The organism is Bacteroides sp. Marseille-P3684 (genome assembly GCF_900291465.1).
GTDB lineage: Bacteria > Bacteroidota > Bacteroidia > Bacteroidales > Bacteroidaceae > Phocaeicola_A.
Genome location: NZ_LT985808.1, coordinates 2,536,355 through 2,594,025 on the forward strand (window position 1 = coordinate 2,536,355; position 57,671 = coordinate 2,594,025).

Below are 57,671 nucleotides of genomic sequence, written 5' to 3' on the forward strand. Positions count from 1 at the left end.
CATAAACGACTCCGACCAATAATTCCTCCTTATCCCGTAAAGCGATGCTGACACAATAAGGAGCATTTCCATGAATGAAATTTGTCGTACCATCCAAGGGGTCAACTACCCAGCAATAAGTTTCATCGGACATACCCGCACTTCCTTCTTCTGCAATGAAACCGGCTTCCGGCAACAGAGCATGCAGCTGTTCTACGATACGCCGTTCAGACTCCTTGTCAACGTAGGAAACATAGTCATGAGCTCCTTTGTGCTCTACGCATTCACGCCGGAAACGCCCACATTCCTCTCGCAGGAAACGACCGGCATCCTTGGCAATCCGGCACACTTCATTGGTGATATTCTCTAAATCAAGCATGTTATTCCCTCCTGATTTCCTCAGTTCTTTGCTACCGTATCGAGGCGGCCCAGCTTGTAAGTACCACGACGGATGACATTGCCATTGCTGTCTTTCTCTATGAACGGACCGTCTTTCACGTCTTGTTTAAAGAATCCCTCATAACGATTGCCATCCTTATCAATGAGTGTACCTTGTCCGTCTTTCTTACCCTTTGCAAAATGTCCTTTATACATCGAGCCATCGGCATTCACCAACTCTCCGAAGCCATCAGCCAGATTGTCTTTCCACTCCCCGTTGTACACATCTCCGTTAATCCAAGTGTAGATACCTCTGCCTTCGCGTTTGTTGTTTTTCCATTGACCGTCATAGACAGAACCATTCACCCAAGTGAACTTGCCATGCCCGTTCTGATCGCCGTCAAGAAACTCACCAATATACATATCGCCATTGGCATGCGTATAAATACCTTTTCCGGTACGTTTTCCATGGAAATAGTCTCCTTCGTACTTGTCCTTATTGTTATAGATGTAAGTACCTTTTCCATGCTGTTCATTATTGTGCCACTCGCCGATGTACTCATCGCCATTGGAATAATAATATTTACCCTGGCCATCACGCATGTCACTCTTCCATTCACCTACATAGCGTGAACCGTCATTCCAGTCAAGTGTTCCATTTCCACTCTTCTTGTCATTCTTCCACTCACCGGTATAGAATGCACCATTTGACCATGTATATTTACCCTTGCCATTACGCTTATCATTGGCCCAATTTCCTTCATAGACATCCCCGTTATAGTAATACATCGTTCCTTGCCCATGCTGGTGGTCAGCATACCACATGCCCTCGTAGCGATTGTTATTGTTAAAATATTTGATGCCTTTTCCATGACGTACGTTTTGGTACCAATTCCCTTCGTAGCGTTCACCGTCTTTCTTTACATAGATTCCATATCCTTCGCGCAACCCTTTGACATACTCGCCTTCATAGGTGTCACCATTTTTAAAGACGGTCTTACCTTTTCCGTTAGGCTTTCGGCTTTTCAGTTCACCGGTATATTCACCGCCATCCTTAAATGTATAATTACCTATTTTGATTTGAGCATTGCCGACTAATGGCATGGCAAAAATAAAGAATGCATAGAGAATGTATTTTTTCTTCATGAGCATTGTCTGTTGATTTGAGATTGTCGTTCAAAAGTAGCAGATTCCATTTTATCGGACAAGTTCCATTAAGTTTTCTTTCACTTTTCAACCCTATGTAGCAAACTCTTCTGCACATTTTTTACCAGCTATCACCTCCGTAAAGCTTTCTTTACGCAAATATTTACAAGCTAAATCGCGCAATTCGTCAGCTGTTGCATCCAAGACAGCCTCTTGGGAGCGGCGAAAGAAATCTCTGGGAAGTCCTGCCGTTTCAAGGAATATGTAGGCATCTGCCAGTGAAAACGGGCTCTCATAGCTTCGGCACATATCCCCCATCGTGTAGTTTTTCACCATTGTAAGTTCCTCATCAGCTACCCGTTCTTGCTGGAGTCTATCAATCTCGCGTCCGACTTCTGTTACAACCGAACGGGCATATTCATTCGCCGCTTGGGTACTGACAACGATCATATTGCGAAATGGATACGCTACCATCCCGGAACTTATGCCATAAGTATAACCTTTATCCTCCCGGATATTCTTCATGAGGCGACTGCCGAAATAACCTCCAAAGAGAGTAATCAACAAACGTGTCTTCAAATAATCAGGATGGGTACAATCTATAGAGAAGCACCCCATACGAATAGCACTTTGCATCGCATCCGAACGTTCTACAAACAGTGTTTGAACAGTGTTCGAAGGAGGAAGTATGTCAGTAATCGGCAAAGCCTTTTCGCCATCTCCCCAAGCTTCCGCTCCCAGTTCTTCGTCAAGCACATGCAATATTTCATCGGTCACATGACCGGACAAATAGCAGATGCAATTATGAATATTGTAATAACGACGATGCATCGTGCGCAAAGCTTCGGGTGTCAAACGGTCATAATCCTCCAGCTCTGCATAGCGACCGCATGGATGGGAAAGTCCGAAAAGAAGCTGATTTAATTTTCTACGGGCAATGACGTCCACTTTCTCACGGTTCACCAAGTATTGCTGCCGATTACCATCAACTACTACTTGGAATTCCTTTTCAGGGAACAAGGGCTCCGTCAGCATCGAAGTCACCAGTGCAAGAGTGGGTGCAAAATACTTGGTAAGTGTATACAGCGTGACAAATGAATAATTCATGGAAGCTGAAACATCCAACCATGCCCCATAGTAGTCGAGCTGCTCCGCAATGTCAGCAGAAGAAAAGCGTTTCGTCCCCTCACGCAACATACGACTGGTAAAAGTCGCCTGAAGGGGCTGGCTCTGTTCCCAAATACCGCCACGAAGCATAATATCCAAACGTACTACTTCCTCTTCACCTGCCCGAAATACATGCACTGGGATTCCATTGGGCATCCGATGTTCCACTGGTTCAGGAATGACAAACGGTGCCATGGGACGGACAAGTGGCTGCTGAGTTCTATCTAATGCCATGCTTCTTCAAATATTCTTCTGCTTTGACCAAATCTTCGGGAGTATCAATGCCTATAGTCTCTATTGAACTGATTCCGACTTTTATCGTATAACCGTTTTCCAGCCAGCGTAATTGTTCAAGAGACTCAGCAAGTTCGAGCTGCGACTGGGGTAATGATGTGATAGCCTTCAATGCTTCAACACGATAAGCATACAGCCCTATATGTTTGTAAAAAGTATGAGAAGACAGCCATTCTTCCTTGGGACAATTCCGCAAGTAAGGAATCACTGAACGACTGAAATAGAGTGCATGCATCGCTGCATCAACGACCACTTTCGGTGAATTCGGATTCTCTAAAGCCGGAAGCCCATCGGCTACGGTAAAGGGCTTGACCAAGGTGGCTATCTGTGTGCGTTCATCCTCAAAACAAGCTTTTAACGCAGCTAACTGTTCTGCCTGAATAAAAGGCTCATCACCTTGGATATTGATGACAACATCAAAGCCCTCCCCAACATGGGTAAAAGCTTCATAACAACGGTCTGTTCCACTGCGGTGATCCGGAGACGTCATGACGACTTGTCCGCCAAAAGACTTGACTGTTTGTTCGATACGTTCATCATCAGTAGCTACATAGACGTCATCTACTTGCCCGCTGACCTGTTCATAGACACGCTCAATCATCGGTTTGCCTCCCAATTTCGCCAAAGGTTTCCCGGGGAAACGAGTCGAGGCATATCGTGCGGGAATAATTCCTAAAAATTTCATACTAAAAGATTTTAATTGGAAAGATATCAGTTGTCTTAGACACATCTATGACAACCAGTCATCATGCAAATATACGGAACATTCCTTGGAGCTCCTAACATAAAATGTTTATTTTGCTCCATAAATTGGTCGAATAAAACACAACAATCTTAACATACGATGAAAGAAGTACATTGCATTATCAGTCTAGGCTCGAATACGGATGCCTCCCATCATCTTCAGCAGGCTTATAACTTACTGGTACGTGCCTACCCCAATATTACCTTCTCCCCTATCAAAGAAACTGAGCCTATCGGTATGCACCACAATCATTCTCCTTTTTATAATCGTGTTGCACGTTTCACAACAGACCAGGATGCTGACGAAGTACGTGCCGCCCTGAAAGTCATGGAACGTTTCTGCGGACGCCGTCCGGATGATAAGGAACATGAAACCATCCATATAGACATCGACTTGCTAGCTCATGGAGATACCATCATAAAGCCAATGGACTTTGCACAATATCAGCATGATATAGAAAATCTGTGAAAGGAATATCTTCGTAAGAGTCTGATTTATGCCTAGTTTATCTGCATATAGAGTTATGTATTAGTAAAATATTTTTCAGAGTTACAAACAAAATAATCAGAACAAACATACTGGAAAAAGAACCAATCATGGCTTTGCAATACTCTGGAGATAAAGTCTACCACACGCATTCTGCTACAAGCAAACATAAAAGTTTCGTTCAAAACCTCACGAGAAACTCAAAAATTATATCTACATTTGCTAGACTAAAAACGACATATAATACACATCTAATGCTGCTTGACCATCCTGTCTATCTACCAACAAGTAGAAATGTATGATTAACACAGGAGAAAAGAATTGCTCAAAAGGCAAATTTTGACATTGTGCTATCGGCAGGAACTAACAGATCTCGGTAACTGATTGACTCAAGCAGTATCATACTCGAAAATCATTATGGAGAAAAAACGTGAAATAGCAAGACTGTTGGCTAAAAAATACCATACACTTCCTGTGCCCTGTTTGGAAAGACTGGCTGAAGTCATCGTCCCTTTTAAGACTAGAAAGGGCACTAAGCTGTTGGAAGAAGGCCAAGTGCAGAACTATTTATTTTATGTGGAAAAAGGCTTGCTAAGACAATACTACTTCAAATACAACAAAGAACTGACTGAGCATCTCGCTTGCGACAATGAAGTGGTCATGTGTTTGGAAAGCTTCTTACGACGCGTACCATCCAATCTGGTTGTAGAAGCCTTGGAGAATTCCGCCGTATGGGGAATTGCGTATGACGATCTACAACGTATTACCGCGGAATCGTACGACCTTGAACTGCTCTACCGCTCTATCCTGGAGTTCTCATTGGTGGAATCACAGCGCAAAGCTGACTTACTACGCTTTGAACCGTCCAATGTCCGTTACAAAAGATTGCTGGAGAATTATCCCGAGATTGTCAAACGGGCTCCCCTGGTATATATCGCATCCTTGCTGCAAATGACTCCGGAAACACTGAGTAGAGTCCGCTCCGGACAACTTTAGATTCCCTTGAAAGGAATGAAAATATACTAATAACGCGGTTGAAACAGACAGCCATCAGCTTTATTCTGTATCAACCGCGTTTATTGTTTATCATAGATTTGTTCCCGTCTTCTCTCAATCAAGTTTCAAGACTGCGAGGAAGGCCTTTTGGGGAACTTCTACATTACCAATCTGCTTCATACGCTTCTTTCCGCGCTTTTGTTTTTCCAACAGTTTACGCTTGCGGCTAACATCACCGCCATAGCATTTTGCCGTCACATCCTTACGCACGGCCTTGATTGTTTCACGAGCTATAATCTTGGCACCAATAGCCGCCTGAATGGCAATTTCAAACTGCTGTCGCGGAATAAGCTCTTTCAGCTTCTCACACATCCGACGTCCCAGTTCATACGCATTGTCTACATGAGTCAGTGTGGACAACGCATCCACGGGTTCTCCATTGAGCAAAATATCAAGTTTGATCAATTTTGAAGGACGGAAACCACAGGGATGATAATCAAAGGAAGCATAGCCCTTGGAAATGCTCTTCAGCTTGTCATAGAAGTCAATCACAATCTCGCCTAAAGGCATCTTGTAATGCAGCTCCACCCGGTTGCCCGAAATGTACTCTTGCTTCACCAACTCCCCTCGTTTACCCAGACAAAGAGTCATAATGGGACCAATATAGTCAGTGGTGGTAATAATCGAGGCTGCGATATAAGGCTCCTCGATATGGTCAATCAGCGTAGGATCGGGCATACCGCCGGGATTATGCACCTCCTTCATGCCTCCCTGCTTATCAAATATACGGTAGGATACGTTGGGAACCGTTGTAATCACATTCATATCAAACTCACGGTCCAGACGTTCCTGCACAATCTCCATGTGAAGCAATCCCAAAAAGCCGCAGCGGAAGCCGAATCCCAAAGCCAGTGATGACTCGGGCTGGAAAGTGAGCGAAGCATCATTCAACTGAAGCTTCTCCAAAGAGGAACGGAGGTCTTCGAAGTCTTCCGCTTCTATGGGATATACACCTGCAAACACCATCGGCTTCACTTCTTCAAACCCGGCAATAGCCTCCGAACAGGGACGCGCTATATGAGTTATCGTATCACCGACTTTTACCTCCCTGGAGGTCTTAATACCGGATATGATATAACCGACATCACCGGTACGCAGTTCCTTACGAGGTATCATGTCCATCTTCAGAACGCCGATTTCATCCGCATCATACTCTTTCCCCGTATTGAAGAATTTCACCTTATCCCCTTGCCGGATAATGCCGTTCTCTATCTTGAAATAGGCTATGATTCCACGGAACGAATTGAAAACGGAGTCAAAAATCAAAGCTTGCAACGGCGCCTCTTCATCACCTTCCGGATGTGGAATACGTTCTATAACTGCCTGCAGAATCTCTTCAACCCCCATTCCGGTCTTACCTGAAGCACGGATAATCTCATCCCGTCGACAGCCTAACAACTCGACGATTTCATCCTCGACCTCATCAGGCATCGCGCTTGCCATGTCGCACTTATTAATGACGGGAATAATCTCCAGGTCATGCTCTATGGCCATATACAGATTGGATATGGTTTGCGCCTGCACACCCTGCGTGGCATCAACAATGAGAAGAGCCCCCTCGCAAGCAGCAATGGAACGGGAAACCTCGTATGAAAAGTCCACGTGTCCCGGAGTATCAATAAGGTTGAGCACGTATTTCTCACCTTTATAAATATACTCCATCTGAATGGCATGGCTCTTGATGGTAATGCCACGTTCGCGCTCCAAATCCATGTCGTCGAGCATCTGCCCTTCGGTCACCTGTATCGTATTGGTGTATTCCAACAAACGATCGGCCAACGTGGATTTACCATGGTCAATGTGCGCAATAATGCAAAAGTTTCTTATATTCTTCATGAATGGGTATTTCGAAAGATTTATGAAACACAAAGACACAGAGCTACAGAATCGGCTGTATCCATTCTGTCGCTTTGTGTCTCTGCATTCCTGATCATATACATTTATTACTAATTTGGCTGCAAATATACTTCATTTAGTGTGCTTCTCCAAATCATTGAACATGCCTATTTCGGAGCCTTCCGATAGAGATAAACCGCTATCCCGGCGTAGAGAACATTCGGAATCCAGACGGCGATAACGGGCGGAAGATTGGCATTGACAGCAAAAGTTGCCGAAATGGTCTGAAAGAGGATGTAGGAGAAACTGAGGGCCAGCCCGACACCCAAATGCAGTCCCATACCTCCCTTGGTCTTGCGTGAGGAGAGTGACAGACCGATTGTTGTCAGGATAAATGATGCGAATGACATGGCAATGCGCTTGTGATATTCAATCTCGAACTCCTTGATGTTGGCAAAGCCCCGCTCCTTCTGTCGTTGTACGTACGAACGCAGTTCAGGACTTGTCATGGTTTCCTGCTGGCCTTTGGAGATGAGAAAATCCCGTGGCTGAATATGCAGTACCGTATCCAGCTTCTCTCCGCGTGTGATAATTTCGCGAGTACCATCCAATTCACGTATCATGTAGTCACGCAACTGCCACTGTTCCTTGTTTGTACTGAGGGTATCATAGACAACCCGTCGGGCTGTGAGGTGAGACACCAGCTTCTTGTCTACAAACTTGTCCAGGGAGAAACGGTATCCGGTCTTGTTATAGTCCTCATAACGTTCAATATACGCGATGACACCATCTGCCACTTCCATCTGTACGTTATGCACATAGTCGACTTTCTTCTTCTTTTTATATTGGTCCTCAAAGTTCAGACGAATCTCACTTCCCTGGGGGATAATGAAAGCTCCCAGAAAGTAGGTCAGCACGGCAATGAGTCCGGCTGAAATCATGTATGGGCGCATGAGTCGCTTGAAACTCATTCCCGTAGAGAACATGGCTATGATTTCTGAGTTCTCGGCCAACTTGGAGGTAAAGAAAATGACAGAGATGAAAACGAACAACGGACTGAACAAGTTGGAAAAGTAAGGGATAAAGTTCAGATAATACTGGGTAATGATGGCATACCAAGAAGCTCCCTTATCTGTAAACTTGTCAAGATTCTCATTCATATCAAATACCACAGCAATTGATATGATGAGGGCAATGGCAAAGAAATAAGTGCCCAAAAACTTCTTGATGATATAGATATCAAGTCGCTTAAGCAGCCTCCCTTTGAAAATGTTTTTTAGTTGCAGTCGCATAGTCTCAGTGTAAAGAAGGATTAATTAGAGTCTGGTAGACAGCCGTTTCACCATGGTAGCCTTCCATGTGGAGAAATCTCCCGCAATGATGTGCCGACGGGCTTCGCCTACCAGCCACAAGTAGAAAGCCAGGTTGTGTATCGAAGCAATCTGCATGGCCAATAGCTCTTGTGCGTGGAACAGGTGACGCAAATAGGCTTTCGTATAGAGCGTGTCCACACGGGAAGCACCATCAGCCTCAATCGGTGAAAAGTCCATTTCCCATTTCTTGTTGCGCATGTTCATGATACCGTCTTTGGTAAACAGCATGGCATTACGTCCATTACGGGTTGGCATCACACAATCGAACATGTCCACACCGCGTTCGATGCCTTCAAGAATGTTGACAGGTGTCCCTACTCCCATCAGATAACGAGGCTTGTCAGTGGGCAGAATCTCATTGACAACCTCTATCATCTCATACATTTTCTCCGTCGGCTCTCCCACTGCCAATCCTCCGATAGCATTGCCGTCGCATTCCTTGGAAGCAACAAACTCGGCAGACTGACGCCGTAAATCCGGATAAACACAACCTTGCACAATGGGGAAAAGTGACTGTTGGTAACCGTACTTCGGCTCCGTCTCATTGAAACGGGTTATGCAACGGTCAAGCCACCGGTGCGTCAGGCCTAAAGACTTCTTGGCATAGGCATAATCGGAATTTCCCGGAGGACATTCATCGAATGCCATCATGATATCGGCGCCGATAACACGCTCGATGTCCATCACCTTTTCCGGCGTGAAGAAATGTTTCGAGCCGTCAATGTGTGAACGGAACTCTGCTCCTTCTTCACGCAATTTACGTATTCCGGAGAGGGAAAAGACCTGGAAGCCACCGCTGTCTGTCAGCATCGGACGGTCAAAGCCATTAAACTTGTGGAGGCCTCCGGCACGTTCGAGCACCTCCAGTCCAGGACGCAGATAGAGGTGATAGGTATTGCCCAGGATGATTTGCGCCTCAATGTCGTCCTTCAGTTCATACAGATGAACTCCCTTGACACTGCCCAGTGTACCAACAGGCATGAATATGGGGGTCTCAATCTGTCCGTGGGCAGTCGTGATTAGTCCGGCTCGTGCCTGACTCCGAGGGTCGGTATGTTGCAGTTCAAATTTCATTCGTCTTTCTTTGCTGGAGTAATGGTAAAATCAATGGCATCAGCCACCTTCTCATCGGTCAGTGCCAAACGGAACACCTCTTTCACATCCGTTACATAATGGAATGTAAGTCCCTTCAGGTATATGGCGGGAATCTCTTCAATATCCTTCCGGTTGTCGGAACAGAGGATAATCTCCTTGATTCCCGCACGCTTGGCAGCCAGAATCTTCTCCTTGATTCCACCAACAGGCAAGACACGTCCCCGCAGGGTGATCTCACCGGTCATGGCAAGATTGCTCTTTACCTTACGTTGGGTCAACGCGGATGCCAGGGAGGTCGCCATCGTGATGCCGGCCGACGGACCGTCCTTCGGGATTGCTCCCTCAGGCACGTGGACATGAATATTCCAATTTTCAAAGACTTCAGGGTCTATGCCGAGCAGCGGTGCATGCGCCTTGATGTACTCCAAAGCCAACATGGCTGACTCTTTCATGACATCACCCAGGTTACCGGTCAGCGTAAGACGTCCGCCTTTACCACGGCTGACGCTGGTTTCCACGAACAGGATTTCTCCACCTACTGCAGTCCATGCCAAGCCAGTAACAACACCGGCATAGTCATTCCCCTGATACTTGTCACGGGTATATTCCGGAGCTCCCAAAAGCTCTTTCAGGTTGGCGGGCTTCACCTCTGCCATCGGATAGGAACCATGAGTCGCATAGCTGCGCACCAGTTTACGGAAGACCTTGCTGATTTTCTTTTCCAGTTCACGCACTCCGGACTCGCGGGTATATGATTCAATGATTGCTTCAATGGTAGCCTTGGGCAACTTCACTGCATGTTGCTTGTCCATGCCCACGTTCTCCATCTCTTTGGGAATCAGGTGACGGCGTGCAATCTCTATCTTCTCTTCCGTGATATACCCACTCACTTCAATCAGCTCCATACGGTCAAGCAAGGGAGCCGGAATGGTGTTCAGGTTATTTGCCGTAGCGATGAACATCACTTTCGACAAATCGTAATCTATATCCAGGAAGTTGTCATGGAAAGCATTGTTCTGTTCCGGGTCCAAGACCTCCAATAGAGCCGACGACGGGTCTCCATTGACGGTAGCCTGACTCACTTTGTCTATCTCGTCCAGGATAAACACGGGGTTGGATGAGCCTGCCTTCATCAGGTTCTTGATAATACGACCCGGCATCGCACCAATATACGTACGCCGGTGACCGCGAATCTCAGACTCATCATGGAGTCCTCCCAAGGACACACGCACATACTTACGTCCAAGGGCTGCGGCAATGGAACGTCCGAGCGAAGTCTTTCCGACTCCCGGAGGACCATACAGGCAAATGATGGGCGACTTCAAGTCACCGCGCAGTTTCAGGACAGCGAGATGCTCCAGGATACGCTCCTTCACCTTCTCCAGTCCGTAGTGGTCCTTGTTCAGCACCTTCTCTGCGTGCGACAGGTTCAGATTGTCGGTCGTATATTCATTCCAGGGGAGACTGAGCAGAGTCTCCAGGTAATTGAGTTGCACATTGTAATCCGGAGACTGCGGATTGGTGCGTTCCAACTTGGACAATTCCCGTTCAAACGCACGGCGGACTTCCTCATTCCATTTCTTTTTGGAGGCTCGTTGCTGCAATTCGGCCAGGTCCTGGTCCTGCGGATTACCCCCCAGCTCATCCTGAATGTTCTTCATCTGCTGCTGGAGGAAGTATTCTCGCTGTTGCTGGTCCAGGTCTTCCTTGGTACGCATCTGAATGTTGGCCTTCAGCTCGGCAAGCTTCACCTCACGCTTCAGATAACCCAAGAGACGGTAAGCACGGTCCTGCAAAGAATCTTCCTTGAGCAGTTGTTCCTTCTCCTCCACACTCAGTGGCAGATTGGCACAGATGAAGTTGATAAGGAACATCTGGCTGTTGATGTTCTTGATTGCAAAAGCTGCTTCAGCCTGTATGTTATCGGCATTCTTGATGAACTGCACGGTAAGGTCCTTGCAAGTATCCACCAGCACCTTGAACTCCATGTCTCCTTTTTCAGGGAAGCTCTCTTGCAGCTGGCTGACTGTGCCGAGCAGGAAATTCTCTTTGGGAGCATCATGCACTTCCAGCAGTTGGAAACGCTGCATACCTTGCAGAATGACGGTGGTTGTCTGGTCTGGCATTTCGAACACACGCACAATCTTTGCTACAACGCCTATGGGATACAAGTCTTCCAGTCCCGGACGCTCCACCTCGGGACGCAGCTGACACACCGCACCGATGGTCTTTCCTTTCTTGTATGCATGGTCTATAAGACGGAGAGAGGACTTACGTCCTATGGCAACGGGAAGCACTACTCCCGGGAACAACACCATATTGCGTAGCGGCAAAATAGGCAGGCACTTATCAATCTCTTCCTCAAACAATTGTTCTTCATTACCATCAAAATCGGCAATCAGAGAAAACGAACTTTCCTGTTCGTGAGTGTCGTCCAATTCGCTAAATCTTCTTTTAATCATTGTTCGTCTTGTCAAGTGTTTTAATATGCGCCTTTCACATAAGCGCAAAGTGGTTGCAAATTTACGTATACTTTCAAAGAAGGGCAACTCTTTGATGAAGAATTAAGAATGATGAACAAATATATTGAAATGTATTTTATCTTTGCAGACATTATGTCCAACTCCTATTTCCAATTCAAACAATTCACAGTGTTTCATGACCGGTGTGCCATGAAAGTCGGGACCGATGGTGTGTTACTGGGTGCCTGGACACGGACGGGACAGGGCTGCTCCATACTCGACATCGGTACGGGGACGGGGCTGATTGCTCTCATCCTGGCACAACGGGTTCCCGACGCCCGTATCACAGCGGTTGAGCTGGACCGGGAAGCTGCCTTGCAGGCGGCGGAGAATGTCCGGAACAGTCCTTGGGCTGCACGCATCGAGGTCGTGGAAGCCGACATACGGCAGTATGCCACCCGGGTATCCCACCCGTTCGACATCATCGTATCCAACCCTCCCTTCTTCAACAGTTCGCTGCACAGCCCCTCGGAAGCACGCACCCAGGCACGACACACGGACAGCCTCTCCTACGCAGAACTGCTGCAAGGTGTGTGCCTGCTACTGGCTGACGGAGGGGAATTTTCTGTCATCATCCCGTCCGATTCCGCTACGGACTTTATTGTGAATGCAGCGGGGAAAGGGCTCTATCTGCATCGCCGCACCAACGTACGCACCTTGAGTCGGGCGCAACCCAAGCGGGTGCTGCTGGCTTTCGGCAAGTCTGTTCCGGCGGAAGTCATAACGGACGAACTGGTCATCGCTACCCAACCGGGGATTTACACAGAAGCCTACCGGGACCTCACCCAAGATTTATACCTGGACAAATAAAAAGACACGGAAGTACAGCCATCCTCCATCCGAACAGGAACAAGGGGGAACTACTGTACTTCCGTGTCTTTATTGCGAGGACTGCCGTCCAAAGGCAGGCTTATACCTTCTCCATATAGGGGAACAGCTCGATACAAGCCCGGCTTATACAGACCTAAGTATTATACTTAGGCTGCCAAAGTATAATACTTAGGGGGTCTAAGTATAATACTTTGGTCCATTAAAGCGGCACTTATACAAAATAAAGCCCGGCACTTGACCGGGCTTATCCTATGCTTGTCCGCGAGGGACAGCAAGGCCTTTGTATCAATCCTGTTCCGTCCGTTTAAAACTTCACGAGCACACGGAACACCTTTGCCGGGGCTGCCGCCCAATCCTGCATGGCCTTCAATGCTCCTTCCGGTTCTGCCACACAGCTGACAAGCTTGTCTACCGGGCATACGCCTTGGCGCATGTAACGGATCACGGCACGGAAATCTTCAGGCAAAGCGTTGCGCGAGCCGCGGATATCCAGTTCCTTCTGTACAAAGTACTTTGTCTGGAACGACACTTCCGACTTGGCATAACCGATGCATACAACCCGTCCGGTAAATGCCACCTCGTTCACTGCCGTCACGTATGTCACGGGGCTGCCGACTGCCTCGATGACTACATCGGGACCGGCTCCGTCGGTGATGGCTTGCAGACGGGCGTGTACATCCTCCGTCTTGGAATTGATGGTATAGGCTGCGCCCAGCTCCTTTGCCAACGCAAGCTTCTCATCATCCAGGTCTACCGCAATCACGGTAGCGCCGCGCAGCGAAGCACGGACAATGGCTCCCACACCAATCATGCCACAACCGATCACCATGACCGTGTCGATGTCGGTCACCTGACCACGTGACACGGCATGGAAACCAACGCTCATCGGCTCAATCAATGCGCAGTCGCGCGGTGAGATGCCTTCCGCTGGAATAATCTTTGTCCAGGGGACAGCCAGGTACTCGCGCATGGCTCCGTCACGTTGCACGCCCAACGTCTCGTTGTGCTGACAGGCATTGGCACGATGATTGCGGCACGAAGGACATTTCTCACAATTGGTATAAGGATTGATGGTAACCACCATGCCCGGCTTCAAGGTGTCGGGTACATCAGCACCGACTTCGGCAATCACGGCTCCAATCTCATGACCGGGGATGACCGGCATCTTCACCATCGGATTACGTCCGAGGAAGGTGTTGAGGTCCGAACCACAGAAACCTACATAACTGAGTTTTACCAATACTTCACCGGACTTGAGCACCGGCTTTTCAATGTCAACCACCTGCATTTCTTCAGTGGCTGTAATCTTTACTGCTTTCATTTTGTTCGTATGAATATGTGTTCAGTCAATTACTTTATAACCCTTCCATCCGTAATAGGCACAGAAGGCAAAACAAACGAGAGGCACGAGATACGCCGTATAGTAAACGGCAGGATTGACGTGCATGAAATAGGCCGTCAGCTGAGGCAGACAGGCATTTCCCACAATGGCCATCACAAGGAAAGCCGACCCGCTCTTCGTGTCTGCTCCCAGGTCTTTCAACGCCAGCGAGAACTGCGTCGGATACATGATGGACATGAAGAAGGAGATTGCCAGCATGGCATAAAGCCCAACAGTTCCTCCGTTGCAGACTACCACCAGGCACAAAACCACATTGGCAAGTGCATACACCAGCAGCATGTCCTGCGGACGGAAACGCACCATCAGCAGCGTGCCGACCCATCGGCCGACCAGGAACGCCAGCATGTAGAATCCGAAGAAGGTCGTAGCCACGTCTTCCGACAACCCTGCGTACGTGCAGCAATAGACCAGGAACAGGCTGTTGATAGCCGTCTGTCCGCCATTGTAGAAGAATTGGGCTATGACTCCCCAACGCAGGTGCGAACGGCGGAGCACCTTGAAGTTTATCAGCTTCTCTTTCCTGTCGGTCACCTCGCCCTCCACATGGTCTCCCTCCTTGATTTTAGGCAGACGGGAGAAGACAAAGACCACGGCAATCACGATGAGCAGGGCTGCCAGGATGAGGTAAGGCAGTTTCATAGAGTCGGTCTCCATCTGAATATATCCTTCCCATCCGCCGGGATAGTCCAGCGGAAGTGTCTCCCGGGTATAGGTGTCACCGCTCAGCACGAGTTTACTCAGGAACATGGCTGCAATGAAGGCACCCAGTCCGTTGAACGACTGTGCCAGGTTCAGCCGACGCGGCGCTGTCGCCGGGTCACCGAGAGCGGTCACATAGGGGTTGGCAGCCGTCTCAAGGAAGCACATACCCGTGGCGATAATGAAGAAGATGCCCAGATAGGCCCAATATTCCTTGATCATGGCAGCCGGTATGAACAGCAAACCACCGCAGGCAGCCAGCACCAGTCCGAAGATGATGCCCGACTTATAGCTGTAGCGCTTCATGTACATCGCTATGGGAATGGGGAAAATGAAGTAAGCCAACCAGTAGAACGTCTCCGTGAACGAAGCTTCGAACGTGTTCAGCTCACAGGTCTTCATCAGCTGCCGTATCATGGTAGGCAGCAGGTTGCTGCTGATGGCCCACAGGAAGAAGAGGCAGAAGATGAGTGACAAAGGGATTAGATATGTATTCTTTTTCATGTGCGTTGTGTTTGCGTAAACGTTTACTCAGACATATTCTTGATGTAAGGCAAATTGACCAGCCGCTTGAAGCCGTAGAAGCGTTCTGCATTGCGGCCCAGGAACAAGGCTTTGTCTTCTTCCGTCAGCTCGTCCGATTTCAGGACAAAGTCATACGACATCCGATAGGTAATAGCCGTGATGGTACGCGGATAGTCCGAGCCCCACATCAGTTTGTCCATCCCCACCAGGTCCGCAGCCTCGCGAATGGCACGGACAGCCCCCCGGAAAGGATAGAATTCACTGTTAAACAACCAGGTGATGCCTCCGGATTCAATCATGACTCCGGGATGACGCGCCAGCTTGATTTGTTCGGTCCACCCATCGGTGGTCACCATTCCGAAATGTCCGATTGCGATACGCAGGCGGGGACATTCGGTAATCACTTCCTTCATCTCTCCGACCTGTGTCTCCCCGTCCGCCATATCAATGGACAACAGGACATCGTTGTCCTCCATCAGGTGGAACATCGCCATCATTTCCGGTGAGTTCAACATGACTCTCCCTTCCGGAAGAAGCAGGCGATGGGCAGGTATTTTAATGGCTTTAAAACCCTGTTCAATCAGCCGACGGGCTTCCTCCAGGAAACCGGGACGGCGGAACTCGCACATGCCGCACACAAAGAAGCGGTCCGGATAGCGCGTCACAACGTCCCAAAGGTAATCGTTCTGTATGCCGTCAATGAACTCCTGTGTCACCACAGCTGCCGACACTTGGGCATAATCCATGTTGGAGAGGAAGACTTCCGCACTGTTCCGTCCATCAATCATGAACGGTGGCAACATCTGACGTATCTCCCCCATGAACTCCGAACGTCCATTCTCCAACGTACGAATGGGAAGCCCATTCACCACGGTGTCCTGCTTGAGCCACAAGTGGGAATGAGCATCTATAATCTTAAAATCCATCGATTTCCAGTTTTAGATTCGCAAAAGTTATGAGTTAGCCCAGCCTACCCGCTTCTGGTCTCCAATGATGTCCTGCACCTCTTTCACCAGTTCCCAGTCAATAGGCTCTTCCACATAAGCGATGTTTTTCAAGACATTGTCGGGATTGGCAGAGCTGAACAGTGTCGTCGCGATTCGGGGATTGCTTACCGCATACTGCACAGCCAGTTTCTCGATGGGATAGCCTTTTGCCTCACAATGTTCAGTCGCACGCCGGCAAGCCTCCACCAGTGCCTTGGGTGCCGGATGCCAAGCCGGTACGCCACGTTTGGACAACAAACCCATGGAGAAAGGCGATGCATTGATGATGCCGATGCCTTTGCCTTCAAAGTAATCGAAGTAATCGGTCAAGAGGTCATCGTTCAGGCAATAATGGCAGAAGCACAGGACACTCTCCACCGTACCTTCCGGCACCCGGTCGATGACAAACTGGAGGTTCTCCGGTTGCAGGTCGGTGATACCCACATGCTTCACCACTCCCTCATCGCGCAACTCACAAAGAGCCGGCAAGGTCTCATTGATTACTTGGAACATGTTGGAGAACTCCACATCATGCACATTAATCAAGTCTATATAGTCGATGTGCAGACGCTCCAAGCTCTCATATACACTCTCCTTGGCACGTTGTGCTGAATAGTTCCACAGGTTGACCCCATCCTTTCCATAACGTCCGACCTTTGTCGAGAGATAATATTTCTTCCGGTCAATATGCTGCAAGGCCTTTCCCAGGACCGTCTCAGCTTTATAATGACCATAATAGGGAGAAACATCGATGAAGTTCATTCCTTTATCTACCGCCGTATATACAGCTTCCAAGGCTCTGCCTTCGTTGATTTCATGGAACACGCCACCCAGAGAAGATGCGCCAAAACTCAGACTCGACACCTTCATGCCGGTCTTACCGATTTCATTGTATTTCATAGTCCTTGATATATTAGGGTTATATTTACACACAAAAGTACGCGATTTGAAGGTATGCTCCATAGTTCCCCACTATTTATTTGTCTTTTTTTTCAAAAAGGCGTAGCTTTGGCATCGGATAATGCATCCTAACCTGTCTGTCCGAGACGTGAAAGGATACCTTACCCTTAACAATTCATCAAAAGAACATTACAACTATGAAAAAATGGATTTTATCGGCAGCCTTGTTGCTTTCTGCCAGTTACATGCAGGGGCAGGAAGTATTCAACACCTTGTTGGAGAAGGCCTCACATGTGGTTAACACAAACGATGTGAATGACTACAATACGAAAATAAACTACTTCTATTTCACTGCGCTCAACTACATGAAGTCACAGGCCAAGCCTGAAAATGCTGCACAATATAAGATTCTCGACGACCAGGCTTTAGCCATGCAGGCCTATGTCACGGACTTCATTGCCTGGATGAGCCAGACCAAGGATACCGAGTTGCGTCGCAAGGGAATCGAACTGTTCATCACAACCAGTGCGGAACATCCGTTCTTCAACGATAAAGATGTCGAGACCATTGGCTCGTTTATCAATGACCCCAACTACATTACCCCATTCAGTCTTGACACGGACTGGGTAACCGCCTTGAAGGAAGTAAAAAAGGGACTCAGCAAACTGAAGTAACACTCAGCACCAGCCATCCAATAAAAGATGCCCGCTCTGGACTGCCACGGGAAGTTTCCAACAATCTTCTTCCCCCAGCTCCGCCAGAACGGGCATCTTCATTTACTCTATCAGGTCGTTTTCCGTCTTTTCCATCACCGTCGGAGGAATATCCTTCTTCGGTGTCAAGCCCAGTTCCTTCAGCTTATGGAAGCTCACGATGATATTTCCATTGCCACGAGCCAAGGTCCCAAAGGCCTGATCGTACTGACGGCGTGTATCATCCAGTTGCTTGCCAAGCTTCTCAAATGCCGTTACAAAACTGACAAACTTCTCGTAAAGCAAATTGCCACGCCGAATGATTTCCTCCACATTGCGTGTCTGCCTTTCGCTCTGCCACAAGTTGTAAGCCAGCTGAAGAGCCATCATCAGGTTGGACGGACTGATCAGGATAATCCGCTTCTTATAGGCATAGTTCAGCAAATCCCGATCTTTCTCCAGCGCCGCTATGTATGCCCCCTCGTTCGGAACGAACATAAGCACATAGCCTATGGAATCCTTCACGACCTTCGAATAGTCTTTCCCTGCCAGCTCGTTGATATGTTCACGCATCGACAGCAGATGGGCGGACAATGCCTGAGCCTGTTCGTCAGGACTGACAGCGTTGATGTAATTCACGTAGGCCGTAAATGACACCTTAGAGTCGATAATCACACTGCGCTTCTCAGGAAAACGGACTATGACATCGGGACGCACATTGCGTCCATCTTCCGTGATGCAGTTCTCCTGGATGAAATATTCCTCGCCACGCCTCAGACCGGACTCCTCCAGCATCCGCTCCAGAATCATCTCGCCCCAGTCTCCCTGCACCTTTGGATTGGCCTTTAACGCCTTCGTCAGGTTTACGGCATCCTCTCCTATCCGCTCGGCTTTCTCCATCAGGTTGCGGATGGCATGTTCGACCGACTCCTTCTGCTGCACCCCCGCAATGCGTCCTTCCACCACGGACTTGCCAAGTTGCTCGATATTCTCTTTCAACGGCGTAAGTACAGCAGTCAGCTGTTCGACGTTGGCTTGCTTGAGCGAAGCCGTCTTTGCTTCGAGCAGTTCGTTGGCCAGATTACGGAACTCCGACTTCATCACCTCCGCCTGTTGCCGCCGTTCTTCCTCTGCCTGTTTCAGTAGCCGGGCATCCTGTTCGCTCTGCACGCGCATCGCTTCAGCCACAGCCTGCAGACGTGCCTGTTCCCGCTCTGCCAGAGACAAGGCTGTCTGCAACTGACGGGACTTGGCACGTTCAATAAACAGACCGATCAAGATGCCTAAAGCCAGTCCGCACACCAATGCCAATAAAGTGACCATCACACTTTCATCTTCACTTTGAGTTCATACAAGTCGCTACGCCGGTCACGCAGGTTGCGGACACTTCCGTAGGTATGAAGTTCACTCAAAAGGTCAAGGTCAACATCCGAGACAAGAATCATCTCCGTATTCGGAGTAGCCTCAGCACGGCGTCCGTCGGTCGGGAACGCAAAGTCGCATGGCGTAAACACGCCGGACTGGGCATACTGGATATCCATATTGTGTACACGCGGCAGATTGCCCACACTACCAGCTATTGCAACGAAGCATTCATTCTCAATGGCACGTGCCTGAGCACAGATGCGGACTCGGGAATAGCCGTTCTGCGTGTCGGTCAGGAAGGGAACAAACAGAATCTGCATGCCTTGGTCTGCCATGATACGCGACAACTCAGGAAATTCCACATCGTAACATATCAGCACGCCAATCTTGGCACAATCCGTGTCAAAGGTCTTCACCATTTTTCCACCGCTCAAGCCCCAACTCTTAATCTCGTCCGGAGTCACGTGAACCTTTTCATACATCTCATAACTACCATCCCGCCGGCACAGAAAACCAACATTGTAAAGCGAGCCGTCTTCCTTAATATAAGGCATACTGCCGGTAATGATATTGATATTATAGCTGATTGCCAGATTAATAAAGCGTTCCCGCACTTCCTCGGTATACTTGGCAAGCGCACGGATGGACTGCGCCTCCCCCATGTGGTTGTATTTCGCCATGAGAGGAGCGTTGAAATATTCCGGGAAAAGGACGAAATCGCTCTTGTAGTCCGAGACGGCATCCACGAAGAATTCAACCTGTTCAAAGACATCATCCAATGTATTATAGGAACGCATCTGCCACTGCACCAGTCCAATACGGACAGTTGTCTTCTTGTCTACATAGTCCTGCGTAGGCGGCTGGTAATAAATGTTGTCCCATTGCAACAAGGTCGCGCAATGTTTTGACTCTTCATCGTTGGGCAGATAGTTCTTCATGACCCGACGTACATGGAAGTCATTGGAAAGCTGGAAGGTCAGCACCGGATCATAAATTTCACGTGAACGTACTTTCTCTATGTACTCTTTCGGACGCATGTGGTCAGCATACTTATGATAGTTAGGTATGCGTCCGCCAAACATGATAGCCTTCAGATTCAGCTTCTCACAAAGCTCCTTCCGGTACTCATACATACGGCGCGCCAAGCGCAATCCCCGATAATCCGGATGGATGAAGACCTCAATACCATAAAGGATGTTCCCTTTCGGATTGTGTGTATTAAAGGTCTCATTGCCGGTCACCTTGGCATACGTATGATCTCCTTTCACCATGTCATAATCAACGATGATTGACAGTGCACAGCCCACAATCTTGTCATCAACCACTGTCACTACCTGCCCTTCAGGAAAGATTGTGATGAGTTTCTTGATTTGCTCCCGTGTCCAAAACACATCCTTATCGGCATAGACACGCGTAAACGATTGTGCCAACTGGGCATAATCTTCCATTTGGAGGTTACGTACCTCCACCTTATTTATATGTAGTGTTTCCATCTTGTGTTTGTTTATGCAAATTATCTAAATAGAGTCCGACCTACTTATACCCGGTCACTCAAAGTCCCCCTTAAAGAGCCTGTTCATAAATTTCCCGGGTCTCTTTACGTCCCAAGCGTACGTAACATCCGACCTGCTCCCCTTTATTGGCATGCAGGTGCTCCACCAACAACTCAATATCCGGATGTTCTACACCCAACTGGGCGAAATTGACAGGCATGCCAATGGAAGTAAAGAAAGACTTCAAACGTGCCACACCTTCCAAAGCCATCGCCTTCAGGTCTTCAGAAACCGGGACATCCCAGACACGAGCCGCATACTGAGCGACTTTCTCGACATGATGCGAAGCCATCCAAGTAAGCCAGGCCGGGAATATCACAGCCAATCCTGCTCCGTGAGTGACATTATATAAAGCGCTGATCTCGTGTTCCATGAAATGAGAAGCCCAGTCCTCTTCATTGCCCACACCACAGGTTCCATTGTGTGCAATCATGCCACTCCACATGATATTGGCACGTGCTCCATAATCCTTTGGATCAGCCATGACACGAGGTGCTTCGGTAATAATGGCTTTCAGAGTACCTTCACACAAGCGGTCCGCAATCTCGGTATCAGCAGTATTTGTGAAATAACGTTCCATGATGTGTGCCATCATGTCTACAATACCTGCTGCCGTCTGATAGGGCGGAAGCGTGAATGTCAGTTCAGGATTCATGATAGAAAAGCGAGGACGCAACAGTTCGGGAGCACGCAGACTCATCTTCTGCAGGGTGCTGACTTTGGTTATGACAGAGTTGCCCGAGCCTTCGCTACCGGCTGCCGGGATTGTCAACACGACCGCTACCTTTAAGGCGGAGCTTACAGTAGCCTTCTGAATGTAGAAATCCCAGAAATCACCTTCATAAGGCACTCCGGCAGCAATTGCTTTCGCCGTATCAATGACAGAGCCGCCACCTACAGCGAGCACGAAGTCCACGCCTTCACGACGGCAAAGGTCTATACCCTCATAAACCTTGGTATCAATAGGGTTGGGTTGCACTCCGCCCAGTTCGAGACAGGGTATCCCTGTTTGCGCCAATGTCTGCTTCACGCGTTCCAAAAGTCCGCTACGCACGACTGAGCCGCCTCCATATACAATGAGTACTTTGGAAGCACCGTATTTACGCACCAGTTCACCAGTCTGCATCTCTGTACCCTTCCCGAAGACAAATTCGGTAGGGCTATAAAATGTAAAATTGTTCATACTGTACTATGTTTTCTAATTCTTATTACTTCATTTCAAGTATCTCCCCCCAGCATCTTATCTAACATCCAGGGCCTAGAAAATCGTAACGCGGATGACTCGGACCGTTTTACAGTTCCGCATCATCCGCGTCTTTATTTTACTTGAGAGCTACGCCGAATAGAGGCAGAGCTTCGTTACTTTTCAGGATTCAAAGGTATATCGAGTGCCTTGAAGCATTTTACCAGCTTCTCAATAGCAATGTCCACCTGCTCCTTTGTATGGGTAGCCATCAGAGAGAAACGAATCAATGTGTCATTGGGCGAGCAAGCCGGTGGAACTACCGGATTGACAAATACTCCTTCTTCAAACAGCATCGTAGTCACTTGGAAGGTCTTATCCATATCACGTACATAAAGCGGAATAATAGGAGTCGACGTATTGCCTATTTCGAAGCCAAGCTGACGGAAGCTTGTCAGCGCATAGTTCGTTACATCCCATAAATGTTGGATGCGTTCGGGCTCAGTCTTCATGATGTGAAGAGCTGCCCGGGCAGCAGCAGTCGCTGCAGGCGTATTACTTGCGCTGAAAATATACGAACGAGAATTGTGACGGAGGTAGTTGATGACCGAAGCATCGGAAGCGATGAAACCACCGATTGCAGCAAGCGATTTGCTGAAGGTACCCATAATGAGATCCACATCATCGGTTACTCCAAAGTGGTCACAAGTTCCCCGACCTTGACGTCCCAGTACACCCAGTCCGTGTGCTTCGTCGACCATAATGCTTGCATTGTATTTCTTCTTCAGACGTACGATCTCAGGCAGATTTGCCATATCACCTTCCATGCTGAACACGCCATCTACTACAATCAACTTAACGGAGTCCGGATTACATTTCTGCAATTCACGTTCCAAGTCCTCCATATCATTGTGCTTAAATTTTGCAGCTGTAGAAAATGACAGACGTCGTCCCTCCACGATAGAGGCGTGGTCAAGTTCATCACACAAGATGTAGTCATTACGTCCGGTCACGCATGACACGACTCCCAAGTTTACCTGGAAACCCGTTGAATAGATAATAGCCTCTTCCTTACCGACAAACTCAGCCAATTCCTTTTCCAAAGCCAAGTGGAGATCCAATGTACCATTGAGGAAACGTGAGCCGGCACAGCCTGTACCATATTTTCGTGTCGCTTCGACAGCCGCCTCAATAACCTTTGGATGGTTTGTCAACCCCAGATAAGAGTTTGAACCAAACATCAAGACTTTGTGACCGCTCATCATCACCTCCGTGTTCTGCCCACTTTCAATACACCTAAAGTAAGGATATACGCCCTTTGCCATAATTTGCTGCGGCAGGTCATATTTCGCTAATTTGTCTTGTAATAATCCCATATTCTTTTTTACCTGTAAGCCTCGTGCTTACGTTGTTCTGTTTTTCTTAAATATTCCGATTCGTTTTTTAAGAAATTCTGCTTATAGTCTTAAAAACAGGGGGCAAAGATAAGAAAAATATAAATCCGTGGAAGTCCTTCATCGGTTTTTTTCCAAAAAGTTATCGTTTTTACAAGAGTGAGGTATCTTGTCAAGATAAACTGACACTCCAATGTAACAATGCAACCTTTTCAGGACAAACGTCCTTGCCTGCTATTGCTTTTTTACATACCTTTGTCACTCAATTCGTCAAAACATAGGAAACATAGAATCAAGGGATAACATCATGGAGAAACAGAGAATAACATTCATCGTCAATCCTATATCCGGGACTCAAAGCAAGAAGTCTATCCTGGAGATGATTGACAAATATGTGGACCGCAATAAATATGATTTTGAGGTTACTCCCACTCAGTTTGCCGGACATGCCATTGAATTGGCATCCATTGCAGCCGCCGAAGGAGCTTTCATGGTCGTTGCCATCGGAGGCGATGGCACCATCAATGAGATTGGCCGTTCCCTGGTCCATACAAAAACAGCTTTGGGTATCATACCCTGTGGTTCCGGAAACGGATTGGCACGACATTTGCAAATTCCCATGGATCCCAAACGGGCAATTGATATCATCAACATGGGTGTAACCAGTTGTGTGGACTATGGAAAAATCAATGATATCCCTTTTTTCTGTACTTGCGGAGTGGGCTTTGATGCTTTCGTCAGCATGAAGTTTGCCAAATCCGGTAGAAGAGGCATGCTTACCTATTTGGAAAACATGCTTCACGAAAGTCTTACCTACAAACCGGAAACGTATGATATCGAACTAAGCAATGAGGCTGAAATCAAACATCTGAAAGCTTATCTTATCGCCTGTGCCAATGCATCCCAATACGGGAACAATGCTTATATTGCTCCACAAGCTTCCCTACACGACGGACTGCTTGATGTGACTATCTTGGAACCATTTACCGTCCTTGATGTACCAGCCCTTTCCTTCCAATTGTTCAATCGCACTATTGATCAGAATAGCCGTATTAAAACATACCGATGCAAGCAACTCCATATCCACCGTGCGAAAGAAGGGGTTATTCACTTTGATGGCGACCCCATCATGGCTGGTCGTGACATCACAGTGGAAGTAATTCCCAAGTCTCTGAACCTGGTGATTAACCCCAACAAACGTCGTCGCAGACGCCCCGAATCGCTCTTGCAAATAGTAAGCGACTACATTGTCGACGTGAATGCTATTCGAGAGAATATACAGCAACGGAATAAAAAATGGCTGGAGTTAAACCGCGACTTGCTCCGTAAATTATCCAAGCGATAAATTCAAAAATGAAATACGAAGTATTGTTACATATTTCCTTCACAATCACTCCTATAAAAATAAAGGGTTGCGACATGCAACCCTTTATTTTTATTTCAGGGAACCAGCAATTACATCTGCATCAATTTCTCGATTTCTTTAAATTCTTCACCCATATTCAATTTGTAGTAGATGGTATACAAACCATTACCCCACAAATCCTTTTTGTCCGGAGCCAATTGACGTGCCTTCTCATAATAGGGTCTGGCATCTTCATAGAACTTCTTAATCTTGGCCTGCTCCTCCTGATATTTCGGATCATCAATATCAGACACCGCTTTTTCGCCGAACTCAATAGCCTGCTGGCAATAGCACAAACCTAAGTTTGAGTAAGCTTCAACATAGTCAGGCTTCAATTCGATAGCCTGCTTATAAGCAGCAATTGCCTTATCATACTCCTTCATGTTCTGGTAAAGATACCCTTTTACGTACTGATAGAAATCCGAATTACCATTCTTTGCAATCATGTCATCGGCAAATTTCACAGCCTCGGCATATTTACCAGCATTGGAACAATAGTCAATATAGTTGCCAAAGAAATAAGAGTGTGCGGGGAAACGCTGTACACCGTCCTGCAAAGTAGCTACCCATTGAGCTGTATCACCCAAAGCCTTGTAAGCACCAGCTTTGAACTCAAGAGCAAACTTACCATTTTCTTTATCGTTTGAGGCAAGGTCTGCATACTTCAATACGTTCTGGTAGCTGGCTTTAGCAGCATCCTTATTATTATTCTGATCAGCTTCCTGCGCCATCTTCGTTGCAGCCAATGCCGTATAATAAGCAATGGTAGGCATCATGCTGTCAGTAGCCGCAATATTAGCCTCCTTCAACATCGGATATTCAGCAGAATCAATATACATACTAAAATACTTATATGCTTCGGCATCATTTCCATTGTTAAAGTAAAGCACACCACCGTTAATCAGATTCGGACGATTCTGTTGCATCGTGGCGGCATTTGCCTTACGATATCTGATTTTTACTTTGCCTTTCTCGTTGGGGATCTGCTCCAACTCATCACACTTGTTGAAGAACTCAAACATCTTATACGTGCTGTTGTACATCTTCACAGTGTCAAAGGGCTGTTTCAAGTAAGCCTTGGTATTTTCTTCTTCGTTGATTTTTTGCTGGACGTAACCTGCCACGTTCCACGTATTGGCATCATCTTTGGTCTCAGCGTTTTCCAAGGCTTGATTAATCAATTGCTCAGCTTCTGCAAACTTCTTTGCATCTGCCTGGCGCTTGGCTTCTTTTACTGCTTTGGTCTGCCCGAAAGCAACACATGAAGCCATCACTAATGCTACGGAAAATAATACTTTCTTCATAATTGTTTGATAATTAATAGTTATTCAGTGATATCTGTATTCTCGTCATCTACAAGTTCAACTCCTTCTTCATCTGTTTCGGAGTTCACCTTACAAACGGAAGCTATCTGGTCATTACGCTTCTCCAGATTAATCAATCGCACACCCTGAGTAGCACGTCCCATAATACGTACATCAGCCACCTTCAGGCGGATCGTAATGCCCGACTTATTGATTATCATCAAGTCGTTTTCATCAGTGACTGATTTGATGGCAACCAATTTTCCAGTCTTATCAGTAATGTTAAGTGTCTTCACACCCTTTCCTCCACGATTTGTAATACGATAATCTTCTATATCAGAACGCTTACCATATCCTTGCTCAGAAACAACCATAATTGATTCCTTCTCAGGATCTTTAATACAAATCATACCAATCACCTCATCACTACCATCTTCATCAAGAGTGATACCGCGTACACCGGTAGCAGTACGTCCCATTACACGAACAGCGCTTTCGTGGAACCGGATAGCACGACCATTGCGATTTGCTATGATAATCTCATTGTCACCGTTCGTCATACGTACTTCAATCACGCGATCATCGTCAACGATATTAATAGCATTCACACCATTCTGACGGGGACGGGAATATTGTTCCAGACAAGTCTTTTTGATTGTTCCCTTTTGGGTGCAGAATAGCAAGTAGTGATTATTGATGTATTCCTCATCATTCAGCGTCTTCACACGAATGAAAGCTGTCACCATGTCGTCAGGGTCAATATTGAGAAGATTTTGAATAGCTCTTCCCTTCGAGTTCTTAGACCCTTCAGGGATTTCATAAACCTTGAGCCAATAACATCTTCCCTTTTGGGTGAAGAACAGCATCGTATTATGCATCGTTGCCGGATAGATGTTCTCCACGAAGTCGGTATCACGCGTGTCACTGCCCTTCGCTCCCACTCCTCCACGGTTCTGAGCCCGGAATTCAGAGAGAGGTGTACGCTTGATATACCCCAAATGAGAAATTGTGATAACCATTTCATCGTCTGCATAGAAGTCTTCCGGATTAAATTCTTCCGAAGCATAAACAATCTCTGAACGACGTTCATCACCATACTTCTCTTTTACTTCAATCAGCTCGTCCTTGATAACCTTACGGCACATTTCATCATCCGACAGGATACTTTCGAAGTAAGCTATCTGGCGTTTAATTTCCTCATATTCTGCATGAAGCTGGTCTTGTAACAGTCCGGTTAGCTGACGCAAGCGCATTTCCACAATAGCACGCGCCTGTATTTCACTTAATCCAAACCGTTCCATCAAGTTCGCGATAGCATCATTCGGAGTTTTTGCAGCCCGAATAATACGTATCACCTCATCAATATTATCAGAGGCAATGATTAAGCCCTCTAAAATATGTGCTCTTTCCTGTGCCTTACGGAGATCAAACCTCGTACGACGAATGACTACCTCATGGCGGTGTTCAACAAAATATTTGATACAATCCTTCAGGCTCAGTGTCTTGGGACGTCCATGGACCAAAGCAATACAGTTGACACTGAACGAAGTTTGCAGGGCTGTCATTTTAAACAGCTTGTTCAGAACAATGCTGGCATTGGCATCACGCTTCACATCGATGACAATACGCATGCCTTCACGGTCAGACTCATCATTAATATTGGAAATACCATCGATCTTTTTATCGCCGACCATCTCTGCAATGCTCTTGATAAGTTCTGCCTTATTGACATTATAAGGTATCTCGCTTACCACAATCTTGTCATGTGTGTCACCAGTCTCAATTTCAGCCTTTGCACGCATCACGACACGTCCGCGTCCAGTCTCATAAGCTTCGCGGACACCATTTATACCATATATATATCCTCCCGTCGGAAAATCAGGAGCTTTTACATATTGCATCAGACCTGCCGTGTCAATATCATTATTATCGATATAAGCTACACAAGCATCAATTACCTCCGAAAGATTGTGAGGAGGAATATTAGTTGCCATACCTACCGCAATACCCGAAGCTCCATTAATAAGCAACTGAGGAATACGAGTCGGCATAACAGTCGGTTCTTGTAAGGTATCGTCAAAGTTATTCTGAAAGTCTACAGTCTCTTTGTAAAGGTCTTGCATCATTTCCTCACCCAGCTTCTTCAAGCGGGCCTCGGTATAACGCATCGCCGCAGGGCTGTCACCGTCGACCGAACCAAAGTTTCCTTGTCCATCGACCAATGGATAACGCATCGCCCAATCCTGAGCCATGCGAACCAAAGCCCCATATACTGAGGAATCGCCATGAGGGTGATATTTACCAAGGACCTCACCGACGATTCTGGCTGATTTTTTATAAGGTTTATCAGAGGTGTTGCCTAGCTCCATCATACCATATAAAATACGACGGTGCACAGGCTTAAAGCCGTCACGAACATCGGGAAGAGCACGTGCCACAATGACTGACATAGAATAGTCTATGTAAGAGGTTTTCATCTCCTCCTCAATGTTAATTTTTATAATCCTATCTTGTTCAAGCATTTAATAAAATATTAATTATACATCTCACAAAAATCATGCTAAAATACGACAAATTTGCGAACTGCCGAACTTTTTAGCTAGAAAAGAGAGCTTCAGGACTGCTAAAAAAGTTTCATATAAGTTCCATTATAGCTCCACGATAGATAAGTTTGTCCCATCAGACGAATAGGTATAGCCCATATCCTTTTTCCTATACGACTTACGGGATAACTTAAGTTCCGACATCCTCAAGTTTCCCAACGGTATGGCCTATTCATCAGTTTGTTACCTGGCAGCTATACCTTAAGTTTGCAACAACTGAATAAAACAACTCGCCCGATTCACTCAATATCTCCAAAGCTCCATAGATTGCCTTCCAATAAATGGTCTAAACCTCGTTAAATAATGCTCTTTTCCCTTGTTTTATCTGAGCTTGCATCCTACCAAGGTCTACTTTGGTATATTATTTGTTATAGATAATGAAAGATAAGTGTACAGAGACATAAACCCTGTTATATTTGCAAGTGTAAACAATTTGAGAGACAAGGAAAACATATGAACAATCAATTTTCACAAAAAGTATCAGAAATCCTGATTTACAGCAAGCAGGAAGCTATCCGGTTGAATAGCGATCACGTAGGACCGGAACATTTGCTCTTGGGCTTGCTTAAGGAAGGTTCAGGAAGAGCGATTGAAGTTTTACAAAAGAAGCTGTATGTAGATTTGGGAACAATAAAAAACGAGATAGAAGCACGCATCGAAAAGCAAAGCAATGACTATACTTACTCACATGCCCGCATCACGAATGAAAACGAAGTTATGCTTGACGAAACTAGTGCACGTATCTTGCGTTTAGGCATTCTGGAAGCACGCTTATTAAAAAAAGAAGTCGTAAGCGACGAGCACCTGCTATTAGCCATTTTAAAACAGCATGACAACATGGCGGCACAGGTCTTGGAACGGAATGATGTTACCTATTCACTCGTTTTTGAAGAGCTATCCTTGAAACAAGCCGACGTCAATGCCGGCATGAATGGCTACGACGAAGATGAAGAAGATGCTCCTGGACAATCCAACGGAAACAACAACTTAGGCAATGGACAACAGGCCCAGCAGACACAAACGAAGCGTCCCATTAATGACACTCCGACGATTGACATGTTTGGCATGGACTTGACAAAAGCTGCGGAATTAGGTCGGCTGGATCCCGTTGTAGGGCGTGAAAAGGAAATAGAACGACTGGCACAAATATTGAGCCGTCGCAAAAAGAACAATCCCGTACTGATTGGAGAACCGGGAGTAGGCAAATCGGCTATTGTTGAAGGACTGGCTTTGCGCATCATTGAAAAGAAAGTATCCCGCGTCTTGTTCAATAAGCGTGTGGTATCACTTGATATGACTTCGGTGGTGGCTGGAACCAAATACCGTGGACAGTTCGAAGAGCGCATTCGTACAATTCTCAAAGAGCTGAAGGATAACCCGGATGTTATTCTTTTCATTGATGAGATACATACGATTGTCGGAGCCGGTTCCGCCCCAGGTTCAATGGATGCAGCCAACATGCTGAAACCAGCCTTGGCTCGCGGGGAAATACAATGTATCGGAGCAACCACCCTGGATGAATATCGTAAGAGTATCGAAAAAGATGGAGCTTTGGAACGCCGTTTCCAGAAAGTGATAGTAGAACCAACATCTCCGGAAGAAACGCTCCAGATATTGAAAAACATCAAAGAGAAGTATGAAGACCACCACAACGTATCCTATACTCAGGAAGCATTGGAAGCTTGTGTCAAATTGACGGGACGCTATATTTCTGACCGTAACTTTCCAGATAAAGCCATTGATGCACTTGATGAGGCCGGTTCACGCGTACACCTGACAAATATCAGCGTACCGAAGGAAATCGAAGAGCAGGAACAGGAAATCGATAGGTTAAAACAGCTTCGGATGTCAGCTGTCAAAGCACAAAACTATGAACTGGCAGCAAACTACCGTGACAAAGAAAAAAGCATGCAACTGCAATTGGATGAAATGAAACGTATTTGGGAAGAAAGCCTGAAAGACAATCGGGAAGTGGTTGATGAAGGCCAAATTGCCGATGTAGTGTCCATGATGTCAGGAGTACCTGTACAACGGATGGCACAGGCTGAAAGTATCCGATTGAAAGGCATGCGCGAAGCTCTGACCGGCAAAATCATAGCCCAGGATGCAGCAGTGGACAAACTGGTACGTGCTATCCAACGGAGTCGTGTCGGATTAAAGGACCCGAACCGTCCGATTGGGACATTCATGTTTCTAGGCCCAACCGGCGTCGGAAAAACATTATTGGCGAAGGAACTGGCTACATATATGTTTGGTTCGTCGGATGCATTGATACGCATCGATATGAGTGAGTACATGGAGAAATTCACTGTATCCCGTCTTGTCGGTGCTCCTCCGGGCTATGTAGGTTATGAAGAAGGAGGACAACTGACAGAAAAGGTTCGGCGCCGTCCCTATTCTATCATTCTATTGGATGAGATTGAAAAGGCCCATGGGGATGTCTTCAACCTATTGTTGCAAGTGATGGATGAAGGACGCTTGACAGACAGTTATGGCCGTACCATAGATTTTAAAAACACGGTTATCATAATGACTTCTAACATTGGTACCCGACAATTGAAAGAATTCGGACGAGGTATTGGATTTTCAGCACTACTGAATGTGGATGATGATAAAGAGCATTCACGGAGTATTATCCAAAAAGCTCTCAACAAATCATTTGCCCCGGAGTTCCTCAATCGTATCGATGAAATCATTACTTTCGATCAACTTGACCGTCCGGCTATCCGCCGCATCGTAGACCTCGAATTGGCACAACTGATGAAGCGTGTAGAAAACTTAGGATATAAACTGGAAGTAACGGATGAAGTAAAAGACTTCATCTCAGATCATGGTTTTGACATCCAGTTCGGTGCACGTCCTCTTCGTCGAGCTATCCAGACCTATCTTGAAGACGGTATTTCCGAGCTGCTCATCAATGATTCTCCGGTAACCGGAAGTATCCTGAAAGCAGCAATTTCACCCGCACAAAAAGACAAGCTGGCTTTCACGGTTCTGCCTCCCATAAAGGTTCAGAAATAACAGCCCAAGCAGTATAATAAGACAAAATGTCAGGCATCCACATGCCTGGCATTTATTTTGTGTTGTCATAAATGCTGAAAAGCTAAAGAAACGGATATACATAAAATAAATAAAGACCTATGCAAAAAGGAAATATTGGGGTTACGACAGAAAATATCTTCCCCATCATCAAAAAGTTCTTATACAGTGATCATGAAATCTTTCTCCGCGAGCTGGTTTCTAATGCAGTTGATGCCACCCAAAAGCTGAAAACACTGGCTGCAAAAGGAGAATTCAAAGGTGAAATGGGTGACTTGACCATCCACGTTTCCCTCAACAAAGACAGTATCACTATCTCTGACCGTGGACTTGGACTGACTGCGGAAGAGATTGAGAAATATATCAATCAAATTGCTTTCTCAGGTGCTAATGACTTTTTGGCAAAGTACAAAGATGACGCAAATGCCATTATCGGACATTTCGGTCTTGGCTTCTATTCTGCCTTCATGGTAGCTAAAAAAGTTGAACTTATCACCCGTTCTTACCGCGAAGATGCCCAACCGATGAAATGGACCTGTGACGGTAGTCCTGAATTTACATTGGAAGAGGTAGAGAAAGCAGATCGTGGTACGGATATCATTCTCTACATTGATGAAGACTGCAAGGAGTTTCTGGAGGAAGAACGCCTGTCCTCCTTATTAAAGAAATACTGTCACTTCTTGCCTATTCCTGTAGCCTTCGGCAAAAAGAAAGAGTGGAAAGATGGGAAACAAGTGGATACCGAGGAAGACAACATCATCAACAACACGACTCCTTTATGGACACGTAAACCTGCCGAATTGAAAGATGAAGACTATAAGAACTTCTATCGTGAATTGTATCCAATGGCTGACGAACCATTGTTCTGGATTCATCTGAACGTAGACTATCCGTTCAACCTGACAGGAATACTCTATTTTCCACGTATCAAGAGTAACATCGACTTGCAGAAAAACAAAATCCAACTTTACTGCAACCAAGTATATGTAACTGATTCAGTAGAAGGTATTGTTCCTGATTTCTTAACCCTGCTCCATGGAGTTATAGATTCCCCGGACATACCTTTGAATGTTTCACGCTCCTACTTGCAGAGTGACTCCAATGTGAAGAAGATTTCGACCTACATCTCAAAGAAGGTATCTGATCGTTTGCAGGCTATCTTTAAGAGCGACCGCAAAGATTTCGAAGCAAAGTGGGATGACTTAAAAATCTTCATCCATTACGGCATGCTTACAGAAGAAGACTTCTACGACCGTGCTAATAAATTCACACTGCTCAAAGATACAGATGCACACTACTACACTTTCGAAGAATATCAGAATCTTATCAAAGGAGAACAGACCGATAAAGAAGGGAACATCATATACTTGTATGCCAATAACCTCGAAGAGCAATACAGTTATATAGAAGCAGCCAAGAACAAAGGTTACAATGTGCTCCTAATGGATGGTCAACTCGATGTTGCCCTTATCAGCATGCTGGAACGTAAGCTGGAAAAGAGTCGCTTCACCCGCGTGGATAGTGATACAATTGACCGTTTGATAGTGAAAGAGGATGCACATGCATCTGAACTTGCGTCTGAAAAGCAGGAAATTCTTGTCAGTGTATTCCGAAGCCAACTTCCGAAAGTGGAGAAAGCAGAATTCAATGTCGAAGCACAGGCATTGGGCGATAATGTGGCTCCGATTCTGATTACGCAAAGTGAATATATGCGCCGTATGAAAGAAATGTCACGCATCCAACCGGGTATGAGTTTCTACGGCGAAATGCCAGACATGTTTAACATCGTCCTCAATACCGACAACAAACTGGTCAAAGATGTACTCAACCATTCAGAGACGGCTTGCGCCGCTGATTTGACTCCATTGAATCTGACTTTAGCCGATTTAAATAAACGGCATAACGAACTTCATCAGGCGCAAGAAGGCAAGAAACCGGAAGACATAACAACGGCAGACAAGGATGAACTGGAGCACGTAGAAAAACAAATCACTGAAGAAAAGGCCAAGAAAGAAACGATTTTGAGTAATTATGCCGGAACCAACAAAGTTATACGACAACTCATCGACTTGGCTTTATTGCAAAATAATATGCTAAAAGGCGAAGCCTTAAATAATTTCATCAAACGCAGTATTGAACTCATCGGATAATCTCTTCTGAAGAGTCAACAAGCAGAGAAGAGGGCAGTCAATCTTTATGCACATATCGATTGATTGCCCTTTCTATTTTTTACCGATAAATTTTCTTTTGAATATCAGTCCTGTCCGGAATTTTGTTAGCAATAGTGGTGAAAAAGTCGTCTTAATGTTTGGTAGTTGTATCAAAAGTACGTACCTTTGCAACCGTTAAAGAAAAAGGGTCGCGTAGCTCAACTGAATAGAGTAGCTGACTACGGATCAGCCGGTTACAGGTTTGAATCCTGTCGCGATCACTTCATTGATTAGGAGTATGGCTCCGTAGCTCAACTGAATAGAGCATCTGACTACGGATCAGAAGGTTACAGGTTTGAATCCTGTCGGAGTCACTCAATATAATCAAGGCTCCCTAGCTCAACTGAATAGAGCATCTGACTACGGATCAGAAGGTTATAGGTTTGAATCCTATGGGAGTCACAAGTTTTGGTTATGGCTCCGTAGCTCAACTGAATAGAGCATCTGACTACGGATCAGAAGGTTACAGGTTTGAATCCTGTCGGAGTCACTTACAACATTCCACTGAATTGGAATAATGTCCGTTACATGCCAGCAAAAGAATTGATTTCTTTTTGTTGGCATCTTTTTTATAATCATACACCACCTACCAAAAGAGAGATTGGTTCAGTTTGTTTTCTTGGGGATTTAACAAATGGCAGATAAAGGAGCAGTAGAAAATCAGTGGGGATTAGTTTTCCAATATCCAGAGGAATTCCGACCTTTGCCTTATGGAAAAGAATCAATTGGAAGTGCTTGCGCGTATCGTGCTGCCTTCAGAAATACTGGATCATTTTGAGATAGCAGGTGTGCAACAGAGTCGGACAGAGATTCATATTTATCTCGACGAGTTAATGAATGCGGGATTGTCATCAGATGCCAATTTTGCATCCAAAGGCTTCATGGAGGCTGTGAATGTAACCGATTTCCCGATACGCGACCATAAGGTCATACTGGTCATACGCCGTCGCAGGTGGACCGACCTGCGTACAGGCAAGAGTTTCAGCCTTCCAATCAGCCTTGACATAGCCTGCAAAGGAACCCGTTACTCCAAGGAGTTCGGGGCTTTTTTAAAAGAAACGTATGGAGACATCCCCTGTGACCTGCCGTACGCTTGAAACATTCTACCACATAAATGCACATACCTTTGAGAAACAGTACAAGGAAACGCTAAGCGGCTTCCACGACTGGGACCAGCTAGACCATGCCGATTCATGGCTGTTGTTTCCCGAAAACATAGGCCGGCATCTTGCCATAGACGAGTCTTCCCTGTCCAATGGGGAGCTGTATACGTTTGTCACCAACCGTGACCGGCATACAGGTGAAGGAAGTCTGGTGGCGGTCGTTTCCGGCACGAAATCGGAAGACGTGATACAGGTGCTGAAGTTGATAGACGAGGAAGAACGCATGAAAGTGGAGGAAGTGACCCTTGACCTTTCCGATTCAATGCGCAAGATTGTTTCTGTCGCATTTCCGAAGGCTCAAAGAGTGATTGACCGTTTCCACATCCAGAAACTGGCTTGTGATGCCGTGCAGGAAATCCGTGTGGCGCACCGTTGGGACGCCTTGCAGCAAAGCAATGAAGAAATGGAAGAGTGCAAACAAACCGGCAAGCCCTATGTGCCGTTCCGCTTTTCCAATGGAGACACGCGTCCGGAATTGCTCATCAGAAGCCGTTACCTTCTGTTCAAATCAGCAGACAAATGGACGGAAAGACAAAAGGAAAGGGCTAAAATCCTCTTCGAGGAGTATCCTGACATCAAAATGGCTTATGGTCTGTCCCACTCATTAAGAATGATATTCTCAAAGAACACCATCAAAGATGCAGCGCGGTTGAGCATGGCCAAATGGTACAACAAAGTCGATGATTCAAGAATGAAGCAGTTCAATGTCATTGCCTCGACATTCTATGAGCATTATGACGAAATCCTGAACTTCTACAACAAACGCTCATCAAATGCGGCAGCCGAATCATTCAACGCCAAAATCAAACTTTTCAGGGCGAATCTGCATGGAGTCGTAGACAAAAAATTCTTCCTCTTCAGAATCGCAAAGCTGTATGGTTATCCCCACTGATTTTCTACTGCTCCCAGATAAATCTTATCTTTGCCATATGAAACATAAAGCCATAGATTATAAATCCGTTTTGTCTTTATTCCTTCCCAAGGGAATTTTGGATTATTTCGATATCGTAGACTATTCCGATATGGGTTCTTATTATATAATTTGTCTGGAGGAATCCAAGTCTGTACCTTCCGAGTATTCTCACCTGCACTGGTCTCCAAGGGTTTTTATCCGGAAATAACCATAACCGACTTTCCTGCGCGTGATCGTACCGTCTATCTGCGAATAAAACGTCGTCGTTGGGAAGATCCCCGTGATGGAAAGACGTATAGTCGCAATTGGCAACTGGTAGCCGAAGGCACTCATATCACCAAGGAATTTGGTGCTTTTTTAAAAGAATTACGTTGATACACACAATGTGAGTATCAAGTCCCTTGCAGAACTTTACAGACTCGACGACAAGAAACTCACAGATTACTATAAGAATCGTTTAAGTGACTTCCGCCAGTGGCGTCATCTTCCTCATGCAGAGGAATACATGTGTTTTCCTCAAAACATGGGTCCTCACTTGTCCATAGATGAGACTTCACTAAGCAATGGAGAACTCTACACGATCATAACCAATAAGGCGGGGCATGGTCGGAAGGGGACTCTTGTGGCGATGCTCAAAGGTACCAGGAGCGAGGATATATGCAATCTTCTACTCAGGCATCTTCCTGAGGGCAGGCGTCGTGGTGTGCGAACTATTACGTTGGATATGGCCGGAAGTATGGCCAGAATTGCCAGAACCTGCTTCCCTTTGGCCAAACAGATTATTGACCGTTTTCATGTACAGAAAGAGTTTAAGGAGGCCTTACAGGATTTACGGGTCCAATACCGCTGGCAGGTAATGGAGGATGAAAGCCGGAAAATGAAAGAAGCAAAGAAGCAGAAGCTCCCTTATCAGCCTCTCATACTATCCAATGGAGATACACTCAAACAGTTATTGGTACGAAGCCGATATCTCCTTTTTAAAAATCCCGAAGACTGGTCCCCCTCGCAAAGGCAGCGTGCCGACCTTCTGTTTAAGTATTTTCATGACCTTAAAGAGTTCTATTACCTCTCCTTGCAGCTCGGTAGAATTTACTCTACTCCGTATGAAAAGGATGTGGCAAGAGTCAAAATGGCATTATGGTTCAACTAGGTTGAGAAATGGGAATATCCACAATTTAATACCATCATCAAGACTTTTTCCAACCACTATGAAAGAATATTGAACTTCTTTGATGAGAGACTAACCAATGCAGCCGCTGAAGCTTTTAACGCGAAAATCAAACAGCTCAGAGCTACATTTAGAGGGGTGGCAGATACTAAATTCTTCCTCTTTAGACTGGCGAAACTTTTTGCTTGAAATTGTTAAATCCCCAAGAAAACAAACTGAGCCCCCGTTAGCTAATACTCATGCCGAGCGTACAAAAAAATCCTGAAAGTCTATCAACCTTCAGGATTCTTAGAGAACAGTTTCTCACTGTGGTACACCCTCAGGGACTCGAACCCTGGACCCATTGATTAAGAGTCAATTGCTCTACCAACTGAGCTAAGAGTGCATTTCTCATTTGCGTTTGCAAAGGTAAGGCTTTTTTCGAAAGTGCCAAAACATGCGATGACTTTTTTATTGTCAATTTTACATTGATACGCTATCGGACAGGAATAAGGCACTCATTCTTAATGGATACCGAAAAAGCAGATGATTTTCTCTTTCGGCATCCATTTCTACGACATCTTATTCCAATTCACGGATACGGCAGAAGCATTCTCCAAAATGTTCATCCACATAAGGTACGGACTCCTTGAAAATACCGTAAACAGTAGAGCCGGAACCTGACATGGAAGCATAGACAGCACCCATATCATACAGCTTATCCTTGATGGCAGCAATTTCCGGGTGAGCAAGAAAGACGCTATGTTCGAAGTCATTCACGATACGCTCCTTCCATTGTTCAATCGGCAGACGGATAAGCTCAGGAAGTGATGCGGCCGGGCGACGGGGCGTTACATGACTGTAGGCTTCAACTGTTGAGACGGAGATGTCCGGCTTAACCAGGACAATATACATGCCCTTCAAGGATAATTCAATGGGAGTAAATACGTTCCCGATACCGGTAGCGAACACGGGGCGGTCTTTGATAAAGAAAGCACAATCCGCTCCCAGACGGGCTGCATAAGCTTCCATTTGTTCTACACTCATCCTCAAGGAAAATTTCTCATTGAGCAGTTTGATCATGAAGGCTGCATCGGATGAACCTCCACCCAAACCGGCCCCCATCGGGATGTGCTTGTACATATATATATGTATAGGCGGAACATCATAGTCGGACTTCAGCAAACGGTAGGCTTTCACCACAAGGTTGTCCTCGGGAGAGCCTTCAATAGGTGTTCCACTGATTTTCAAGTCATATTCTTGTTCCGAACCATTGAGAGGAACTACCTCAAGTGCGTCTTCCAGGTGAATGGGATAGAAGATGGTTTCAATGTTATGATAGCCATCAGGGCGTTTTTCAACAATGTTCAATCCCAGATTTATTTTGGCATTTGGAAAGGTTATCATAGTGTTTTGATGGTTTTATTGTCGGGGCAAATATAAACGAAACTTTTTAATTTGACAGGTTGACACCCAAAAGAATCATTCGTTTGTTCAAAAAAAGCATCGTTCCAAGCTCGCTCCTCCTCCTTAGTTTTGCTTATCTTTGCGTCGCTAAAAACAGAAAAAAACAACTATGCCGGAACCTAAACGAAATAATACACGAACACGACAGTCAAAAGCCAAAGTCCCGGAAATGAACGAGTATGGTCATCTCCAGCCTCAAGCTCCGGAACTGGAAGAGGCTGTGTTGGGTGCCCTCATGATTGAACGAGATGCCTATTCCCTGGTGAGCGAAATCTTACGTCCCGAGTCGTTCTATGACCAACGGCACCAGCTCATCTACAAGGCCATCAGCACACTTGCCATCCAGCAACAGCCGGTTGATATTCTGACAGTGACCGAACAACTGAAGAAGACCGGGGAGCTGGATGATGTAGGAGGTCCCTTCTATATCACGCAGCTGAGTGGTAAGGTTGCCTCCTCGGCGCACATTGAATATCACGCCCGCATCATTGCACAGAAATTCCTGGCTCGTGAGCTGATTACATTTACCAGCAATATACAGACGAAAGCGTTTGATGCCACCCAGGATGTGGACGACCTCATGCAGGAAGCTGAAGGGAAACTCTTTGAGATCTCCCAACAGAACATGAAAAAGGACTATACGCAAATCAATCCTGTCATCAAGGAGGCGTACGACATGCTGCAAAAGGCGGCTGCACGTACGGACGGTCTGAGTGGATTGCCCAGCGGCTTCCATCAGCTCGACAAGATGACCTCGGGCTGGCAGAACTCCGACCTGGTGATTATCGCAGCACGTCCTGCCATGGGTAAGACTGCCTTCGTGCTCTCCATGGCAAAGAACATTGCCGTCAACCAAAAGACACCGGTAGCCTTGTTCTCGCTTGAAATGAGCAATGTCCAGCTGGTGAACCGTCTGATTGTGAATGTATGTGAGATTCCCGGTGAGAAAATCCGAAGCGGACAGCTGGCACCTTATGAGTGGGGACAACTGGACTATAAGATAAAGGACCTCTATGATGCACCCTTGTACGTCGATGATACACCGTCTCTCTCTGTCTTTGAGTTGCGGACGAAGGCGCGTCGGTTGGTCCGCGAACACGATGTGAAGCTTATCATCATCGACTATTTGCAGCTGATGAATGCCAGTGGCATGTCGTTTGGCAGCCGTCAGGAAGAGGTCAGCACCATCTCACGTTCGCTGAAGGGACTAGCTAAAGAGCTGAACATCCCCATCATTGCCTTGAGTCAGTTGAACCGTGGTGTGGAGAGTCGTGAAGGAATCGACGGGAAACGACCGCAACTGAGTGACTTGCGTGAATCGGGAGCCATCGAGCAGGATGCGGATATGGTATGCTTCATCCACCGCCCGGAATATTACAAGATTTATCAGGATGAGAAAGGCAACGACCTACATGGCATGGCCGAAATCATCATTGCCAAGCACCGTAATGGTGCGGTCGGGGATGTCCTGTTACGCTTCAAATCGGAGTTTGCCCGCTTCCAGAATCCGGACGATGACATGATTGTTCCGCTGGAAGGGGAAGTACTGCGAGGCTCGGGTATGAATGACCCTGGTATGCCCCCTCCGCCTCCTGCGGAACCGCCACAGGACGACCCGTTTGGAACACCTCCTCCCGGTATGCCATTCTAGAATGAACACACACAAAGGCACGCTCCTCTCCTTTCAGGAACGTGCCTTTTCTAATTGATACGGTGCTACCCGGACGACACCGATGCGATAGTCAGTTGACAACGAACAGGGGAACTAGGCTTCCAGCCGTGAGCTAACCACCTCCCAGTCGATAATGTCCCAAAGTTTCTTTACATGTTCGGCACGGCGATTCCGATAATCCACATAGTAGGCATGTTCCCAGACATCGATGCACAACAACGGCTTGCAGCCCTGGCGCCACGGATTGCCGGCATTCCCTTCCTTCGTAATCTTCAGATGACCTTCCGGGTCAAGGGAAAGCCATGCCCAACCCGAACCGAAGAGTGTCACAGCGGCATCCTCGAACTGTTGCTTGAAGGCGTCCAGGCTGCCGAAATCACGTGCAATCAACTCGGCGAGTTTCCCTTGCGGCGCCTTTCCCTGACCGGGAGATGTGAATTGCAGGAAGTAAAGCGTGTGATTGAGCACCTGTCCGGCATTGTTGAAAATGCCTCCATCAGGAGCTGTTGCCACGATGTCCTCAACCTCTTTTCCTTCATAAGCCGTTCCCTTGGTCAGATTTGCCAAGTTGGTCACATAGGTTTGCAGATGCTTGCCGAAGTGATAGTCTATCGTCTCGGCACTGATTACTGGCTCCAACCCGTTTGACGGATAAGGGAGCTTAGGCATTTCATTCTTCATAACAGGATGTTTTTTAAATGTTAGTACGGCCCTGCTCTTCCACATGGGAACAACAGGACCGTACAAAGTTACTTCTTTGGCTTCTCTTTACCAAAGGGCAGGCCCGGCATCGGGTGCGGCTTCATCCCCTGGCGTCGGTTGATTTCCTTACCCATGCGACGCATGTTGAACCGTTCCAGGCGGTAAACCTCACGGATTTGCTTCATCGTCAGGATTTTCTTGAACTCCTTGTAGTACTTCTCCTTGACGTCTATCACCTTACGTCCCTGTGTGAACTGACGCTCAATCTCTTGGGCAATCTCTTCATCGGTCATCTCGTTGCTCTTCTTTTTCAACCGAGGCAGACGGCATTCCCGCATCTCCTTCTGATAGGCCTGATAGACGGGGGTAAACTTTGCTGCCGTCGCATCGTCGAGCATCAGGGCGTCGAGCACCTGCTTCAGTTGCATGGCTGCGAAATCCGGACGCTTGCGTTCCGTCCGTGCGTCATTCTTCGTCTCCTGTGCCGAGAGACTGCCTGCCAACAGTACGAATGCTGTCAGCCACATTACCATTTTCTGTTTCATAATCCATTCATTTTTAGTAGACAATATTGTTGACAGGATGAGTGAGGAAGTCCTCCTCCCCCAACCTACTCCTCGTAAAGCGTCAGTGTGACATCGGCGGCATAGTAGTCGTATTGCTCGGCCAGCTCTTCATCGGAGAGGTGGTCCAGGTAGGCATCCAGCTGCTCTGCCAACGTCACCATCCGGTCCGCATAGTCGCCGGATGGCACGGACGGTATCGCTTCGGGAGTCCCGGTCCAGAACACGATGCCTGCCACCAGGGCTGCCACGGCTGTCATGCCGACAGACAGACGCCACATCCGGCGACGGCGACGTTCCACTGCTACCTTCCGCATCACCTGTTCCGGGAAACGGGCGAAGAAGCCTTCCGGAACGTGATAGGGCATCTGCTTGCCGAAATCGTTTAAGTCAAATTCTTTCATCATAGTACTTCTGTATGTATTTCTTTATATTCTCTTTGGCATAGAAGAAATTGGTCTTCAATGTCTCCACCTGTGTTTCCAGGATTTCGGAAATGTCCGCATAATCCAGTTCGTCGTAATAACGCAGGTTGAACACCAGCCGTTGTCGTTCCGGCAACTGCCGGATGGCCTTCTGCAGGATGACCAGGCGTTCGGCGGACTCGGCATCCGCCTCATTATCCTGCCACTCCACCTCCGGAACCCGTTCCAGGTCGTCCAGGGGAAGAAGGGTGTGCTTGTTCTTCTCCAGGAAGCGGAGGGCTTCATTGGTGGCTATCTTGTACAGCCAGGTCGACAGCTTGCTGCTCCCCTTGAAGGAGCCCCAATGCTTGTAGGCGCGCAGGAAAGTCTCCTGCAGCACATCCTCGGCATCGTCATGACCGGGCAACATGCGGCGGACATGCCAATACAGGGGTTCCTGGTAACGTTCAATCAAACATCTGAAACCTTTTTCCTTGTCCTTATCAGCAATCTGCAATATCTCTTCATCCATGTTTCATCTGATGGTTTACTCTGTAGACCCGAAGCCTGAGAGGAAGTTCAAGTCCGGGTTTCTCTTTAACCTTTATTTGTTCTGTCTGGGTTTATGCACACAAAGATACGGCATACTTCCGGTACGAGCCAGTGGCATCGGTCGTACCCTGCGGCCTTGTGCCCTCCCTGTGTACGGCATAGACGACATTAAACCCGGGGATAGACGGAGCAAAGTATAATACTTAGGCAGCCTAAGTATGATACTTAGGGGGTCTAAGTATTATACTTTGGTCTGTACAAGCCGTACTTTAATGTGGTCTGAGCCGGCGATGAATGCCGTCCGTGTGGCGGATAGATAAAGCAAGCCCCGGAAGACTCAATCTGCCTTCCGGGGCTGCCCGTCGGGAATGCCGTTTCCGGCATCCCGCTTATTCACCCTTAACCTTTATCTGTTATTTGAATCACTTTTTATCGGTATCCAAATCCCATTTGATGAAGTAGTCACCATTCATGATTTTGGCGCGGATTTCGGCGGCATTGCCGGTCTCCTCGTATTTCTCACCGATGCACTGTGCCATGAAGCTCGGGTCGTTGTAGCGTTTCGCCATGCGAATCATTGCCGGGTAGACCTTGCCTTCGCAGGACATCTCCATCATCATCTCCTTCAGGATTTCCTCGTCGTTGGCGCGCTTGTCGCCGGTGAACGAACGGGCACCGATTTGCTTCTCGGTGCATCCGCGGATACCCAGGTCGACACTGTTCACGCTGCGGGTGGTGATTTCCAGCGAACCGCCGCGCAGGTAGTTGGTCTTATTGGACGTCCAGTTGGGCAGAAAGCCGTTCCAGGTACCGGAGTAGACGCCGTCGGCATCAGCTTCGAACTCATCCTTATAATACTCCAGACCGTTGTTTATCAACGCATCCACCACCTCGGTCTTGCCCAGCTGGTTGAATGCCTCGGCGAGCATGAAGTAGAGGTCCGCACCTCGGTAGGTGTACACGCGGACGTCGTCTTCATAGGCCGGTTTGGAAGAGCCCACCGCACGGAACTTGCTGATAATCCAGTTACCGTTCTGCTCGGCGAAGGTGTCTCCGGCACGCCAGTCTTCCTCCTGTGTTCCCAGCGGGGTGAAGGTGTCGTCGCTGAATCGTGCCATGCCGGCTTCGCTCGGTGCCAGCCAGTATTTGTTGGGGCTGTCCGAGTCAAAGTGCTTCAGCAGGCTGTTCGTCTGACGGTTGTTGCTGTCATAGGAGATGGCGGACACGACCTCGTAGTTGTAGTAGGTGTTGTCCGTCCAGTAATCGCGGTACTTGCCCAGGAGCCAGCGTCCGCGCAGGTACTGTGCATTGCTGGTCGTCGTATAGGCAATCTCGTTCATGTGCTCCAGGATGACGTCGATGCACCGCTGGTATTTGCCGAGCCACAGGCAGATTTCTCCATAGACGGCATAGTAAGGCGGCGTGATGTTGTCCCAGTCGCGGTACGGGCTGTCCGTGGTTCCTGCCGTACTGGGGTCCAGCCATTCCTGCCAGGAGATGTCATACGTCCCGTCGACGCCGTCATAACCGATGTCGAGCAGGTTCTTGCAGGCTGCCATCGCGTCGTCGAGGTTCAAGGTCTTGAACTGTGACAGGTCCCGTAGCGAGGTCATGGGTTTGTCCACCCAGACCACTTCGCCGTAAGTCTTGGCGATGGTCATGAACGCCCACGCCTTGATGCGGAGTGCACTGCTGACGAGCGACTTGTAGTAGCTGTCGTTCAACGTGTGCGAGTCCTTGTATGCCTTCAGCTTGCGCAGGTAGTCGTTGCAGGCGTTGACCAGCTCGTAGTAGCCGGCAGGGTCGGCATACGAGTTGCCGGTGAGGTCGTCCTCGTAGTTGTAGAGGCTGTAAAGCTCGCTCGGTGCAAAGGCAGTCGGCTTCACCATCTCACCCCGCAGCTCGTTCAGGTAAATCACTTTGTCTCCGATGGCCTGCATCTTGGTCATCAGACCGATGTATCCGGAATAGACTTCATTCTCTTCCGTGATGTAGTTTTCGTCGTCCAGCACATTCTTGGTGTCGACCTCGAAGAAGTCGGAACATCCGCCCAACATGGCTGCACCACAAAGCAACATTGTGCTCAATAGTATCTTTTTCATTTCGCGTCAGAATTTCAAGTTAATACCCAGTTTGACAGATTTCGGCTGCATCACCTTCGCCATGTCGAATCCCTGTGTGGCGCTACTGAAAGCGGAGTTGGCGAACTCAGGGTCCATGCCGAGGTATTCGGTCAGTGTCCAGAGGTTCTCACCCGTCACATAGACCGTACCCGAACGGAAGAAGTTCCAAATGGGCTTGTCAAAGCTGTAGCTCACGGTGATGTTCTTCATGCGGAGGTAAGAGGCGTCTTCAATCCAGCGTGAAGAGAAGCTGCTGTTGCCCATGGGGTCGCCGTAGGTGGCACGGGGGATTTCCGTCTCCTGTCCTTCCAGGTTCCAGCGGTTTGCCACGGCTGCGCTCTGGTTGCCGAAACCCGACACGGACTCCAGCTGACGGCGTACGGCGTTGTATGCCTGGTTGCCCTTCGAGTAGGAGAACTCGGCAGAGATGCCGAAGCCCTTGTAGCGGATGTGGGTATAGAAGCCGCCGAAGTAATCGGGAGTGGCGCTGCCCAGTGACACGTAGTCATGGGAGTTGATGATGCCGTCCCCGTTCTGGTCGACGAAGCGGACGTCTCCTGCCTGGTATGCCTGGCGGTTGCTGTTCAGCAGACCTGCCTGCTCAGCCTCAGCCTGGGTGGAGTAGACTCCGTCTGCCTGCAAGCCGTAGAACTCATACGGATGGCCGCCTACCCGGCTGACCACCTGCGAGCCGTCGCTGAAGGAGGTCACCATCTGCTCGTTGTCGCCCAACGACTTGACCTTGCTGTCGGTGAAGGCGATGTTTCCGCCGACAATCCACTCGAAGTCGCGCAGACGGACGAGCGACGCCTGCATGGAGAGTTCCACTCCCTTGTTGTCAATCCGTCCGCAGTTGGCATAGTAGGGCGAAGTGCCGTAAACCGACGATTTGGACACCGGCATGATGACGTCTTCGGTGTTGCCGATGTAGTAGTCCACACCCAGCTCGATGCGGTTGCGCAGGAAGGCAGCGTCGAGACTCAGGTTCATCTGGCGTGTCTTCTCCGGACGCAGATGGGTGTTGGGAATCTGGTTGCGGATGATACCCGACACATCCATGTAGGGCGAGCTGCTGTAGTAGGACTTGCCGTAATTCGACGAGAAGCGGCTGTTTCCCGTCAGGCTGTATTCAGCACGCAGGTCCAGGCGGCTGAGCCAGTCCTTGTCCTGCAATGCCGGCATGTTCTTCACCATCCAGGTGACACCTCCCGCCGGATAGACACGGAAGCGGTTGGTGTACTTGCCGGTAGCCGAAGAGCCGTCGACCGACATGCTGAACGAACCGGTCAGGATGTTGTTCCAGGTGTAGTCGGCGTGGGCATAGAAGTTCATCCAGTTCCACTTCTCGAGGTAACCCTGGATGTAGCGTCCGATGCTTTCGGTGGCGTCCATCACCTGATAGAAGTCGTTCGCCGTGTTCCGGCCGAAGCCGCCATCGTACTCGTGTTGGGTGAGCAGTGCCTGGAAGCCTGCCATGGCATTCACGGCATGACGTCCTCCGAACACCTTCTTGTAGCGGGCATTCAGGTTGTAGAAGTAGTTCGTGGTCTCTCCCACTCCGTCGCGCACGGTGTTGGTCTCCTCTCCGTAGATGTCGGTCACGGGGATGATGGCCTGCTCGTCCTTGCCGGGGATGAACATGTGCTCCTTGTTGTAGTTGTAATACAAGCCGAAGACTCCGTTCACCGTCACTTCCTGTATCGGGCGGTAGTTGAAGCCCACCTTGATGTTCACGTCATACTGGCGGCTGTTCGCATCCAGCGTGTTGACCAGCGCCAGCGGGTTGCTCACGGCGAAGTCCATGTTCTCGCAGATGCCGTAATAGTAGTTGGAGTAGATGGGCGTCACGCTGCCGTCGTCGTTCTTCTGATAAGGAGAGAGGAAAGGCGAACGGGCGTATGCGGCAAGAATCGGGTTCGTGCGGTCGCTCATGCCCTGCTCCTGGTAGTCGCCGTCCAGATAGGCAAGGCCGACGGTCGTATAGATTTCGAAGTTGCTGCTCACCGCCACGTTACCGTTCAGCTGGGTGTGGAAGCGGTTCTGGTTCGTCCCCTTGAGGATGCCTTCCTGCATGGAGTAACCCAGCGAGAGGTCATACTTGGCGATAGCGTCACCTCCCTCCACACGGAACAGGTTGTCAGTCGTGAATCCGTTCTGATAAATCTCGTCCTGCCAGTCGGTATTGTTGTTGTACAGGTAGCCGTATTTGCTGTTGGCATCCTTCATGAAGGGGAAGTTCGTGAAGAACTCATCCATCGTGTCATAGTAACCGATACCGATGTCGGTCAGGTAGGACTTGTAGTCGATGCCATTGAGCAGCGACATGCGCTTGTCGTTCCAGTTTACGCCAAATTGTCCGTAGTAACTGATTTGCGTGTTCAGGTTGTCCGACTTCGCACCGTCGGTCTCAATCAGGATGACACCGTTGGCACCCATCGAACCGTACATGGCAGCCTCGGCACCCTTCAGCACCGTGATGTTCTGGATGTCGTCGATGTTGTATGCCTGGAAGATGTCGCGGCTCAGTCCGTTGATGAGCTGCGAGTCGTGGTTGTCAGGGATGTAAGGCACCCCGTTGATGACCACCAGCGGTGCATTGTTGCCGATGAAGGAGCGCACACCGCGGAGGTTCATGTAGCTTCCCTCTCCCGGCATGCCGCTTCCGGCTGTCATCTGCAGGCCGGCAACCTGTCCCGACAAGGCGCGGTCAATCTTCGAACGTCCCAGCACGAAGTCCTTCTTGGTGATGTTCTCAGCCGACGTGCTCTCCACGTTGTCCTCGATGCGGAAAGGCAGCACTTTTGCCTCGTTGTACTTGAACTCGCCCGTCGGAATCATCACGATGCGCACCTTCTCACGGTTGTTCAGCTGCTGGTTGATTCCATAGTATCCCGACGCCCAGATGGTCAGTGTGGCTTGCGCCGGGTTCTTGCATTCAATCTGGAAGTATCCGTCTTTATCGGTCGTCACATCCGTCCCGTCGGTCACTGACACCACGGCTCCCTCGATCGGTTTGTTCTGGGTAGACAAGACCCGTCCGCTGATCTTGTTGGAAGCGCTTTGGGCATACACACCCGCAGCAGGCATCGTGAACAGGAAAGAGAATAGTAAAAGATTTATCTTTTTCATGATTCGTTAGTTTCTTAGAATTAATAACAGTTCTTTGTCGGTTTCAGACACCAGTGGTGCAACCAGAGGTTGGTGACACTGCTGCCCTCGCCCGAGAAGCGCAGCTCGATGGGCTTGGCTTCCGTTCCAGTGATGGTGATGGTGCCCACCTTCGTTCCGTCGCGGTCATACTTGCTGGCATTCTTGTTACCGTCGCTCGTAGCCTTCTTCGAATCGAAGCCTTCGGGATAGCCCTGTCCGGAACGGTCGTAGTGATAGCTACTACCTGCCAGTATGCTGGCAGCGATGGTCTGTATCTTCTCGCCGTTGACATAGACGGTGATGGAACCCAGCTGCTGGCTCTTCGCCTGCTCGAAACCGAGGCAGAGGTCATACTCGCCCGGCGGGATGTTGTAGGGGGCTGTCACGTGTCCGGAAGGTGACGAGGGGGCTTCCTCATACTTGAACGGTGTGAACTTCAAATCATAGGTCTTGTTGTCCGGGTCAGTCAGTGTGAAGGACAGGACATAGTAGTAGTCACGCAGGGGGAATCCTCCCTGAGGCCATCCCAAGCCGGTCATCAGACCCGACTGACGGATTTTCTCAAAGCTCAGGTTCTCCGTCACGAAGTATTCCTGCTTCTCGGAGTCGGTCAGCTTCTCGTAGTAATTGTAGTAGTCCTTCAAGCGGAAAATCAGCACGTTGGTCGGGATGTGGATTTTCTTCACGTAGTAAGCCGTACCGTTACTCATGGAGACGGGGTTGTCGAGATCCACTTCCTGCACCGTCGTACGCCACTGGGTGCTGAAGACCGAGCTGAGGTCCTCGTTCTCCTCAAAGTCTGCCTTGGTGTAGACCTGGTTGTAGAACATCGACTGGAGAATCCAGTTCTGCAGCACGGTATCCTCGCGCTCCAGCTCCCATTCCGCCAACTTCTGGTGAGCCACTTCCATGGCTTCGTTGATGACCTCGTTGGAGGGGATGAGCATGGTGGCGGTCACGTTCTCCGACATGAGGTTGAAGCCCTTGTTCTCAAAGTAGGGAGCCTTGACCACGAAGACGGAGTCATAGATGTTGTTACCCGTATTGTCCACACCGATGATGGTCGAGTTGAACTCATCGAACACCCGTTCGTTGCGCTTCAGGACCATCTCGCGGAAGATGGAGTAGTCATCGCCCAGGTTCTCGATCATCTCATACATGCTGCGCGGTGCTTCCACATACTGGTCGATGCAGTAGATGTAGCCGTTGTTGGTCTTCACCGTCTTGGTCACCGTGGCATTGTTGAACTTGATGACGGTTTCTCCCTGTTCGTTCTCCGTCTTGGAGATGTTCAGGTACTTGCCGTTCCACATCAGGATGCGTTGTCCGTCCTTGATGTTGGACGGGGAGACAGAAACGTCGGACACGTGTGACTGTGCCTTGTACAGTTCGTCGCTGTCCACTTCGCCGTCGGCACGCGAGCCACCCTCCACGGCAAGCACCGTGTAGAGTTGCTGACGCTGCTCCATCTGGTCCACGATGCCGGTTTCTTCCAGCAGCTGGTACATGCCTGACAAGGACGGCTCCTGGGAGAGGTATGAGGTGAGCGGCTCGTCGACAATCATCACGTCGGTGTTGTTCACCGTACTTTCACCCGGGGTATAGTGCTCGTCCCAGGTATCTGAACAACCGGTACCTGTCAGACCGATACCGGCAGCACACAATGCGCTTAACAGATAATATTTTGCTTTCATAGGGTTTATTCTTCTACAGTGTTTGTGATGGGTTCAAACAGGATATAGTCAATCATGAAACGGTAGTTGGAGTTCGTGCTCGCTGCCGGGTCCTTCATGACAAGCTTGAACGTATGGGTAGAGGTCGAGGTGAACTCGATCTCGTCGTATACGACATAGCTAAAGAGATAGGAACCGCCCTTATGCACATCCGGGCTGGTGTACGGATAGGCGGAAGTGACGTTCTGGTCGTCGATGGAGAATTCCATCTGTCCGCCGTTGCTGCCGGCGGTAGCATTGGCGATGAAGTCCATCGACTTCGCATTGCCGAACTGGATGCTCACCTTGTACTTGCCTTTCACGATGACCGGCGTCGTGAAGGAGATCCAGCCGTTCGTGCCGAGGTTGAGCATCAGCATGTCATGGTTCTGGGCATTCTTCCAGTCGTTGTTCGACTTCGAGGTGAAGTAGATAACGAACCACGACGGCTTGCTCGAACCGGGACGCCAGGGGCTCGGATTGTTCAGGGAGAAGTCATAGAGTCCCAAGGTGCTGACGTCGGCATTGCCTTCGGTCGTCTCATGGGTGGTCTGGAATTTCATCTCTTCGAAGTCGCCGTTGCCAGCCTCGATCCAGTTCTTGATTTCTTCGTAGTTCGTCACATCGAAGAGGACCGTCTCGGGTTGCGCTTCAGCCACCGGCATGTAACCGTTGACCTGATGCACATAACCGTTCTTTGCCTGGATGTCGGAACCGTCTTCTAGGAACTGGCAGCGGCTGTTCTCGTCGGCATAGTTCAGATAGAACGCATCGTCAACCAGCGAAACCTTGATGAGGGCTTCCGTGTTGAGCGTCTCCCAGTTCTTGGAGGTCGCGTCGTCCGTGTCGAAAGCCTGCATCTTGCCCAGGTTGTAGGCACCCGACAGGATGTGGTAGGCGACATACTGGTAAAGTGCATTGGAAGGGCTGGTGTAATCGTTGCCCGCCTCCAACTTGGCAACCAGGTCCTGCAGGCTGTTGATGCCCTCCTGACGGTAGACATCATCGCTGACGGCAATGACCGTATAATTGCGTTTCAACGTGATGGGCATGCCGTTCGAATCGACCGTATCCTGATAGATGGTGTGGATGCGCTTGTCCAGTCCCGTCACTTCGACAGCCTCACGGAACAGCTGGAACGGACGCTCGGGCTCACACAGACGCTCGTACACGCTCTGGGTCAACGGAGTCATGACGTCCTCCAGGATGTAGACAAAACCATTCGAAACACGGTTTGCCAGCTCGATGACGTGAGCCTCGTTGTTCAGATAGAGCGATTGCAGACCACCGCCGGCAGTCTCGTCGCCATAGGACAGCGTCAGTTCATCCTCGGAGATGGTCTTGAAGGGCAGCACACCGTCCGACTCGATGAACTTCTGCTGGTCGAGCGTATCGGCAAGGACATGGAACTTCACCAGGTCGCGGGCATACTCCTGACCCAGTTCCTGGATGGAGCTGACGCCCTGCTTCTGATAGAAACGCTGCACGGCATCGTTCGTCGGAACGAAGACCGTGAAATACTGGGTTGCCTGATTCACCGCGTTGTACAGGTCGGCATATTTCATGATGGCGACCCACTCGGAACAATCCTCGCGGGAAGACAGGTAGGTGGATGCCGGCTGCATGTCATACACCGTGAACGTATCGCCTTCATACGGGTCGTCACAGGCGGTCACCGTGCAGATGAGGGCCATCAGGACCAGGACTGCCTTGCCGCACACCCGTTGAAGCATGTTTGTGATTGTGTATTTCGATTTCATAATTACTAGCAATTAAAGAAAGGTTTATTGTACGACGTCATAATAAGGATTCTGCACCAGCAGCTTGTTGGTCTGGATGTCCCATTCGGGAATCGGCAGGAACCAGGCATCATCGTTGCTCAGGGTCGACGACAGCCACTTCCGGTTGGCGGTCGTGTTGTTGGTCATCACCAGGTCGATGAACTGGCTCTTGTACTTGAAGTTCTGCTGACGGCCCAGGCGGAGCAGGTCATACCAGCGTTTGCCTTCAGCTGCAAACTCCAGGTCACGCTCTTCCAGAAGGGCGTTGAGCATGTCCAGTTCGCTGGTCTCTGCCACGTCGATGCCCAGGGAAGTGGTCATGCCGGCACGGGTACGTGTCTGCTCGATGAGGTCGAGCGCCTCCTGCCAGTTGGCAGTTCCTCCCTTGCGAATCAACGCCTCTGCCTTCATCAGCATGACATCCGCCATGCGGTAGACGATGAAGTTGGCATCCTGGTTGTCACCTTCACGCTTCAGCTCCCACTCGTCGCCCATACCGTTGTACTTCCAGATGACCGGGCTGGTCACTTCGGTCGTCGCCGTTTTGTCGTAGCCGAAAGTACCGTAGATACCGCGTACACTGGCACGGGTCTCAGGGTCTTGCAGACGCTCGGTCATCGTCTCCGAGAAGTAGAGCTTCACGGGAGCTGCGTTCCAGTAGGTCAGGTCGGTCGGACCGCCGCTGGTCTGGTCGAGGTCGCCGTCAAACTGAATCTCGAAGATGGACTCGTTGCTGTTGCCGGGATAGAACATGGTGAACCACTGTGCGCTCGACGACATGAATACCGGACGGATGCTCGCCGTCGCATTGATGAGGTTGTCGGCATACGTGATGCAGCCGTCATAGTCCTCGCTCCACAGGCAGACGTCCGCCATCAGCGCATAGAGCGCCCATTTCGTGGCACGTCCCTTGTTCTCCCATGCCTCGGTGTAGGTCTCCTTTGCCGCGTTCGTTGCCAGGGCATCGGTGATGTCCTTCTTGATTTGGGCAATCACTTCGCTCTCCGACGATTTTGCCACGTCGGTCGGCATCTGGTCGTCGATATACGGTTCGGTAATCAAGGGGACGTCGCGGAAGTTGCGCACGAGGTAGAAGTAAGACAGGGCACGCAGGAAGTAGGCTTCCGTCTGGTTGGACTTCATCTGCTCCTCCTTGTAACTCTCGTCCTCACCCATCACGCCGGGTGCATAGTGGAGCACGGCATTGGCAAGACCGATGACATTGTAGAAGTTCGCCCACTTCACACACTTGTTGTTGGGGAGTATCTGGAAATCCTGAATCTTCGCCGGGTCTGTCTCGGACGTATTCACCGAGCCGCCGCGCAACTCACCCCAGTAGAGCATGTCCTTGACGCTGCCCCGCAACAGGTGGTACGACTGTCCCAAGACCGCCTCGACGTCTTCTCTGGACTTCCAGAACATGTCCGACGTCTGTTTGTCTTTCGGCAGGATGTCCAGGTAGTCGCTACAACCGCTCATGGTCAACATGCTGCCGAACAATGCTATTGCTGCAAATATTTTCTTCATATCAATATTCCGTTTAGAAGTTTAAGTTTACACCGCAAGTGAACTGGATGGATGCAGGCGTCATCGCCGTATCCTTGGTCAGGGTTGACGAGGGTTTCACTTCCGGATCTTGTCCTGTGTACTTCGTCCACGTGAAGAGGTTGTAACCCGTCACATAGACATCGACCGTGTTCATCCGCAAACGTTGCGACAGGGCTTTCGGGAAGCGGTAAGTCAGTGAAAGCGACTTCAGACGCAGGTAGGAAGCGTCTTCCACGAAACGGTCGGAGCCCAGGTAGTTGTAACCCTGGTTGTAGAGTGCACGGGGGATGTCGGTCTGGTCGCCTTCGTTACGCCAGCGACGCAACACGGCTGTACTCTGGTTGTCGGCGTTGTACATCGCCTCGTTGTCCATACGTGCCTGGTTGACCACGTTCATGCCGTAACGTCCGTAGAAGTTGGCTGTCAGCTTCAGGGATTTCCAGGACACCGTCAGGCCGGCACCGCCGAAGAAGCGGGGTTGCGCACTACCCAGGTAAACGATGTCGTACTGGTTGATGACACCGTCGTGGTTGATGTCCTCGTAGATGGCATCACCCGGGGCAACGACTGCCGTACCGTTCCGCATCACGATGGGCTGGCCCTCGATGTCCTTCATGACGTTGCCTTCCGCATCGCGGGCATAGGTTGCCTCCTTGTTCTGGTAGACACCCAGGTAACGGTAGCCGTAGAAGGAGCCTTGCGGACGACCGACCTCGTTGCGGATGGCGTAGTTGCCGTTGTCGAACGTATATTCTTCGTCGGTCTTGTTGATGGGGAGTTCGGTAATCTTGTTCACGTTGCGGCTGATGTTGAAATAGCCGGACACGCGCCAATCCTTGTTCTCGTACGCCGTGAAGTCGGTGCGGAACTCCCAACCCTTGTTGGTCATCTCACCGGAGTTGTAATACTTCAGCTTGTATTCACCGTAACCGGTTGTCGTCGGTACCTTCACATCCTTCTGCAACAGGTCGCGGGTGTAGCGCTGGTACACATCGAACGTGAAACGGAGTCTGTTACGCAGCAACGAGATGTCCAGACCGGTGTTGTACTCGGTCGTCGTCTCCCATTTCAGGCGGTTGAGCTGCATGGTCGTCGGCTTGATGCCGCTCATGTCCATGTAGTTGTCGCCGGCTTCGAACGCACCGATGTAGACACCCGTACCGCTTGCCGAACGTCCGCTCTGACCGACGCTGAAACGGAGCTTCAGCTCATTCAGCCAGTCGATGTCGCGCATGAACGGCTCCTCGGCAATGTGCCAGGCGAACCCCCCGGCAGGGAAGGTTCCCCAACGCTCGGACTTACCCATCGAGGAGTTACCCTCCATGTTGACCGTGGCATTGAACACATAGCGGTTCAGCAAGGTGTAGTTGAACGCCAGGATACCCGAGAGGGTGCGCTCTTCGGTGTCGCTGGAGGTCAGCTTCTGCACCGTGCTGCCCATGATGGGGTCGGACAGGTCGGACGAGGCGTTACCATAGGTCATGCTGTTGTAGGCTGCCTTCCGGCTGTCCGTCGTACGGAAGATGGCGTTGGCAATAATCTTGTGCTTGTCGGTCCAGTTCTTGATGAACATCAGCTGGTTTTCCGAGTTGATGGAGAGCAGGTCGGACGACGCATCCGTACTCAGGTTCGAGTAGCTGTCGGTCCAGGCAAGGCCCGTGGCGGTCTGCGGGAGGAACTTGCGGTCCTTCTGGTTGCGGATGTTGAGGCTGATGTATGCCTTGTAGGTCAACTCCGGCAGAATCCTGTACTCCACGTTGAAGTTCATCTTGCTCTCGCGTTGCAGCGTGTTGTACTCGCCGTCGTTGGCAAGGGCAATCGGGTTGTAGTTCCGCGCATCATCGGTCTTATCCAACTTCGCGGGAGCCGCATCGATGACGGTACTCTCGGTGTTGTAGCGGGAGAAGTACTGGTCGGTGCGCAAGCCCGTCTCGGGGTCTATATAATAAGGTGACTTGTTCGGCATCTTGCGGAACGCCTCCTTACGGATGTTGAAGTAGTTGTTGTCGCGGTCGGACTGCGTATAGGAGAAGTAGGCATTGAACTTCAACCGGTCGGAGAAGCGATAGGTGATGTCCAACGAAGAGTTCAGACGGTTGAAGCCCGTACCGATGGTCGTACCGCCTTCGTCGAGGTAGCCCAGGGCGAAACGGTAGGTCGCACGCTCGCCACCACCGCTCATCGAGAAGTTGTTCTCCCACGTGTAGGTGTTGCGCTTCACTTCGTCGAGCCAGTTGGTGTTCTGGTGGTACTCGTTGTAGTATTCGAAGTTCGGGTCTTCGCCGATTTCCGGGGTATTGTTCAGCAGGTCGAGGTACGTCGTATTGAAGCCGCTGTAGTTCGCACTGTTCCAGATAGCCTCCTGCAACAGGGCGGTGTACTGGTCGCCGTTCAGCATGGGGATGCTCTCCGGCTCGAACTTGGCGGAATACTTGGTCGAGAAGGAGAAGCGTGTCTTGCCGACCGTACCTTTCTTGGTCGTAATCATCAGGACACCGTTCGCGCCCTTCGTTCCCCAGATTGCCGTGGCGGCAGCATCCTTCAACACCTCGACGGAGGCAATGTCCTGCGGGGAGATGTTGAGCAGGGCGCCCAGGTCGTCGTTGTCGAGGTTGGAGAAGTCGGTGTCATCGCTGATGTCCGACGGATAAGGGATGCCGTCGATGACAATCAACGGGTCCGAGTTGGCATTCAGCGTGCTGGTACCACGAATCTGGATGCTGGCACGTGCACCGGGGTCGCCGCCGCCGAGGACGATGTCCACACCGCCCAACTGGCCCTGCAACGCATCTTCCAGCGAAGTGACCGGCGCAACAGCCACCAGCTCTTCGAGGTTCACCTTCTGTGTGGCGGATACCTGTTCGTGCGAACTGATACCCATCGAGTTCCGGTCAAGACGGTTTGCCGTGATGACCACCTCGCTGACTTCCTGTGTGGCATCGTCGAGCTTGACATCCAGACGGCTCTGTCCGGTGTACTTGATGCGCACCGTCTTCTTGCCGATGTAGGAGATTTCGATGGTCAGGTTCTTTTCGTCGGGGACACTGATGTTGAAGTTACCGTTCAGGTCGGTGATGGCTCCCACCAACGAACGGTTTTGGGAATTGACAATGTTGATGTTCACGCCCACCATGACTTCCGTTTTCCCATTAAAGATTTCCGTCACCTTTCCCGACAGATTCTTTACCTGGGCATCCGCGTCGGTTGCTGCAGCTCCGACAAGAAGGGCGCTCACCAGTAAATATTTCGTTAGTTTCATAAAGCTGTTTTCCGTTAAATCATAAAACATCATCGATCAGATGGAAGCAACAATTCTCGAAGGCGAAGGGGAACTGGTCATAGGTGTCCACCACATGGCAGGTGTTGGACGAGCCTTCCAGCCGTACACTCAGGCGGCTGCCGTCGTCGGTGTAGACCAGCCCTTTTGCTTTCGGCAGATGCGGACGGTACGTGCCGCTCTTCATGTTCGAACCGACATAGGGATAGCTCGTGATGCCGTTGTCGCCCATGATGATGAAATAGGAATACATGTAGTTGCTCAACGCCGTCCGGTCGATGGTTCCGCTGAGGTTGCCGTCGGCATCGAACGTACCGTTGGTGATGCCCGGGATGCGGTTCTCGGCGATGGCCTTCTCGATCGCCTCATTCGTCGGGATGAACGCGATGAAACGTCCGTAAGCCGAGGGCAACAGCATCTCGCCGCTCACCAGGCCCGCACGTTTCAGCAACTGCGAGAAGTGGTGGTAGACGTAGTTCTTGTCGGCACAAATCGCAATGTCGCGGCGGATGTCGGTGCTCTCGCTGGTGAAGATGCCGGCATAGTCGAAGCTGTAGACCGTTCCGTTGCTGGCGGACGTCGTCTTGTGGAATGCCGAGAAGGGCGAGCCGCCGGTGTTCTGCGGGTTCAGCTGACGGTTGAACAACGCGTTGCAGGTGATTTTGCCATCCTTCACGAACCAGTAGTTCCAGCTTTGGCTCAACGGATAGACCTTCTTGCCGGTGGCGGGCAGTTCGCTCGACTCACCCGTGGCAAGGCTGGCGGAGTGCATGTACATGATGCTCTGCTTCTGTGCCGAGTTCAGCGCCACACGTCCGTCTTCACCCTCCTGCTCGAGGTCCTGCGTGCTCTGCACGGTGTAGATGCCCGCTGCCGAGAACTGGTCGACCGTGGGGACGAGCACGACATAGTTTGCCACATCGGACACGTAGTTGCTGTACAGACCCGAGCCGTTCAGGGCATAGAGATAGGACAGCGAGTTCTTGTTCTGGAAAATCGAACCGACCACCGAGCTGAAGGCTGACGGGGTCTCGATGTGGTCGAGCCCGTAGAGAGCGCCGTTGACACACATGATGCGGCGGTCCTTTGCCACGTCGTCGGGGTTGATGTTGAGTTCGGTGCCCGCGCCGGAGACGGGGACGTCGTCGGTGTTCTTCAAGTCGGACGGGAAGAGCATCGAGCCGCTGTAGATGTAGTTGTAGAGGAACATCTGCAACGCCACCTTGTCGACGTCAGCCAGTGACTCATAACCGCCCTTCTTCCAGAAACGCTCGAAGAAGTCTTCGATTGCCTCGTTCGTCGGAGCGAAGATGGTGTAGGAGATGGAGC

40 protein-coding genes, 5 tRNA genes and 1 pseudogene (2 of these 46 running past the window's edge) are annotated in these 57,671 nt (G+C 49.1%); 15 read left to right on the forward strand and 31 right to left on the reverse strand.

Annotated features, from left to right (window positions below):
- The 4 genes from C8275_RS09955 to kdsB all read right to left on the reverse strand — a co-directional run.
- Positions 1 to 358: the start of an inositol monophosphatase family protein gene (locus C8275_RS09955; protein WP_106485004.1), read on the reverse strand. Its footprint begins 446 nt before the window's first position; the window shows 358 of its 804 coding nt (coding positions 1-358); it begins with the start codon at positions 356 to 358; the stop codon falls past the left edge of the window.
- A gap of 20 nt (positions 359 to 378) precedes the next feature.
- Positions 379 to 1,503, reverse strand: a complete 1,125-nt coding sequence (locus C8275_RS09960) for a phosphatidylinositol-4-phosphate 5-kinase (RefSeq protein ID WP_106625799.1) — start codon at positions 1,501 to 1,503, stop codon at positions 379 to 381.
- A gap of 93 nt (positions 1,504 to 1,596) precedes the next feature.
- Positions 1,597 to 2,904: a pitrilysin family protein gene (locus C8275_RS09965; protein ID WP_106485005.1), complete on the reverse strand. Its 1,308-nt coding sequence runs from the start codon at positions 2,902 to 2,904 to the stop codon at positions 1,597 to 1,599.
- Complete coding sequence (kdsB, locus tag C8275_RS09970) at positions 2,891 to 3,649, reverse strand: 3-deoxy-manno-octulosonate cytidylyltransferase (protein WP_106485006.1); 759 nt, start codon at positions 3,647 to 3,649, stop codon at positions 2,891 to 2,893. Before kdsB ends, C8275_RS09965 begins: the two co-directional genes overlap by 14 nt.
- A gap of 159 nt (positions 3,650 to 3,808) precedes the next feature.
- On the opposite strand from kdsB, the gene C8275_RS09975 reads away from it, so the two are divergent.
- Positions 3,809 to 4,177 (forward strand): 2-amino-4-hydroxy-6-hydroxymethyldihydropteridine diphosphokinase, encoded by a 369-nt coding sequence (locus C8275_RS09975; protein WP_106485007.1) that lies wholly within the window; start codon positions 3,809 to 3,811, stop codon positions 4,175 to 4,177.
- Positions 4,178 to 4,612: 435 nt separating this feature from the next.
- Entirely contained in the window at positions 4,613 to 5,191 is a 579-nt protein-coding gene (locus C8275_RS09980) for a Crp/Fnr family transcriptional regulator (protein WP_022383971.1), read from the forward strand.
- Between the two features lie 114 nt (positions 5,192 to 5,305).
- On the opposite strand, the gene lepA is transcribed toward C8275_RS09980, so the two are convergent.
- The 4 genes from lepA to lon form a co-directional block, all read right to left on the reverse strand.
- The gene (lepA, locus tag C8275_RS09985) at positions 5,306 to 7,087 is read right to left on the reverse strand and encodes a translation elongation factor 4 (RefSeq protein WP_022383972.1); all 1,782 of its coding nucleotides are present in this window, start codon (positions 7,085 to 7,087) and stop codon (positions 5,306 to 5,308) included.
- 167 nt (positions 7,088 to 7,254) lie between these two features.
- The gene (locus tag C8275_RS09990; protein WP_022383973.1) at positions 7,255 to 8,379 is read right to left on the reverse strand and encodes an LptF/LptG family permease; all 1,125 of its coding nucleotides are present in this window, start codon (positions 8,377 to 8,379) and stop codon (positions 7,255 to 7,257) included.
- Positions 8,380 to 8,403: 24 nt separating this feature from the next.
- Positions 8,404 to 9,534: a tRNA guanosine(34) transglycosylase Tgt gene (gene tgt / locus C8275_RS09995; RefSeq protein WP_106485008.1), complete on the reverse strand. Its 1,131-nt coding sequence runs from the start codon at positions 9,532 to 9,534 to the stop codon at positions 8,404 to 8,406.
- Positions 9,531 to 12,017, reverse strand: coding sequence for an endopeptidase La (gene lon, locus C8275_RS10000; protein ID WP_106485009.1), 2,487 nt, complete (start codon positions 12,015 to 12,017; stop codon positions 9,531 to 9,533). The genes tgt and lon overlap by 4 nt, the downstream gene beginning before the upstream one ends.
- 153 nt (positions 12,018 to 12,170) lie before the next feature.
- Between lon and C8275_RS10005 the strand changes: the two genes are divergently transcribed.
- Positions 12,171 to 12,887: a tRNA1(Val) (adenine(37)-N6)-methyltransferase gene (locus C8275_RS10005; protein WP_106625800.1), complete on the forward strand. Its 717-nt coding sequence runs from the start codon at positions 12,171 to 12,173 to the stop codon at positions 12,885 to 12,887.
- A 325-nt stretch (positions 12,888 to 13,212) separates the two neighbouring features.
- Here C8275_RS10005 and C8275_RS10010 read toward each other — a convergent pair whose 3' ends face one another.
- The 4 genes from C8275_RS10010 to C8275_RS10025 are packed head-to-tail and all read right to left on the reverse strand — an operon-like array spanning position 13,213 to position 17,420.
- Positions 13,213 to 14,229, reverse strand: coding sequence for a zinc-binding alcohol dehydrogenase family protein (locus C8275_RS10010; protein WP_022383977.1), 1,017 nt, complete (start codon positions 14,227 to 14,229; stop codon positions 13,213 to 13,215).
- 21 nt (positions 14,230 to 14,250) lie between these two features.
- Positions 14,251 to 15,513, reverse strand: a complete 1,263-nt coding sequence (fucP, locus tag C8275_RS10015; RefSeq protein ID WP_022383978.1) for an L-fucose:H+ symporter permease — start codon at positions 15,511 to 15,513, stop codon at positions 14,251 to 14,253.
- 23 nt (positions 15,514 to 15,536) lie between these two features.
- The gene (locus tag C8275_RS10020) at positions 15,537 to 16,460 is read right to left on the reverse strand and encodes an amidohydrolase (protein WP_106485010.1); all 924 of its coding nucleotides are present in this window, start codon (positions 16,458 to 16,460) and stop codon (positions 15,537 to 15,539) included.
- A 27-nt stretch (positions 16,461 to 16,487) separates the two neighbouring features.
- Positions 16,488 to 17,420 (reverse strand): aldo/keto reductase, encoded by a 933-nt coding sequence (locus C8275_RS10025; protein WP_106485011.1) that lies wholly within the window; start codon positions 17,418 to 17,420, stop codon positions 16,488 to 16,490.
- Between the two features lie 197 nt (positions 17,421 to 17,617).
- Here C8275_RS10025 and C8275_RS10030 point away from each other — a divergent pair, with 197 nt between their 5' ends.
- Entirely contained in the window at positions 17,618 to 18,094 is a 477-nt protein-coding gene (locus C8275_RS10030) for a hypothetical protein (protein ID WP_022383981.1), read from the forward strand.
- A gap of 102 nt (positions 18,095 to 18,196) precedes the next feature.
- On the opposite strand, the gene rmuC is transcribed toward C8275_RS10030, so the two are convergent.
- The 4 genes from rmuC to C8275_RS10050 form a co-directional block, all read right to left on the reverse strand.
- The gene (gene rmuC, locus C8275_RS10035) at positions 18,197 to 19,435 is read right to left on the reverse strand and encodes a DNA recombination protein RmuC (protein WP_106485013.1); all 1,239 of its coding nucleotides are present in this window, start codon (positions 19,433 to 19,435) and stop codon (positions 18,197 to 18,199) included.
- Entirely contained in the window at positions 19,435 to 20,970 is a 1,536-nt protein-coding gene (locus C8275_RS10040; protein WP_106485014.1) for a carbon-nitrogen hydrolase family protein, read from the reverse strand. Before C8275_RS10040 ends, rmuC begins: the two co-directional genes overlap by 1 nt.
- Before the next feature lie 70 nt (positions 20,971 to 21,040).
- The gene (locus tag C8275_RS10045; RefSeq protein ID WP_106485015.1) at positions 21,041 to 22,213 is read right to left on the reverse strand and encodes an iron-containing alcohol dehydrogenase; all 1,173 of its coding nucleotides are present in this window, start codon (positions 22,211 to 22,213) and stop codon (positions 21,041 to 21,043) included.
- Between the two features lie 176 nt (positions 22,214 to 22,389).
- Entirely contained in the window at positions 22,390 to 23,589 is a 1,200-nt protein-coding gene (locus C8275_RS10050; protein ID WP_106485016.1) for a pyridoxal phosphate-dependent aminotransferase family protein, read from the reverse strand.
- Between the two features lie 322 nt (positions 23,590 to 23,911).
- Here C8275_RS10050 and C8275_RS10055 point away from each other — a divergent pair, with 322 nt between their 5' ends.
- Complete coding sequence (locus C8275_RS10055; RefSeq protein ID WP_369861214.1) at positions 23,912 to 24,952, forward strand: diacylglycerol kinase family protein; 1,041 nt, start codon at positions 23,912 to 23,914, stop codon at positions 24,950 to 24,952.
- Positions 24,953 to 25,062: 110 nt separating this feature from the next.
- Here the strand turns inward: C8275_RS10055 and C8275_RS10060 are convergent, their stop codons facing one another.
- Both C8275_RS10060 and gyrA read right to left on the reverse strand, forming a co-directional pair.
- Positions 25,063 to 26,316, reverse strand: a complete 1,254-nt coding sequence (locus tag C8275_RS10060; RefSeq protein WP_022384707.1) for a tetratricopeptide repeat protein — start codon at positions 26,314 to 26,316, stop codon at positions 25,063 to 25,065.
- Positions 26,317 to 26,336: 20 nt separating this feature from the next.
- Positions 26,337 to 28,838, reverse strand: coding sequence for a DNA gyrase subunit A (gene gyrA, locus C8275_RS10065; protein ID WP_106485018.1), 2,502 nt, complete (start codon positions 28,836 to 28,838; stop codon positions 26,337 to 26,339).
- A 534-nt stretch (positions 28,839 to 29,372) separates the two neighbouring features.
- Here gyrA and C8275_RS10070 point away from each other — a divergent pair.
- The 9 genes and pseudogenes from C8275_RS10070 to C8275_RS10115 all read left to right on the forward strand — a co-directional run bounded on the left by C8275_RS10070 (position 29,373) and on the right by C8275_RS10115 (position 37,601).
- Positions 29,373 to 31,940 (forward strand): ATP-dependent Clp protease ATP-binding subunit, encoded by a 2,568-nt coding sequence (locus C8275_RS10070; RefSeq protein WP_106485019.1) that lies wholly within the window; start codon positions 29,373 to 29,375, stop codon positions 31,938 to 31,940.
- Between the two features lie 119 nt (positions 31,941 to 32,059).
- A complete protein-coding gene (gene htpG, locus C8275_RS10075; RefSeq protein ID WP_106485020.1) occupies positions 32,060 to 34,108 on the forward strand; it encodes a molecular chaperone HtpG in 2,049 nt (682 codons plus the stop codon).
- Between the two features lie 207 nt (positions 34,109 to 34,315).
- Positions 34,316 to 34,389 (forward strand) — tRNA-Arg (locus C8275_RS10080).
- A 19-nt stretch (positions 34,390 to 34,408) separates the two neighbouring features.
- A tRNA-Arg gene (locus C8275_RS10085) sits at positions 34,409 to 34,482 on the forward strand.
- 14 nt (positions 34,483 to 34,496) lie between these two features.
- Positions 34,497 to 34,570: transfer RNA gene (locus C8275_RS10090), tRNA-Arg, on the forward strand.
- 14 nt (positions 34,571 to 34,584) lie between these two features.
- A tRNA-Arg gene (locus C8275_RS10095) sits at positions 34,585 to 34,658 on the forward strand.
- A 220-nt stretch (positions 34,659 to 34,878) separates the two neighbouring features.
- Positions 34,879 to 35,265 carry a hypothetical protein gene (locus C8275_RS10100; RefSeq protein ID WP_106484096.1) on the forward strand — a complete coding sequence of 129 codons (387 nt, stop codon included), beginning with the start codon at positions 34,879 to 34,881 and terminating at the stop codon, positions 35,263 to 35,265.
- Positions 35,231 to 36,223: a transposase gene (locus C8275_RS10105; RefSeq protein ID WP_199881879.1), complete on the forward strand. Its 993-nt coding sequence runs from the start codon at positions 35,231 to 35,233 to the stop codon at positions 36,221 to 36,223. The genes C8275_RS10100 and C8275_RS10105 overlap by 35 nt, the downstream gene beginning before the upstream one ends.
- Positions 36,224 to 36,767: 544 nt before the next feature.
- Positions 36,768 to 37,601, forward strand: a pseudogene (locus tag C8275_RS10115) (transposase).
- Between the two features lie 120 nt (positions 37,602 to 37,721).
- On the opposite strand, the gene C8275_RS10120 reads toward C8275_RS10115, so the two are convergent.
- Together C8275_RS10120 and ispE are read right to left on the reverse strand one after the other, a co-directional pair.
- Positions 37,722 to 37,797, reverse strand: a tRNA-Lys gene (locus C8275_RS10120).
- Between the two features lie 176 nt (positions 37,798 to 37,973).
- Entirely contained in the window at positions 37,974 to 38,798 is an 825-nt protein-coding gene (gene ispE, locus C8275_RS10125; protein ID WP_106485021.1) for a 4-(cytidine 5'-diphospho)-2-C-methyl-D-erythritol kinase, read from the reverse strand.
- 169 nt (positions 38,799 to 38,967) lie between these two features.
- On the opposite strand from ispE, the gene dnaB reads away from it, so the two are divergent.
- Positions 38,968 to 40,509 carry a replicative DNA helicase gene (dnaB, locus tag C8275_RS10130; RefSeq protein WP_022384712.1) on the forward strand — a complete coding sequence of 514 codons (1,542 nt, stop codon included), beginning with the start codon at positions 38,968 to 38,970 and terminating at the stop codon, positions 40,507 to 40,509.
- Between the two features lie 114 nt (positions 40,510 to 40,623).
- Here the strand turns inward: dnaB and C8275_RS10135 are convergent, their stop codons facing one another.
- The 11 genes from C8275_RS10135 to C8275_RS10185 form a co-directional block, all read right to left on the reverse strand.
- The gene (locus C8275_RS10135; RefSeq protein WP_106485022.1) at positions 40,624 to 41,211 is read right to left on the reverse strand and encodes a superoxide dismutase; all 588 of its coding nucleotides are present in this window, start codon (positions 41,209 to 41,211) and stop codon (positions 40,624 to 40,626) included.
- A gap of 68 nt (positions 41,212 to 41,279) precedes the next feature.
- Entirely contained in the window at positions 41,280 to 41,777 is a 498-nt protein-coding gene (locus C8275_RS10140; RefSeq protein WP_106485023.1) for a hypothetical protein, read from the reverse strand.
- A gap of 65 nt (positions 41,778 to 41,842) precedes the next feature.
- A complete protein-coding gene (locus tag C8275_RS10145; protein ID WP_106485024.1) occupies positions 41,843 to 42,202 on the reverse strand; it encodes a hypothetical protein in 360 nt (119 codons plus the stop codon).
- Complete coding sequence (locus tag C8275_RS10150; protein ID WP_022384716.1) at positions 42,186 to 42,731, reverse strand: RNA polymerase sigma factor; 546 nt, start codon at positions 42,729 to 42,731, stop codon at positions 42,186 to 42,188. The genes C8275_RS10145 and C8275_RS10150 overlap by 17 nt, the downstream gene beginning before the upstream one ends.
- 442 nt (positions 42,732 to 43,173) lie before the next feature.
- The gene (locus tag C8275_RS10155; RefSeq protein ID WP_106485025.1) at positions 43,174 to 44,853 is read right to left on the reverse strand and encodes a RagB/SusD family nutrient uptake outer membrane protein; all 1,680 of its coding nucleotides are present in this window, start codon (positions 44,851 to 44,853) and stop codon (positions 43,174 to 43,176) included.
- A 6-nt stretch (positions 44,854 to 44,859) separates the two neighbouring features.
- The gene (locus tag C8275_RS10160; RefSeq protein WP_106485026.1) at positions 44,860 to 48,003 is read right to left on the reverse strand and encodes a SusC/RagA family TonB-linked outer membrane protein; all 3,144 of its coding nucleotides are present in this window, start codon (positions 48,001 to 48,003) and stop codon (positions 44,860 to 44,862) included.
- Between the two features lie 20 nt (positions 48,004 to 48,023).
- The gene (locus tag C8275_RS10165) at positions 48,024 to 49,718 is read right to left on the reverse strand and encodes a hypothetical protein (protein WP_106485027.1); all 1,695 of its coding nucleotides are present in this window, start codon (positions 49,716 to 49,718) and stop codon (positions 48,024 to 48,026) included.
- Positions 49,719 to 49,723: 5 nt separating this feature from the next.
- Entirely contained in the window at positions 49,724 to 51,496 is a 1,773-nt protein-coding gene (locus tag C8275_RS10170) for a DUF5108 domain-containing protein (RefSeq protein ID WP_234395742.1), read from the reverse strand.
- A gap of 24 nt (positions 51,497 to 51,520) precedes the next feature.
- Positions 51,521 to 53,044, reverse strand: a complete 1,524-nt coding sequence (locus C8275_RS10175) for a RagB/SusD family nutrient uptake outer membrane protein (RefSeq protein WP_106485028.1) — start codon at positions 53,042 to 53,044, stop codon at positions 51,521 to 51,523.
- Positions 53,045 to 53,057: 13 nt separating this feature from the next.
- Entirely contained in the window at positions 53,058 to 56,324 is a 3,267-nt protein-coding gene (locus C8275_RS10180; RefSeq protein ID WP_106485029.1) for a SusC/RagA family TonB-linked outer membrane protein, read from the reverse strand.
- A 19-nt stretch (positions 56,325 to 56,343) separates the two neighbouring features.
- On the reverse strand, positions 56,344 to 57,671 hold the 3' portion of the coding sequence (locus C8275_RS10185; protein WP_106485030.1) for a fasciclin domain-containing protein. 934 nt of this gene lie beyond the right edge of the window; the window shows 1,328 of its 2,262 coding nt (coding positions 935-2,262); its start codon lies off the right edge, out of view; it ends in the stop codon at positions 56,344 to 56,346.

Coding starts and splice junctions, on each gene's coding strand:
- C8275_RS09960 (WP_106625799.1), bottom strand. CDS start 1,503: ATGAAGAAAAAATACATTCTCTATGCATTCTTTATTTTTGCCATGCCA.
- C8275_RS09965 (WP_106485005.1), bottom strand. CDS start 2,904: ATGGCATTAGATAGAACTCAGCAGCCACTTGTCCGTCCCATGGCACCG.
- kdsB (WP_106485006.1), bottom strand. CDS start 3,649: ATGAAATTTTTAGGAATTATTCCCGCACGATATGCCTCGACTCGTTTC.
- C8275_RS09975 (WP_106485007.1), top strand. CDS start 3,809: ATGAAAGAAGTACATTGCATTATCAGTCTAGGCTCGAATACGGATGCC.
- C8275_RS09980 (WP_022383971.1), top strand. CDS start 4,613: ATGGAGAAAAAACGTGAAATAGCAAGACTGTTGGCTAAAAAATACCAT.
- lepA (WP_022383972.1), bottom strand. CDS start 7,087: ATGAAGAATATAAGAAACTTTTGCATTATTGCGCACATTGACCATGGT.
- C8275_RS09990 (WP_022383973.1), bottom strand. CDS start 8,379: ATGCGACTGCAACTAAAAAACATTTTCAAAGGGAGGCTGCTTAAGCGA.
- tgt (WP_106485008.1), bottom strand. CDS start 9,534: ATGAAATTTGAACTGCAACATACCGACCCTCGGAGTCAGGCACGAGCC.
- lon (WP_106485009.1), bottom strand. CDS start 12,017: ATGATTAAAAGAAGATTTAGCGAATTGGACGACACTCACGAACAGGAA.
- C8275_RS10005 (WP_106625800.1), top strand. CDS start 12,171: ATGTCCAACTCCTATTTCCAATTCAAACAATTCACAGTGTTTCATGAC.
- C8275_RS10010 (WP_022383977.1), bottom strand. CDS start 14,229: ATGAAAGCAGTAAAGATTACAGCCACTGAAGAAATGCAGGTGGTTGAC.
- fucP (WP_022383978.1), bottom strand. CDS start 15,513: ATGAAAAAGAATACATATCTAATCCCTTTGTCACTCATCTTCTGCCTC.
- C8275_RS10020 (WP_106485010.1), bottom strand. CDS start 16,460: ATGGATTTTAAGATTATAGATGCTCATTCCCACTTGTGGCTCAAGCAG.
- C8275_RS10025 (WP_106485011.1), bottom strand. CDS start 17,420: ATGAAATACAATGAAATCGGTAAGACCGGCATGAAGGTGTCGAGTCTG.
- C8275_RS10030 (WP_022383981.1), top strand. CDS start 17,618: ATGAAAAAATGGATTTTATCGGCAGCCTTGTTGCTTTCTGCCAGTTAC.
- rmuC (WP_106485013.1), bottom strand. CDS start 19,435: ATGGTCACTTTATTGGCATTGGTGTGCGGACTGGCTTTAGGCATCTTG.
- C8275_RS10040 (WP_106485014.1), bottom strand. CDS start 20,970: ATGGAAACACTACATATAAATAAGGTGGAGGTACGTAACCTCCAAATG.
- C8275_RS10045 (WP_106485015.1), bottom strand. CDS start 22,213: ATGAACAATTTTACATTTTATAGCCCTACCGAATTTGTCTTCGGGAAG.
- C8275_RS10050 (WP_106485016.1), bottom strand. CDS start 23,589: ATGGGATTATTACAAGACAAATTAGCGAAATATGACCTGCCGCAGCAA.
- C8275_RS10060 (WP_022384707.1), bottom strand. CDS start 26,316: ATGAAGAAAGTATTATTTTCCGTAGCATTAGTGATGGCTTCATGTGTT.
- gyrA (WP_106485018.1), bottom strand. CDS start 28,838: ATGCTTGAACAAGATAGGATTATAAAAATTAACATTGAGGAGGAGATG.
- C8275_RS10070 (WP_106485019.1), top strand. CDS start 29,373: ATGAACAATCAATTTTCACAAAAAGTATCAGAAATCCTGATTTACAGC.
- htpG (WP_106485020.1), top strand. CDS start 32,060: ATGCAAAAAGGAAATATTGGGGTTACGACAGAAAATATCTTCCCCATC.
- C8275_RS10100 (WP_106484096.1), top strand. CDS start 34,879: ATGGAAAAGAATCAATTGGAAGTGCTTGCGCGTATCGTGCTGCCTTCA.
- C8275_RS10105 (WP_199881879.1), top strand. CDS start 35,231: ATGGAGACATCCCCTGTGACCTGCCGTACGCTTGAAACATTCTACCAC.
- ispE (WP_106485021.1), bottom strand. CDS start 38,798: ATGATAACCTTTCCAAATGCCAAAATAAATCTGGGATTGAACATTGTT.
- dnaB (WP_022384712.1), top strand. CDS start 38,968: ATGCCGGAACCTAAACGAAATAATACACGAACACGACAGTCAAAAGCC.
- C8275_RS10135 (WP_106485022.1), bottom strand. CDS start 41,211: ATGAAGAATGAAATGCCTAAGCTCCCTTATCCGTCAAACGGGTTGGAG.
- C8275_RS10140 (WP_106485023.1), bottom strand. CDS start 41,777: ATGAAACAGAAAATGGTAATGTGGCTGACAGCATTCGTACTGTTGGCA.
- C8275_RS10145 (WP_106485024.1), bottom strand. CDS start 42,202: ATGATGAAAGAATTTGACTTAAACGATTTCGGCAAGCAGATGCCCTAT.
- C8275_RS10150 (WP_022384716.1), bottom strand. CDS start 42,731: ATGGATGAAGAGATATTGCAGATTGCTGATAAGGACAAGGAAAAAGGT.
- C8275_RS10155 (WP_106485025.1), bottom strand. CDS start 44,853: ATGAAAAAGATACTATTGAGCACAATGTTGCTTTGTGGTGCAGCCATG.
- C8275_RS10160 (WP_106485026.1), bottom strand. CDS start 48,003: ATGAAAAAGATAAATCTTTTACTATTCTCTTTCCTGTTCACGATGCCT.
- C8275_RS10165 (WP_106485027.1), bottom strand. CDS start 49,718: ATGAAAGCAAAATATTATCTGTTAAGCGCATTGTGTGCTGCCGGTATC.
- C8275_RS10170 (WP_234395742.1), bottom strand. CDS start 51,496: ATGAAATCGAAATACACAATCACAAACATGCTTCAACGGGTGTGCGGC.
- C8275_RS10175 (WP_106485028.1), bottom strand. CDS start 53,044: ATGAAGAAAATATTTGCAGCAATAGCATTGTTCGGCAGCATGTTGACC.
- C8275_RS10180 (WP_106485029.1), bottom strand. CDS start 56,324: ATGAAACTAACGAAATATTTACTGGTGAGCGCCCTTCTTGTCGGAGCT.